A 57,671-nucleotide genomic window follows, 5' to 3' on the forward strand; every position below is an offset into this window, starting at 1 on the left:
AGGTACCACATGCCGTCGGCGGTCAGGCGACTGCGGTCGCACGGGCGGCAGAACGGCTCGGTCGTCGACGCGATGATGCCGAACACCGTGCCGTCGCTCAGCGTGAACTGCTCGGCCGGCGCGGAACTCTCGTGGACAATTGGCGTGACTGGTCCGTAGCGTCGGGTCAGCCCTTCGAGCATCTCGCGCCGCGACACGACGCGGTCGGGCGACCAGCGGCTGGCGCCGCCGACGTCCATGTACTCGATGAACCGTACTTCGCCGTGCACCGCCCGCATGCTAGTCTTGGCCAGTCGCCACCCATCAGCCGCTCCGGCTTGGAGGGGAACAACGTCTTGAGACACCACATTTAGGCATACGAATCAGTCGACAAAATCAATCGGGGGTTTAGCCCCGGATTTGCTTCCAGCTGGCCTCTGCACCACCCGCAGCGAAGTGCCTCTTCCCAGTATTCAAGGCAAGCCGCGACAGTAACGGAACCGCAGTGAGACGCATTGTCCGTAGACCCATTGTCGGCAAATCGGAATACTCGCGGGTGTGCACACCCGACAGCTCCTCATCAAGTTTGGAAAACGCGTTCGAGAGGTGCGCCAGGACAAGCACCTATCTCAGGAGAAGCTCGCCGAATTGGCGGGTTTTGATCGCACCTATATCAGCCTCGTAGAACGCGGTCTTCGAAACATCTCCCTCATTAACCTAGTGCGCCTCGCTGCCGCGCTACGGGTAAGTCCGTCTGCGCTTGTACGGGGGTTGGTATGGCACTGATCCCGGAGAGCGACAAGCACAAGGCGCAGATCGATGCCGGAACCAAGGGAAGGAAAAGGGGGCACGAGTTTGAGAAAACCTTGGCAGCGGCAATGTCGGAGCTGAAATTTACTCGCGACCTGCAGCGACCGCCTAGTTCGCATGTTGTCACCGGGAATCCCGCCGTCGAGCTAATGCGACGCATAATGCATGATTGCCGCATAACACATTTCGCGAAAGTGAAAGCATGGTGGCTGGGCGGTTTGGCAACTGCAGGTGAAGGCGACAGGATCGACTCGAAAGCCGGACTAGCAGTTACTGCGTCCAAGAGCGATGTCCTTGTCGAAATTCACTATAGGGGATCTACTCGGCGGACTGGCGTCTCAGTTAAGACCTGCGGAAATCAGAAGCCCACCAACGATCAGTTATATTTCACCACTGCGACAGCATTCTGTGCCCTGCTTCGCAGAAACGGCATAGAAGTATCCGCACACGCGGAAAAGGGTTTACGAATGTTTTGTGGCGACAACGGATTCCGACCGATAGACATGGGCTGCCGAGACGACCGTAAGAGCGATCCCGACCGCTGGTTTTGGGAGGAACTGCCGGCTAGCAGCCGCGCCGAACTTGAGAAGCTATTCACCAAGAAACAGCGCGATATTAGTACGGTCTTGTTCCAGAAGGCATACGCGAATGACCCGTTTCCGCCTGAGTTTCTGCTGCACCAGACTGTTCGCCCGGACATTTTGGACAATTGCGAAATGGCAATCCTCTCGATAGCTGAACTCGTCAAACGCTCCTGCAGTTACAGACCATTCGAGACCAAAGGATATTTCGTCCGAAAAGGCAGATTCAAAGGAGACCCAGCGCAGCACCTGGCACCGCGCTTTGGGTTCATCCAGTTTCAGCGCAGCGGCCAGAAGCAACACCGAACGCAACTGCAATTCAACCTTGAAGCTGGTTATTTCTACAAGCTTGACCCGGCGGAATGAACGAGAGTGACGGCCCTAAAATAGACAGCACATGCTCGCCAATGGCTTGAGCCAGCTTTGGCGGAACCGCATTGCCAATCGCGGTGCGAATCTCGCCGAAAGTACCGCGAAAAGCGAAGGTGTCGGGGAATGTCTGACACCGAAGTGCCTCTCGAATCGTCATAGATCGCGTCTGCTCCGGATGCACGTTCCGGCACCCCGAAATCATGCTGAAGTTTGTGCCAATTGTTGAGCTCGGCTCATCCCACTTCAATCTCTTGTAAGTAGTGTTGTAGCCAGAAGTCGGTCTGAGTTGCGGGTCTTGATTCTCGTGAGCGCTTTTGCCTTCGGGCACCTCCCGGAGCATTCGGATTACATGTTCTGGGTGCCTAACTGCGAAGTGAAGCGGATCTTCCGAAGAGACCTCTCCTGACTCCAGCTTTTCAAGGTCGTGCGTCGCGTCGCGAAACGTGACATGGGGTTTCAAGTCGTCCATGAACAAAGACCCACCCCGGGCAATACCGTGAGTAGGCCGCGGAAATGACGGCTCAATGCTTAAGTCCTTGCGTATTCCAACAAAGAAAACACGCTCCCGAAACTGCGGCACTCCAAAATCCTGAGCATTCAGAGGCTTGAATCGAACACTGTACCCAGCTTCTTCAAATGCAACCGACATCGGATCCGGCATTGGGTTACCCGATTTATCTCGCATGGACGTCATTAGCCGCACATTTTCCAGAATTACAGCTGCGGGGTTCAGGACCCGAGCGATTTTCGCGAAGTACTTGAATAATTCATTGCGTGGATCGTGGGTGTCACGCTTTCCTGCCAGACTAAACCCTTGACAAGGCGGCCCTCCCGCCAAGATGGTAATTTCTCCGAACTTGGCCTTCCACCCCAGGACCTCTGCGTCCGTGATGTCCCGGACGTTCTTTCCCAAACATTCCGTAGCCGGGAAATTTAGCTCATAAATCCTTCGAGCGGCGGCGTCCACTTCAACATACCCCACGACATCGAGACCTCCTGATTCCAATCCAAGCGACATCCCGCCACAACCTGCAAAAAGCGCAATCGCCTTGGGGCGAGCATCCATACGCCCGCGACCTGTTTCTGCTTTCTTCCAAACAAGCACGGCGCTCGGCTGCTTGCGCAGCGGCTTGCTTCCCGCAGCTCTCGTGAATCGTTTTTTCCGAAAAAGCGACGTGTCACCATTTGTCACCCGCACATCCAAAGCTGACAGTACGCGATGAATTTCCTCGCGCTGGTCGTCAGATGGGCTGTCCTTGCCGAGTTCCCATTGCGAAAGGACGTACTGTTGGAGGTTAAGCAGTTTCGCGAGTTTCGCTTGACTGAGGTTTCTGCGCTTGCGCTCTGACCGAATCCAGTTCATTGTTCTGTTAAGACATTCTGCAAGCAGTTTCTATTTTGGTCAATACGGTTAAACGCATGCGGCGCGATTTCTTGTCAAAGGCGGAACGCAGCGCAGTAATGGGAAAAATTCGTTCCGGCAACAACACGGAGTTTCTCTTTTTTGAATTGCTGCACAAGAAGAAGTTGCGATTCAAGAAGCACTATTCTTTGGTCCCTGGTCGTCCTGACGCTGCACTGCCACGTTTGAGAATTGCGATTTTCTTAGATGGCGATTTTTGGCATGGTCGCAACTTCGAGCTTTGGAAAGACCGCCTCAACAGTTATTGGCGCGACAAGATACTGCGCAATGTACAGAGGGACCAGCGACAGCGCCGCCACCTACGCCGAATGGGATGGAGCGTCCTCCGAATCTGGACGGGCGACTTGCTTCGCCGCCCGGAATGCTGCGTTGCAAAGATCGTTAGGTCGATGAGGCGACGGAAATCGATACTTCGCTGACAAACACTTGAATCTCCAACGATGCACATGGCTCTTGAGGCGCCACTGTCCTGAGTGTTGGCATTCCTAAATTGGCAAATAGGAATCAACAGATCGTGCTTTTTTCTCTTGTTTGTCACAGACAGCTCACGCCCAACCCGCTATCCTCATTCTGCGCACAATGTGTGCGGGTGTTTGTGTCTCCGACAACCGCTCGTTAGTTCTTTGATAACAATGACCGCGCACCGGCAGCCCGAAAAGTTACCTCAACGGTACACACTACCGTTCCCAGGTATCCTCCGGTTACCGAGCGGCATACCGTGCGTACCCCAGCATACCGTTTCGCGCGCAACCGACTCATTCCGCCGCGCTTCCCCGCTTCCCAGCCACAACCAAGGGGGGAGGGGGGTGGGTAAACACCTGCGAGCCGCAGTTAATAACCACTTGATTAATCTTTCCGCGCTCCTGTTCTAGAAACTAGAAACTGGAAACCAGAAACTCGTGTCTTTGCTGTTGCTGACAGCTGATAGCTGAGAGCTGATAGCCAAAGCAAAAGGCACGCAGTTTCGCCGTGCCTTGTTGCTTTTGCCGACAGCCGATCGCCGACAGCCGTTTAGCCTTCAGCGATCTACGCTTTTCGCTGTCAGCAGATGATTCTCCACCGAGAACGATCCAGCCACCTCGTTGGCGCGGATTCCGGCCACGATGCGGTCGAACTCCGAGCTGACCACGCCGTACAAGCCGACATGGCCGTGGTCCACCACGATGCGGATGGGCGCCTGCGGATCCCAGCCGTAGCGGCTCAGCGACGGATCGCGGTAAATGGCGCGCGCCACGCGGATGCGCAGCTCGTCGTCGAAGAACGACGCGGGAGCAACCTTGATGTTCTCCACCACGCCCTTCACGCCCGCGGTATTGACGACCTCGCTGATCGCCGAGTCGCGGTCCACCGGCTCGTGCACTTCGCCGCCGACGGTGGCCACGCCGTTGCTGACGTCCACGGTCAGCAGATTGAAGACGTTGCCGAAGCCGACGCGGTCATAGGCCAGCTTCTTCGCCAGCTTGTCGCGCAGCGCGGCGTCGGAGACTTCCGGCCCCGCGACCGTGACCAGGTCGCGCACGCCGGCAACGTGGTCCTGCTTGCGCGCCTTCTTTTCGGCGTCGAGCTTGTGCTGGTAGGAGTCCACCGTGCCCTGGAGGGTGACGATGCCGTCTGCAACCGAGGGTTGGACGTCCTTGAACTCAGCCTTCTTCTCCAACTGCGCGGCCAGGCGGGCCTGGATTTCGGCGTCGCGGCCGGTGTCGGCCAGGGCGAGCCCGCCCAGGGCCATCGAGGCAGCCAGCAGCAGCGCTGCAAATTTCGTTGTGCGGTACATAGGTTTCACCTCACTCCACATCTAACTAACCGCTTAGTTAATTAGACGCTGGTGCGCCGGAAAAGTTGCGGTTGTTGGTTGTCGGTGATCGGTTCTCGGTTGTCGGTTCTCGGCAAAAGCAGCTTCCTCCCCTTCGACTCGCTGCGCAAGCAGTCGATGGTCTACGGTCGACGGCAAAAGCAGATGCCTCGCTGCGCTCGGAATCACAAATCATCACCACCATGTCGCGCCAAGCCCAGGCAATTTCCGGTATCCTGTTCGACCGGAGGTAGTCATGTTCACTCGCCTGATTGGCCGGATTGGGTTGCTGGCGTTGTGCGGAGTTGCGCTGCTGGCGCTGGCCGCGCCTCCGGCGCCGCAGTACAAAGTGATGAAGCACATCGCGCTCGGCGGTGATGGAGGTTGGGACTACCTCGCGGTGGACAGCGCGGCGCGCCGCGTGTACGTGTCGCGCTCGACGCGCATGATGGTGGTGGACGCGGACTCCGGCAAACTGCTGGCCGAAATTCCCGACACGCCGGGCGTGCACGGAATCGCGCTGGCGCCGGAGTTGAACAAGGGATTCATCAGCGCGGGACGCGCCAACAATGTCGTCGTCGTTGACTTGAAGACGCTGAAGGCGACGGGCACGGTGGCGGCGGGCGAAAATCCGGATGCCATTCTGTACGAGCCCGGAACCAAGCGCGTCTTCGCCTTCAACGGGCGCAGCAAGAACGTGACCGTGATTGACGCCGCTTCGCTGCAGGTGCTGGCGACCATCCCGGTTTCGGGCAAACCGGAATTCGCGGCGTACGACGGCCACAAGCACGTTTTCGTCAACATCGAGGACAAGGGAACCGTGGCGGTGATGGATGCCAAGGCGATGAAGGTCACCAGCGAATGGCCGATGGCGCCGTGCGAGGCGCCGACGGGCCTGGCGATGGATCGCAAGAAGGGACGGCTGTTTGCCGGATGCTCGGGCAACAAAGTGATGGCCGTGATGGACGCAAAGCATGGGAAGCTGCTGGCGTCGGTGCCGATCGGCGCCGGCTGCGATGGGACGGAATTTGACGCGTCGGCCGGGCTTGCGTTTGCCGCCAATGGCCGCGACGGAACGGTGACGGTGGTCGGGGAAACCGCGCCGGGAAAGTTCGAGGCGGTCCAGACCGTGGCGACCAAGGTGAGCGGGCGGACGATTGCGCTCGACGAGAAAACGCACCAGCTCTTTATTCCCGCGGCGAAGCTGCAGCCGCCGGCGGCGCCGGGCCAGCGTCCGACGATGGAGCCGGGCAGCTTTGAGCTGGTGGTGGTGGGAAAGTGATCCGGGATTAGCCACGGAGGGCACAGAGGGGAAAGGCATTTTCGATTGTCGATTGATGATTGGCGATTTGTTGCGGCAACGCGGAATCCCGCATCCAGAGCGCGGTTTCGGCATCACATTGGGGTGTGATGTAGCGGGCGTATAATCGCCGCAGGTGAGGATGTTCCCCCAGAGAGGTTCCTACCCCAATGAATCTTCCCCGGACGCTCGGACAGCTCCGCAACTCGCAGTTTACCCAACCCCGCCTGAACCGCCGCCGCGTGAAAGACGAACTGCGCGAGAACCTGATTGCGCGCCTGCGGCAGGGCGAGGCGATGTTTCCCGGCATCGTGGGCTACGACGACACGGTGGTGCCGCAGATCGTGAACGCGATTCTTTCGCGTCACAACTTCATCCTGCTCGGGCTGCGCGGGCAAGCGAAGAGCCGGATCTTGCGGGCGCTCACTTCCCTGCTCGACCCGCACATGCCGTATGTGGCCGGGTGCGAGATCCACGACAACCCTTACGAGCCGATCTGCCGGCGCTGCCGCGAGTTGATCGCCGCCCAGGGCGAAGAAACACCGGTGGCTTGGCTGGCGCCCGAGCAACGGTACGTGGAGAAGCTGGCAACGCCGGATGTGACCATCGCGGACCTGATCGGCGACATTGATCCCATCAAGGCGGCCAAGAGCGGGCACGAACTCTCGAGCGAGCTGACGGTGCACTACGGGCTGCTGCCGAGGGCGAACCGCGGCATCTTTGCGATCAACGAATTGCCCGATCTGGCGGGAAAAATTCAGGTCGGGTTGTTCAACATCATGCAGGAAGGCGACGTGCAGATTAAGGGCTACCCCATCCGCCTGCCGCTGGATGTCGCGCTGGTTTTCAGCGCCAATCCGGAGGATTACACGGCGCGCGGGAAAATCATTACCCCGCTGAAAGACCGCATTGGGTCGGAGATTCGCACCCACTACCCGGCGACGGTGGAGGAAGGAATCACGATCACAACGCAGGAGGCATGGGCGCAGCGCGACGGTTACAAGCTGCACCTGCCGAAATACGTGCGCGAGGTGATCGAGCGGATTGCGTTCGTGGCGCGCGAGGACAAGAAGATCGACAAGCGCAGCGGAGTCAGCCAGCGGCTGCCGATTACGTGCATGGAAAACGTGATCTCCAACGCCGAGCGGCGCGCGATTCTGCACGGCGAGGAAACCGTGGTGCCGCGCATCGGCGACATTTACGCCGCCATGCCGGCCATCACCGGCAAACTGGAGCTGGAGTACGAGGGCGAGGTCAAGGGAGCGGACAACGTGGGACGGGAGCTGATCCGCACCGCCATCGCCAACACCTACGACCAGTATTTCCACGGCGCCAACGTGCAGCAGATCGTGCAGTGGTTCGATCTCGGCGGGAACATCAAGATCCAGGACGGAACGCCGGCGGTCAAGGTGCTGGAAGAGGTCAAAGGCATCCAGGGACTGCTGGAACAACTGGGCGCGGTGGGCGTCAAGCCGCGCGATCCGGCGGAAGTGCAGGTTTCGGCGGCGGAATTCCTGCTGGAAGGCCTGTACGCGCACAAGCGCATTGGGCGCAGCGAGGAGCGGTTGTTTACCGCCGGCGAAAAGCAGCCGCGTCGGGCGGAGGCGAGCGGCATGCGGGGAGAAGAGCCGCCGTTCCGGAGCAGAAGGCCGTTTAATTAGTGGTCAGTGGTCAGTGGCCAGTGGTCAGCAAAGACGCGACCCAACTGGCCACTGCCCACTGGCCACTGACCACTTGTTCTATGAAGCGCGTCACCTACACCAAATACGTGCCCGATCCGGCGGGCGAGATGAGCATGGAGGACTTGCTCAGCGCGCTCTCCGATTACCTGCTGCAAAGCGGGTTTCAGGATTCCTACGGGTTCATGGAAATGCGCGACCCGGAGAAGACGCTGGACGAGCTGCGCCGCGCCATCGAGGACGCGCTGATGAACAGCGGGATGATGGATGAACTCCAGGAACAGCTCCAGCTGATGCAGATGGAAGGCAAGCTGGATGAGCTGATCGAGAAGCTGATCGAGCGCATGCAGCAGGAGGATTTCATCTCCATCGAGCAGCCACAGGACCCGTCGAAGCAGTCGTCGGTGGGCGGACAGGTGGGGCAGAACCAGTCGCAGACGAAATTCGAGATCACCGACAAGAGCCTGGACTTTCTCGGCTACCGCACCTTGCGCGACCTGCTGGGGTCGCTGGGGAAATCGAGCTTCGGGCGGCACGATACGCGCGACCTGGCCACCGGCGTGGAAGCCAGCGGCGCGGCCAAGACCTACGAATTCGGCGACACGCTGAACCTGGACATCACGGCGACGCTGTCGTCGGCCATCCAGCGCGAGGGCGCGCAGGTGCCGCTGAACCTGGAATACAGCGACCTGCAGGTGCACCAGTGCGAGTACCAGTCGTCGTGCGCGACGGTGCTGATGCTGGACTGCTCGCACTCCATGATCCTGTACGGCGAGGACCGATTCACGCCGGCGAAGAAGGTGGCGATGGCGCTGTCGCACCTGATCCGGACGCAGTATCCGGGCGATTCGCTGTCGCTGATCCTGTTCCACGATTCGGCGGAGGAAGTGCCGCTGTCGCAACTGGCGCGGGTGAAGGTGGGGCCGTACTACACCAACACGCGCGAGGGGCTGCGGCTGGCGCAGCGGCTGCTGGCGCGGCAGCGCAAGGACATGAAGCAGATCGTGATGATCACCGACGGCAAGCCTTCGGCGCTAACTATGGAAGATGGACGCATCTACAAGAACGCGTTTGGACTGGATCCGCTGGTGGTGAGCCAGACGCTGGAGGAAGTTTCCAAGTGCAAGCGCGCCGGGATCCTGATCAACACCTTCATGCTCGCCAGCGATTACGGCCTGGTGCAGTTTGTGCAGAAGGTGACGGAGATGTGCCGCGGCAAGGCGTATTTCACCACGCCGTACACGCTGGGGCAGTACCTGCTGATGGATTACATGTCGCGAAAGACCAAGACCATTCATTAAGGCGATTTCAGCCGTCCCTACGGGACTTGAGTTTCCGCAACAGTTTTCCCGGCACTGAAGTGCCGGGCTACTTTCATAGCGTCCCTCGCGGGACGAGAGCCGTAACGGGCGCGAGTCCACCACACCCACAACAAATCCTATTCTGCGGGTCTTGCCGAAGCTACGTCAGCGAACTAATCTCATGTGCGCACTCAATCTGTTGGAAGAGAGGCAATCATGGCAGAACCGAGTTATGAAGAGCTGAAAGCGAAGGTCGCTGAACTGGAAAAACAGCAGGGGCGTAAGCGGAGCGGCACGCTGGAATTCCGCGTCAGCGAGAAGGGCGCGGTGAGCGTGTACGGAATGGGACGCTTTCCGGTGACGCTCTATTACGAGCAGTGGACGCGGCTGCTGGAGGTGGCGGACCGGCTGAAAGAATTTCTGGAAGAGAACAAGAGCCGGTTGAAGATGAAGAGCGTGGCGGAGTGAGGCAGTTTCTAGTTTCTGGTTTCTAGTTTCCGGAGCTAGTCGCTCACGCGTAGGCGGATTCGGGGCGGCGGAATTGGCTGAGCGCCAGGCCGATGTGCTCCAGGTGATGGATCATGTGGTCCACATAATCCTCGATCACGAATTCCAGTGTCATGGGTTGGCTGCCGGCGATGGTGCAGGTGCGCGCCAGCGCGGCGGATGGAATTCTCGCCGCGGCTGCCAGCATGTGCTCATTCAACGCTGACCAAAGCGCAATCAATTCCCGCCAATCGCGATCGTCATAGTTCTGGCGCTCGACCCAGGCGTCCTGCTGATAACTCGGCAGCGCGGGTGCGTTTTCCATTTGCACGCGAATGATGCGGGCGTAATTGTTGATGGCGGAATCGACCAGGTGGCCAAGCTCTTCCTTTTTCGACCACGCGCCGGGCTGGAGACGGGAAGCGGCCTCGGCGGGCGAAAGCATACGCAACCGTTCGTTTGCGGCGGTAAGGACAGCAGCGAAACGGTCGAGCGTAGCCATCTTCCAACCTCTCACAATCCAGTTTTAGTTCTGCCGTCCCTGCGGAGTCTGTGTCGTAGCTGTGCCGCGCCGCTGGCGCTCACGCTTTTTGGTCCACTCTACCCAGCGCTGCCGCGCTGGGCTAACGAATTTCGCCGCTCCGCGGCTGGTTTCGGGTCGCTTTTGGACCACTGCAACGCGCGAAATCGAGCTATGACACAGACACCTGCGGGACTTTGGCAATTTATGTTTAACTTTCCCGGCACTCACCTGCCGGGCTAGGCTCTGTCGCCCCTGCGGGCCTGCACACGCGAGGGCGCCCTTCGACTTCGCTCAGGGCAGGCTGTGTGCCACACGCTCAGCCTTTTGGCCCGCTGAGGGCCGGAGGATTCGCACCGCCCTCGGCCGGTTTCACTGCAACCTCGGCGGCCTGGAACCCGATCTTGGCGTGGGTGCCGTCGCAGAAAGGCTTTTGCGTGCTGGCGCCACAGCGACACAGCGAGAAAGCCAGCTTGCCTTCCTTCATCCTGGTGCTGAGATCATACGGGTTGCCGTCGGCATCAACCATTTCGACAGAACCTGGAGGGGCTTCAACTCGGTACGGGCCGTTCTTGCGGATCGTAATCTTCACATCAGCCATTCATCTTCTCCTCTTTCATCCCCCAATAGATGTGATGGAGTGCGGTGCGGATACGGCTTCTTTGCAACAGCCCCTTCGGCTTCTCTCAGGGCAAGCTTGGGCGGCTGCCGCCCCATGAGTTTCGGGTGAGCACAGGGCGGTCCCGGCGAGGCGCCGGGACCTACGAGGATTCTTGTAACAGGAAGGCAGCGTCCTGGCGGGCTGCAGTGCACGGGATCATTGGAGCCATGCCGCCGGACGGTGCAGCAAGGCGGCAGGCAGCAGGCCCCAGGCGTCAGGTAGGAGTCCCAGCGAGTGGGCAAGGCCCAGGTTGTCGGCCGGGAGAAACAATGGTCCCCGCACCGACCAGAAGCCACCGCGCAGCCCTAGCTTGCAAGCCCGAGGCGCTCGCGCATCTTGTCGGCCGTTTCATAGACCGACCTGAGCTTGGACTCGGCAGCCGCCGGCAGGGCCGGAAGTTCCAGCGCCTGCTGCGTCCACAGCAGGATGCCGGTCAGTTCGCCACGCAATTGGCCTCGCAGGTCGAACTCGACTGCGACCCGGGCCATGGAGCGCTCCTGTTCGGCGCGGTGAAGCGCCGCCTGGATGTCGCGAACCACGCGTTCCATACGGCTCACGGCGAGGTTTACGAACACCGGCACCGCCCTGCCCAGGTGCTTGACCAGCAGGTCAATCGACTTGGCGCTGGGCTCGAGCATGCTCTCGTCGATAACCACGGCGCTGAATTCCTGGTCGCGCAAACGAGCCAGCGCGGTCCGGATGTCGGGCACGAGTTCGGTCTTGATGCGAGTGGCGGCCAGCAGCGAGGCTGCGTACTCCTGGCCGTTCGACGATTTTGTGATGAGCAGAATCATGCAAGTGGCATTGCACGTCCGATGCCATGGATAGCGCAACTGAAAAGACAGGATTGCGCGCGTTTCGGTTCCCGTAACGGGAGCCTGAAGCGGGAATGGGAACTGAGGCGCAAGCAAGAGCCCGGCCGGAGGCGGCCGGGCACGCGGCGTGACGCAAGTCGATCAGCCTCTCAGTCTTCCGTGGCGTACTCCTTCAGCTTGCGATACAGAGTGGTCTTGCCGATCCCCAGCAGACGCGCCGCCAGCAGCTTGTCACCCTTGAGCTGGTCGATGGTGCGCAGGATCGCTTCCCTTTCCAGGTCGGCGATGGGGACGATCTTGCCTCCATCGGTGGACTCCGTCAGCATGGGATGGTTGGCGTTCTGGATGGGCGAAGGCAAGTCGGCGGTCTGGATGGTGGGGCCGGAACTCAGGGCACAGGCGCGCTCCAGGCAGTTCTCCAACTCGCGCACGTTGCCGGGCCAATCGTAACCCATCATCACCTGCAGCGACTCCTCGCTGAGGGCGCGCTGCGAACCGGTGTTGCGCGACATCCGTTCCAGGAAGTGCTCGGCCAGCAGGGGGATGTCCTGCTTGCGGTCGCGCAGGGGAGGAATTTTCAGGCTGAGCACGTTGAGGCGGAAGTAAAGATCGCGGCGGAAGGTGCCGTCGGCGACGGCCGCCTCGAGATTGCGATTGGTGGCGGCCAGGATGCGGACGTTGATGTTCACGCGCTTGGTGCTGCCCACCGGACGGATTTCCTTCTCCTGGATGGCGCGCAGCAACTTGGCCTGCAAGTCCACCGTCAATTCACCGATCTCGTCGAGAAAGACGGTGCCGCCGCTGGCGATGGCCAGTAGTCCTTCCTTGGCGCGAATCGCGCCGGTGAAGGCCCCGCGCACGTAGCCGAAGAGCTCGCTTTCGATCAGCGTCGGGACCAGCGAGCCGCAGTCCACCGGGATGAAGGGCTTGTCGTGATAGGGCCCGGAGTAGTGAATGCAGCGCGCCACCAGCTCCTTCCCGGTCCCGCTCTCCCCCATGATCAGCACCGGATGAGTGCTCTGCGCCGCCTTGGCGATGATGCGGTACAGCTTCTCCATCTCGGGGGAACGGCCGATGATGGAGCCAAAGCCATGCTTGGAGCGCAGGCGCTCGCGCAGGACACGCTTTTCGGTAGTCAGCTTGAGCTCGTCCATCGAGCGCTCCAGCATGATGCGCAATTCGTCGAGGGTGAACGGCTTGCTGATGTAGTCGAAGGCGCCCATTTTCATTGCCTGGACGGCGGAGGAGACGGTGGCATAGCCGGTGATGATGACCACCACCGCATTCGGACGCCGGCTTTTCACGGTGCGCAACGCTTCCAGGCCGCTGGCGCCGGGCAGCTTGAGATCGAGGAGAACGATGTCAATGTTCTGGGTGTCGAGCACCTTGTAGGCGTGCTCCGCGCTATCGGCGACGAAGGTGTTGAAACCGGCGGTTTGCGCCGCGTCGCGGCAGCCTTCGCGAACGGCGCGTTCGTCGTCCACCACCAGCAGGTTGAGCAGGTTGGCGCCGGGAATCTCACGCGGCCCGGCCAGTACATCCATGCTAGCAATCATGACAGTTCCCTCCCGCGCGCTGAGCGCGCAGACGCAGCGGCCGCAGCCGCCGGGCGATGATCGAGGACTTCGCGGACCTTCTCCGCGAGCTGAGCGCGCGAGAAGGGCTTGTATAACAGCTTGGCGCCGGCCGCGGCCACGCGGGCCTGGACCGGATACCCGGAGATGAACAGGACCTTGGTTTCGGTGTGCAACTTTTGCAGGTGGACCGCGACGTCATTGCCGCTCATGCCCGGCATCACGATGTCGCTGATCAGCAGGTCAATCTCGCCGCGGTGGGCGCGAGCGAGGCGGATCGCCTGCTCGCCGCCGCGTGCCTGCAGCACGTGATAACCGGATTCGGCGAGCAGATGGGCCATGGAGGAGCGCACGGCGTGGTCGTCTTCCACCAGCAGGATGGTTTCGGTTCCGCTCGGAGTGCCGGCGGATTGCGAGCGGCCTTTGGTGGAACCGGCGGGCGAGGCACGGCGAGGCAAGTGGATGGTGACGCGGGTGCCCATGCCGGGTTTGCTGGCCACCGACACCGCGCCGCCGCTTTGGGTCACGATGCCGTAGATCATCGCCATGCCCAGCCCGACGCCCTGGCCGGTCCGCTTGGTGGTGAAAAACGGCTCGAAGAGATGCGCGCGAACCTCCTCATCCATGCCGCGACCGTTGTCGCTGACGGTAAGAATGACGTAGTTGCCGGCGTGCAGTCCGGGATGGCGCTGCACCGAGCGCGCGTTCAAAGTGCCGGCGCCGGTTGCGATGCGTATCTGGCCGCCATGGGCCATGGCGTCGCGAGCGTTCATCACCAGGTTGAGAATCACTTGCTGCATCTGCGCAGGATCGACCCGCACCGTGTCGTGGTCGCAATCAAAGCGGGTAATCAGCTCGATGTTTTCGCCCAACAGCGGCTCCAGCATGCCGCGCATGGAAGTGATGATGGCCCGCAGTGAAATCAGCCGCGGCGCCAGGGGCTGCTGGCGCGCGAAGGCCAGCAACTGGCGCACGATCGCCGTGCCGCGCTGCGCCGCCAGGTGGATCTCCTCGGCTTCGCGGCGGCGCTGGGTGCGTTCCAGCAACAGGTCGGCGTACAGGGTGATGGCGGTCAAGATGTTGTTGAAGTCATGGGCCACGCCGCCCACCAGCCGGCCGAGGGCTTCCATCTTTTCCGATTCGCGCAGGCGCTGCTCCAGGCGCTTGAGCTCGGTCACGTCGCGCACCACGTGCCAGGCGAGCGTGTGGCGGCCACGGCGAAATTCCATGCGGGTACGGGCAAATTCCGGCGGGCCGCCGTTGCCGGCGCCGTTGGCGTTGCTTCCGCGCGCGGAAACCGAAAGCTCGGTCATGCATTTGCCCAGCACCGACGCGGCGCCGTGGAAGCCGGCCAGTTGGGCATAGGCGGGGTTGGCGTAGACCACGCGTCCAGCTTGCTCGATCATCAGGCCATGGGGGCATTCGTTGGCAGCGGCTTCCAGGAACTGGGTGCCCGTCGAGTGGGGAACCGAGGCCGCCGATCTCGAAACGGAACGGGACATGGTGTGCCCAATCAGGTTGGGCCCAAGTTGGAACAGATCAGGGTCAAGCATAGATTTTTCCAATTTGGAAATAAGTGACCTAAATCACAGGTGCGGCGGACATTAGAGACTTCGCTCCCATGCGGTAGCGTACCCCTGCTTCCGGAAAAAGAGTGCACGTCGGGCAGATTCTTCCGGGAACGGGATTCCGAATCGGGAAATTCCCACATAAGGATCTCGCGCCAGAGAAAACCCGGCGCAGCAAAAATGGCGCGCCGCCGCGCGCCATCCCGGGAGCAGGGGGCTAGGGTTGGGCAATCAGAGGCTGGGTGAGGCGGAACGTCAGGCGGCGTTCGGGCGCGAAGGAGACCTCCTTCTTGCCGGTCGCATACGCGCCTGCAGTGCCGCTGCCGGCGCCGACGGCGCTGCCGATCAGGGCGCCCTTGCCACCCGCGGCGATGGCTCCAATGAGGGCGCCGGCGCCCGCGCCTCCGCCGATGAATGCCAGATTACGCTTCTTGTGCGTTCCGCCCATGGCGAAAACGCTGGAACTGTGCACCGGCACGGACTTGCCGTTCATCTCCACGGAAACCAGCGAGAGGCGCAGGTAACCGGAGTTATGCAAGCGCCCGGATGAGCGCGCCGCCACCACGCGGCCCCGGACGGCGGCGCCGCGGGCCACGACGGTTTTGCCATCCACGATGATGGGCTCGTCCAGCACGGCAGCGAATTCGTCGCCGGAGCGATTTGAGGCGCTGGAAACCGCGCTCTGCAAGCGGATGGAGACCGCTGTTCCGGCAGGGACGGTGACCTCCTCGGGTGCGAGCGTGTGCGCGGAAGAATCCGCCTGCTTGGCCTTGGAGAATGGCGGACTTGAACTTTCACCCGAACCGGCGCTAGCCGCCGCGGTGACATTGTCCGGAACCGAGCCGCAGCCGGTGGCGAAGATCGCGATTACGAATATGAGCAGCGAAACGATCAGCTTCAGTTTCATGAAGGGGCCCTCCTGTAGTCAGGACTACAGCGGAATGGGGCACCCCGCATGCCAATGCTGAGCATGTAGAATCAATAGCTTGCGTGGGGTTGTGGCGCCGCCGTCGTGTACTTTTTTCCGATGTCGGGGAGGCAAGAAGGTTTTAGGTTTTAGGTCTTAGGCTTTCGGTTTTAGGGTTAGAGAATTAGACACAAGAAAGCCCGGCAAAGTTTACCGGGCTTCGTCTTGCCTAAAACCCAACGCCCAAAACCTAAGACCGCTTACTTCGAACTGCCGGCGGAAGCGGCGCGCAGAGCTTGCGCCTGCGACTCCGGTTGGGCAACGATGCCGCGGAAGGGAGTGATCCCGAGCAAGCGCCCGCCGGCGACGCTGAGCGAGCGGATGTGGACCCCGGCAACCGCGGTCCGGTTCCAGGTTTGGCCGTCGTTGGTGGAGTAGACATCCCCGGAGCGCGTCAGGCCGAGGAGTCGCCGCGCCGCCCCGTCATAGCGAACCGACATGAGGTTCTGGGGCGGAACTCCGACCAGGATGTGCTCCCAGGTGGCGCCATTGTCCTTGCTGTAAAACACGCCGGCACGCGAGGAAATCCAGATGGCGGAGGGCGAGAGCGCCACGCCTTGCACGGTGCTGACATACGGGGGCAATTCCACCGAGGTCCAGGCCATTCCGCCGTCGCGCGAAAAGGCCAGCGAGTTGGGCGTGGCAGCGATCACCCGCTCGCCATCGGCGTCCAGGGAGAAGAAGTTGCGCTGCGCGTCCGCCGGACGGCCGCGCCAACTGCGGCCATGGTCGAGACTGGCGTACACACCGTCGGAGGTGGCGGCGTACCAGCGCTCGCCGGAAACCACCACTGCGGCGACGCGCGCGTTGATCTCCGATTTCAGGTATTCGCGCCGGGTGGTGGTTACCATCTTCCGGGTCTTCGGCGAGCGGCGGCTGACCGTAGTGACTTTCTCCGTCAGCACGGTGTTGATCGGGCGCCAGCGAGCCAGTTTCTGCTCGTAGAGATAGACGCCGCGATGGGTGCCGGCCAGCAAATCGCCCTCGGCGGACTGCGCCAGGCTGAAGATGTCGTGTCCGGCGAGGCCGGTGTTCATCTGCTGCCAGTGGACGCCGCCGTCGTGGGTGACGAATACGCCGCCAAATTCCTTGTCGTTGATCACGCCGGCGTACAGCGTGCTCGGATCGTTGAGGTCGGCGAGCACGGCCGAGACCTGGCGGTGCGAGAAGCCATGGTTGGAGGCGCGGACACTCTGGCCGCCGTCGTCACTGGCGAGCACGCCGCTGCGATCGGTGGCCAGCAGGACGTGCGCGGGCCGCTGCGGATCCACCATCACGTCGTTCACGATCAGGTTGGGCGCGGTGGTGCGCCGCCAGGTCTTGCCCGCGTCCAGCGACTTCCACAGTCCTTCCGTGGTGCCGGCGTAGACGATCGCCGGGTTCGCGGGATCCTGGTGCAGGACGCGCGTGCGCCGGGCGGAGAACGGGATTCCCTGGATCTTGTGGAACAGTTCGCCTGCATTCTCGCTTTTGTAGATTCCGGAGCAGGCGCTCAGGTAGACGTTGGACGGATTCTGCTGATCAATGATGATGGAGAAGACGTCGGAATCGTCCACGATGCCTTGCTTCATCGAGGCCCAGGTGCGTCCGCCATCGCTGCTCTTCCACGGCAGATGCCAGGTGCCGGCATAAATCACATCCGGCGAGCGCGGGTCGAGGGCGATGGATTCGATGTTCTTGATCTCGGCATGATTGGCGGGCGAAATTCGCTCCCAGGTGTCTCCCGCGTCCCTGCTGCGGAAGACGCCGTCGAGCGCGCCGGCGACCATGGTGCGCGAGTCGCGCGCATACACGGCGAAACTACGCACGGATTTGCCGTGCATCGCCGGCAGTGGCTGCCAGGAGCGGCCGCCGTCGCGGGAACGGAAAATGTCGCCGCCGTTGTTCTCGATGCTCCAGGCGGCGATGTAAATGGTGTTGGCGTCGGCGGGATCGACCACGATGTGGTCGAGGACATAATCGTTGCTGCCGCCCAAGTGGGCGTAGTGCGCCCAACGGGCGCCGCCATCGGTGGAGAGATACAGCTCGCCCGCGCTGGTGCCCAGGAAAATGCGGCTGGGATCATGCGGATCGTGCGCCAGACTGCGCACGTCGCCGCCTTCGGGACCGAGCGCAATCCAGGGAGCGTTCGGCGATGAGGATTGCGCCGCGGCGAATCCAGCGGCCAGCAGCAGTAGCACAACCCAGCGCCAGCGACGGAAATCCATCGACACAGTTTGGTACGAGGCAGCGGATGTGGTCACGTTGTCCATACGCGAATCTTGCCGCGATTTCAGCCCGGACGCTACCGCGCAATAGTACCAAGTCCGGTGACGAAGGTAGCAAGACGAAAGTGGCGCGGTGGCGGGACGGACCGAGGCGCAGTTCTCAATTCGATTCCCGGGTGTGCGCCGAGGTTTGCCGGGGAATGAAAAAGGCCGGTCGGGATTGCCGACCGGCCTGCTAGTTTGCCGCATGTGCTGTTCCGACTACGGCTTTGGAGCCGCCGGCTTGGCCGCTTTCTTCTTCATGGGCTTGGGCGCCGGAGCCTGCGGATACGCGTTCTTGCCCGCCTTCATCTTGCTGGCGTCAAACGTGTGCGTGCCCTGGACATCAAAGCTCGTGCCCGGCGGGACAAGGTAAATCTCAGCGGTGCGATTGCCGCCGCTGCCGGTGCGCAGATCAATGCGACTCGGGTCGATTCCCTTTTCCTGCGTCAGGTACGCCTTGGTATTGACAGCGCGCTGCTCGGCAAGTGTCTGCCCGTTCTTTTCGCTGGGCTCGAAATTGCCGACCACCACCGCCTTGGCATCGGGTTCACGCTGCAGGCGCAGGGCAACATCGTCCAGGATGGCCTTGGCTTCGTTGTCGACGCGCGCCGGCAGTTTCGGGTTCTTAAACTGAATTTCGTTGAGCTTGCTGACGCTCGGCGGAGGCGGCGGTACTTCCACGTTCACCGAGGTCGAATTGCTGCCGCTGAGCCCGCGATCGTCGGTCGCCTTGCAGTTCACGGTGATCAGCCCGGCGTAAGCGCCCGCGGTGTCCAGCGTGGCCTGCTGGCCGCTCGGGGCAATGCGGCCGCCGCTGGCGGTGAAGCCATAGGTCAGCGGACGATTGTCAGGACTCTTCCCAGTAGCGGAAATGGTGGAAGGCGTGCCCGCCTGGACCGTCGCCGGATTCGCGCTGCAGGAAACGGTTGGCGGATGCTTGGGCGGCTCTTGCACGGTGAAACTAGCGCTGCAGGTGGCCGGCGCCATCTTCTTCGCCTTGGAATCGGTAACGGTCGCGTTGACCGTGTACTGGCCCGGCGCCAGTCCGGTGGTGTCAATGGCAACGGTGTTGTCCCTCGGCGTTGCCTTTCCGCCGCTGGTGCTGAAATCGTAAGTTACAGTGTGGCCCTTGATGACGTTGCTGGTGGAGGTGGTCATGGTGACCGGCTCACCCGCCATCACCGACCTCGGGTTAAGCGAGCAGCTCGCGCCCAGCGGCGGCGGCGGCGCACCGCCACCGAAACTGAGCACGATTCCGCTGCGGACGCGCGCCCCCTGCAAGTTCGACGTATCAACTATGGTCGGACGAAAATTATGGTGCGCCCAGACATAGTCGGCCTCGATCAGGCGGAGAGAAAAAATTCGCGTCAGCGGGATGTCGAATCCGCCGCCAAAGACGGCGCCGAAACGGTTGTCGGAGTCTAAACCGGCAACCGATAGCCGATGCAGCCCGAACAGGGCCTGCGCGAATGGCTCAAAGTGTTCCTGGCGGAGCTTGAACCGGGGACCGAGCATTACCGTGGAGATATTTTCCAAATCGCCATAGTGGCCCTCCGCGTCAAGGCTGAGGCCCACCCACTTGTTGAAGTTGTAGGTGGAGGTAATCCCGAATCCCTTCTTGAGGGACGGCAGGGACACGTTGCCGACCTTGCCACCCGGATCCATCCAGGAGTAACCGGCGAAGATGTCGAACTTCGGGGTGGGCGCCTCCTGAGCGAAGAAAAATGAGGATGACAGGAGGAGGGAGATGGCTGCGGCGCACAGGCAGGTGCGGCCAAGAAATCTTTCACGAAGTGACATGATAGATCCTCCGGTAGATTCAAGGAGCCAACTACGATTTGTTAAAGACGATGGATTTAGTAAAAGGGGGCCTGGGCCACAGGCAACATGGCTCGAAATGCGACCGAGAATTGTATCGCATTGGGGTCACAGGTGAAAGTTGCCGGCCGCGTCGGCGCACTGTTTTGCCATGCGAAGCACTTATCTGCGTTCCGCATTCGGGATTGCAATGGCTGGAATGCAGTCCGCAGCCGCTGTGTTACTCCTGCCACGGGCAATTTTTGCCCGGCGCTCTTTCCCGGTAAGACCCTGAACCGACAGCGGTTATTGGCGAAAAAACCGGCGCAAGTCACGCTCTTCCGGAAACGTGCATCTATGCATGAGGCACTCGGAACCGGGCCGCGCCGGGAATTGCCCACACTCCCATCCTTGCTTCGGATAAACTCCGCGGCGGACGCGGGATGCTCAGCGCGCGCAGGTTGCCGAACGAGTTCCGAGGCTGAATAATGGAGCAAGACGCTATTTATGAACCAGGAAAAGGTACTCATCGTCGAGGATGAGGAGAACGAACGCACCGGTCTGGCCGAGCTGGCTTCGCTGTGGGGCTTTAAATGCGAAACCGCGTGCGACGGAGTTGAGGCGCTGGAGAAGATCGAGTCCTGGTCGCCGGCGATCGTGGTCACCGACCTGATGATGCCGCGCATGGACGGGATGGAGCTGCTGCGGCGCGTCGCCGGCCTGCCGCAAGAATGCAAGGTCATTGTCATGACCGCGCACGGCAGCGTGGATAGCGCGGTGGAGGCGATGAAGATCGGCGCCTACGACTACATCCAGAAGGGCGGCGATCCAACGCGTCTGCGCACCATCCTGAAACACGCCGTGAGCCAGCGTGATACCGAGCGCGAACTGGAAGTGACGCGGCGCACGCTGCGCGACAAGGGCGTAATGGGCCCGATGGTGGGCACCTCGCCCAAAATGCAGGAGATCTTTCACCTGGTGGAAATGGTGGCGCCGAGCACGGCCTCGGTGCTGATCACCGGCGAAAGCGGGACCGGGAAAGAGCTGGTGGCGCGCACCATTCACGACCTCAGCCCGCGCAAAGGCAAGCCCTTCATCGCCATCAATTGCGCGGCCATTCCGGAAACGCTGATCGAAAGCGAGATCTTCGGCCATGAAAAGGGCTCCTTCACCGGCGCCGTGGAGCGCCGCGTCGGCTGCTTCGAGCTGGCCGAGGGCGGCACGCTGTTGCTGGATGAAATCGGCGAAATGCCCATCGCCACCCAGGCCAAGCTGCTGCGCGTACTCGAAGACCGCAAGCTGCGGCGGTTGGGCAGCAAGGTGGAAACCTCGGTCGACGTCCGCGTCCTGGCGGCAACCAATAAGATCCCGGAAGAGGCGGTGGCGCAGGGATATCTGCGCAACGACCTGTATTATCGTCTCAACGTTTTCAATATCGCCATGCCACCGCTGCGCGATCACAAGCAGGACCTGCCGGAGCTGGTGACCGCGCTGTTGGCGGACATGAACGAGAAACACGGGCGCAAGGTACAGATGGTCAGCGACTCGGTGATGTCGCTGTTTTCTTCGTTTGCGTGGCCGGGGAACGTGCGCGAGCTGAGAAACACGCTGGAGCGCGCGATCATCGTGTGCGAGACCGGCGTGGTGGAAACCAAGCACCTGCCGCCGGGTTTCGGCCAGGTCACGCCGCGTCCGCCGGTGCAGGAGGCCAATGCGGTCCGGCTCGGCGTGGGCACCACCGTCGGGGAAGCGGAAAAACTGCTTATCCTGAAAACCCTGGAAGCGACCAATAACAACAAAACGCGCGCGGCGGAAATTTTGGGGATCAGCCTGAAGACGCTGCACAATAAGCTGAAGGAATACGGAAGCCATCAGGTGGCCACGGCCGATGTGGGGCAGTAAAGTCGTCAGTCTTCAGTCGCCAGTCTTCAGGCGTCTGGCGCCGGCCTTTCCTGACGACTGGAGACTGACGACTGAAGACTCATGCGCTTAAAGCTCAAAACCAAGCTGGTGATCGGCATCAGCGCCATGGTGGTGGCGCTGGTGGCAACGCTGTCCTATATCTACGTGTCGCAGATGCTGCGGCAGCGGGTGAGCGAGGCGTACCAGAGCGGCGACTTCACCGCGCACCAGATTTACCACGGGGCGCGCGAGGCGCTGGAACTCGATCTCAGCAACGCGCGCGTGGACCCGGACGATCCCCAGGCGGTCGAAGCCGCCATCGAGGACAGCCTGCAGACCGATCCCGGTCTCAATTCCCTGCTGCAATCCATCGTCGGTTACTCGCCGACAATCTACGATGCCGCCCTCACCGACATCAGCGGGCGGGCGCTGCTGCACACCGATTCCGATGCGCAGGGCAAGCTGGCGCCATCGCGGCCGGACTTTGCTACGGTGGTGAAGGGCGGCTTCCGGCAGCAGATGCGGATCGTGTTCGGCAAGCCCCAAGTGTACGAAGTCCGACTCCCGCTCAGCCGCGCCGGCAAGCCCTTTGGCCAGATCCGCGTCGGGCTTTCCACTGTGTTTCTGAAAAGCGAACTGCAGCCGCAGATCACGCACGCGCTGGAGTTTGCCGCGTTGTCCATCCTGGTTTCGCTGTTGCTGGCGGCCGTGCTTTCTCATTTCGCGCTGCGGCCGCTGGAAGCGATCGGGCAGCGCCTGGACCGCATAACGGCGGGAGAAATTGAGCCCGTTTCCGCCAAGAGCCCCGCCCGCTATGACGAGTACGGCCTGGTCACCACCAAGATTGACCGGCTGGGCCAGCAGATGCGCGACGTCAAAGAAGTGTTCTCCGCGTTGAAGGAGAACCTCGACCAGATCATGGGCAACCTGCAGGACGGCCTGATGCTGTTCACCCAGGACGCGCGCGTGGTGCTGGTCAGCGCTTCGGCGGAACCCTTCGTCGGCCGAGAACGAAGCCGAATCCTGGGCTGCGGCGTTACCGACATCTTCACCCGCAACACGCGCCTGGGCCGCACCGTCCTGGAGGCGTTCGAACAGCACCGCCCGGTCGAGCAACGCGAGGTCGCCGCCGAGAATGGCCGGCGGGTGCAGGTGTCCATCGATTTTATCGAGGAAGGCGGGCAAAAGATCGGGGCGCTGCTGACCATGCGCGATGCCGAGTCGGTGCGGCAAATTAGCGACGAGATCGAGCTTTCACGCCGCCTGGCCGCCATCGGACGCCTGACCTCGGGCGTCGCCCACGAGGTGCGGAATCCGATCAACGCCATCATGGTCCACCTCGAGGTGCTGCGGGAAAAAATCAAGCAGATCGATCCCGAATCGAAGCGCCACATGGACGTGATCGGCAGCGAAATCCAGCGCCTGGATCGCGTGGTGCAGACGCTGGTGGACTTCACCAAACCGGTGGAACTCCGGCTCGGCGACACCGACCTGCGCCGTGTGGTGGAGGATGTATCGCTGCTGGCCGCACCGGAAGCCGCGCGCCACGGGGTCACCGTCGGATGCGAACTGCCGGCGGAACCGCTGGTGGTGAAGGCCGATACCGATCTGGTAAAACAGGCGGTCTTGAATATCGCCCTGAACGGAATCCAGGCGATGCCGGGCGGCGGCGCGCTGAACCTGGCGGCGCGGCGTGAGGACGACGCCATCGAAATCGAGGTCCGCGACCAGGGGCCGGGCATCCCGCCGGAGGTCCGCGACAAGATTTTCAACCTGTATTTCACCACCAAGAAGTCGGGTAGCGGAATCGGCCTGGCCATGAGCTATCGCGTCATGCAATTGCACAACGGATCGGTGGAATTCGAATCCGAGCCGGGTCAAGGGACGGTGTTTCATCTGCGGTTTCCGGCCACCGGGCAGCTTCACGCGGCCTCTTCGCAGCAGGGCGCCGACACGCAGGAAGTCAAGGCATCGTGATTTCCTTGCGCGAGATGTGGAAAGGGATTTAGAACAGCACTATGCGAATCGCGCGCGCCACCGTCGCGGGCATACTGCTTGCATCCATGCTGGCACTGGGCGGATGCAAGAAGAAGAAGCCCGCCGTCCCACCGCCCCAGGCACAGGCGCCGGCGATCTCGCAGCCTGAGCCCGAAGTTCAGCCTCCAGTCCCGGCCACGTCCGAGCCCAATCGTCCGCAACCCGAGGTAACGCAGCCGGAACCCGCGCCCGCTGCCACCACAGCCCCGGCCCCGAAGCCCAAAACCAAACCCCGTCATACGGCGAGAAAGGCCGTCCCTCCGCCGCCGGTGGATAAACCCGTGGAAAAGCCTGCCGAGAAGCAGCCCTCGAAAACCGTGGTCACCGAGGGCGGCACGCAGCCGGCCACGCCGCAGCTCTCCGCCAGCATGCCGCACGACCAGGCGATCCACCAGAAGATGAACACCAATCAACTGCTGGAAGCCGCCGATTACAACGTGAAAAGCATTTCGCGCGCCCTCAATGCCGAGGAACAAGCGATGGTGCAGCACATCCGCAGCTACATGCAGCAATCGCGCGATGCGATCAAGGATGGGGATACGGAGCGCGCGTACAACCTCGCGCTCAAGGCCCACCTCCTCTCCGACGAACTCATAAAACACTAGTCCGCGCTTGACCCATCCACATCTAACGGCTAAAGTTCGCGCACCGGGTGGGGGTGGAGGTATGGGCAAGACACGGGGGCTCTTCCTTCTGATTTCTGTTTTTCTCCTGGCTTCAGCGCTTGCGGCCGACGATTCGCATGCCGGCCATGCCATGACCTTGGACAAGGTGGGGAAGGTGCACTTCGATGTCACCTGTTCCGCGCCGGCACAGCGGGCGTTCCCGCACGCCGTCGCATTGCTCCACTCCTTTGCGTATGAGGAGGCACTGGCGGAGTTCACCGCCATCGCCAGGCAGGACCCCAAGTGCGCCATGGCGTACTGGGGCGAGGCCATGACCTGGTGGCGTCCGCTGTGGTACTTGCCGGACGCCAACGCCTTACGCAACGGGTCCGCCGCCATCGCGAAGGCCGCCTCGTTGGATACTCAGACCGGCCGTGAAACTGGCTATATCGTCGCGTTGCGCGCCTTCTACACCGATTACGACAAAATCGACCATCGCACCCGCGCCATGAACTATCGCATGGTGATGGAACGCCTGCACCGGAACTTTCCCAAGGACAACGAGGTGGCGGCATTCTACGCGCTGTCGCTGCTGGCCACCGCCTCGCCGGCGGACAAGACATACCGGGACCAGCACCAGGCCGGCGCCATCCTGGAAAAGATCTTCGCCGAGCAGCCCGACCATCCCGGGGCGGCGCACTACATCATCCACAGCTTCGACAGCCCGGGACTCGCCAAGGACGCGCTGCTGGCGGCGCGCAGTTACGCGCGCATCGCTCCGTCGGTGCCGCACGCCCTGCACATGCCGTCGCACATCTTTACCCGGCTGGGACTGTGGCAGGATTCCATCACCTCCAATGTGGCGGCGGAAAGAGCGGCCAAGCAATTCGAACAATCTACGCACATGACATCGGCCTGGGATCAGCAACTGCATGCCATGGATTACCTGATGTATGCCTACCTGCAACAAGGCCGGGACCGGGAAGCGGAGGGCGTGCTGAACGAATTGACAAGCCTGCCATCGGTGCAGCCGACGGGAACTTCGTTCTACGCCGCAGCCGCAATCCCGGCACGGTTCGCTGTCGAGCGCGGCGATTGGGACGCTGCCGCGGCCTTGCAGCCTTACGCTTCGGCGACTCCGGAAACGCAGGCGATCACCCATTGGGCACGCGCCATGGGCGCCGCCCACACCGGACGCTTCGATCTGGCGCGCGCGGAGCTCAAGGAACTGGAGGCGATCCGCGACAAGCTGGCGCTGAACAAGCAGGGCTACGACTGGGCCACGCAGGTGGAAATCCAGCGTCGCGAGGCAACCGCGTGGCTGGCGCATGCCGAAAAGAACAACGACGGTGCGGTGTCGCTGCTGCGGTCGGCGGCCGAACTGGAAGACTCCACCGAAAAACATCCGGTGACCCCGGGTCCGGTGCTGCCCGCGCGCGAACTCCTGGGCGACTTGCTGATGGAAGTCGGCCACCCGCAGCAGGCTTTCCAGGAATATGAAGCTGCGCTGAAGAACGCGCCGCACCGATTCCATGCGGTGCGAGGCGCAGCCCGCGCCGCCGAGGCTGCGGGCAAGCACGATGTCGCCCGGCGGTATGATCGTGAGCTGCTGGAGTTAACCGTCGCGGGGCTTAATCTAGTTTATCTGGCGGTGAAATAACGTCAGGAGATGGCCTGCGAAGCAGAACGCTGTACACTCGACACATGCGACGAAAACCCACTCGACGGCTGTTCAAGCTGGGCTGGCCCAACGTCGTGCTGAACTGGGCCGGCCAGCCAGCATCGGAGCTTGCGCTGATCGGAGAGCAGTATCACCGGGCAGCGCGCGTCCTGGTGCGCGAGTTCGCCGGCAAACGCGGCTGGAGCGACTTGGAGGCGTACCCCATCGTCTTTAACTACCGCCATGCGCTTGAACTGATCGTCAAAGGAATTCTCGTCATTGGAAATGATCTCGCTGTGCTGCTCGACTCGCCAAAGCTCAAATCATGCGACGTATTCAAGAAGCACTCCGTCGTCAGTCACATACCCAAGCTGCGGGAGATCTTCAAGGCTGTTGGCTGGCGGTACGACTTCTCGCATGTCGGCATGACAGGGGCGCAGGTCAATGGCATCATCCGCGAGCTTGAGCGCTTCGACCCGCATTCAGAAGCCTTCCGCTACCCTGTCAAGCGGGACGGATCATCATCGGTCACTGACTGGCACTTCACGTTTTCGCCAGTAGAATTCGCCAACACAATTGATCCGATCCTCGAAGCGCTGTTCGGCGCTGCGTTCGGCCTTGGCATATTCCGGGATCAGGCGCTGGAGTCGAGGAGTTGGGGAGTGGAGATGAAGGCTTAGAACACGCCTGTTAGGTTCTCCGTTCGTCCCATGTCTCAATGATGAACGTGGCCAGCGTCGATGCCGCGTGTACCGCAAGTCGTGCATGTCGCGGCTTCAGCTTGTATCCCCTGGCGCTCTGACCGTGCGCCGATCCCTTGTGCGTCCGCAGTGAGCCGACGCCATCCACAATCGACGCCATCCCGCTGAGAATCTTACGTAAGTCTTCGTCGCCGACACCCGCAGGATCGAGATGCAAGTCTTTGCGGACGACGTTCCAGAGCGGCTTGATTGATTTGTCGCACGGCATCTCAAGCTCTTTGTCGGTGATGTACTGCTGAAACAGCGCCTCCAGTAGAGCCGACGCCGCCGTAACTGCCGCTGGAGGGTCCTTCTCGACGTTGCTGAGAATTCTCTCGAATTCGGCCTCGATGTTCGGAAGATCGTGGGAACGGATGATGTCCTGCAAGGCGCGGCTCGCAGGGCCGGTCTCCGTGCGCACCACCTGACCGCCCGTCCTATACGTCAATCCGCACTTCTTCAGCACGTTATGAACGCGGAGGCGCACCATTGTTTGATCGTCCGTCGATGCGCCCGGTGCGTCTACTTCCATGAATTCCGTCAGCACGGTGCCAAGCGCGGCCCGCGGATCGGGCATTGACGTATTGGCGCGTTGCAGCCACTCGCGCGTCTTATCGACCTTGTTGCCAACTGGTACTTCGCCTGGAATGCCCGCCTGTCGCATGAGCCGGTCGATCTGCGCATGGGTGTAGAACCCACTGATCACGCCGGCAACGACCGCGATCACTGGAACGGGGATCGTTTGTCTTATGGATGACTGCGGGATCAGGTTCAGGCGTTTCGCAAGGGAGCGGAGAAGCGTGATGCCGCGGCGGATGGCATCGCGGTCGCTGCGGATAAAGTCATAGATGTTACCGGAGTTGATGCCCGCACCCGCTTCGCTGCGGAATTGCATTGTCGGCTCATCGGAGTCGAAGATCGTAGATAGCAATCCGGCTGTGTAGTCCGTCCAAACCTTCTTGTCCGCCTCGAATGCATTCCGAGCGTCCCATGTGTGCTCTACAACGCTCGTACGCAATTGCTCGCCCTCCGCGATCTGCGCTTCGATCTTCGCCTTCGCATCAGCGACGGTCATCTTCAGCGGCGGGAGTATGCGATCAGATGTGCTCATCGGCACGAGCGTACCATGCGATTCGCGGCCTCGCACAACGGCTCACGCGACAGGCGGCCGTCGGCTACGATGCTGCAAACGTCACATGCGTAAACTGACGTGGCAGGCCAGCGCTTATTTCCTCGTCCGTGCCGCCTTGATCTTGGCCAGCAAGTCGCGCGCCGGTTGCTGATAGGGACCCTGGATGTTGCCGGCCTGCGTCAATACGCTGATCGCGTCCGCCGCCCGCTCCATCTTGGCGTAGGCGAACCCCAGGAAATACAACGTGCCCGCGAGGTCCTCGGGAGAATCCTGCAACAGACCAGTCGCAGTCTTGAGTTCGGCGGCACCGGCCGGAATCTTATTCTCCTGCAACAGGACGCGCCCCAGCACCGAGTGCGCTACGCCCGCCAGCTTGCGTTCGGTGGGGCTGGCTGCGGGCTGCGTTTTCTGCAACTCCACCGCGCGCCGGGCGTACGCGCCGGCTTTGGCAATAAGATCGGGATTGTTTGAATAGGCACTCGCCAGCACCGTCAATAAGCGGATGTCGTTGGGATTTTGCGCCAGCATTTTGTCGCCGAAGGCGGCCAGGCCGGCGGAATCCTTCATCTCCTGGAGGGTCACGACACCGAGCGTTGCCAGCGGTTCGGCAAACTGCGATCCCGGAAAAGCGCCCAAATACTTTTCAATTTCCGGCATGCGCTTGCGTGCGTCCTGCTCGGAGGTGATGGCGTTGTACGCGGCAACTTCCAGGTAGTGAAAGCTCGGTTGCAACGCCTCTTTCTGGGTCGCAATCTGGTTGGCAAAATCTTCCGGCGTCATCTCGGCTGGTTTCGGCGTCTTGTCGATGCCATGGATTACGGCAGCGCCGCGCACCGCGTAATCCACTGCCTTGGAGGAATCCTTGAGCTGCTGCGCGACGTCCACCTGCGAGACCAGGATTTCCACCACATCGGGCATGGCGGCCAGCGCCTGGTCGCCGTAGGCCAGCGCTTTTTGCGGATCGCCGGCGGTCACGTACTGTTGCGCCAGTTGCCAATTGCCGTAGGCAACGGCGGCCGGATTCGCCGCGAACTTGCGCACGAACTCCTCCAGCATCGCGGTCCGCTTCTGCGCGTCGCCCTGGTTCGAGATGGCCTGTAACTCCTGGTCTTCGGGGGTGCCCGCCTTAATCGTGATCCTGGATTGCGCCCACAAAGGCGGCGCCAGCAGTGCCACCAGGAGCACGATCGCCCTCAATCGCTGATGTGTCATAGGACCTCCCGGCAGCCGGCCGGTTGCAGGCGAATGCTATCGCCGAAACGGAAGCGCGGCAACCGCCGGCCATCACATTCCCATGTGCGCAAAAAAAAGCTGCTTCACCCCGGTGGGCGAAGCAGCATGCGCAAACAGAACTCTTAACTGATCGGGGCGTCGGAAGGGGCGTCGGGGCGATTGCGCCCGCGCACGGCCGGTAGTCCCACGTCGCGAATCTTGTACAGCAGCGCGCGATAGCTGATGCTCAACGCGCGGGCGGCGCGTTTGCGGTTCCAGTGATTCGCCTGCAATACCTTGAGGATGATCTTGCGTTCCAGCTCCAGCACCGCCTGGCGGGTCACCTTCTTCAGGGAAATCGGACCATCCACCGAGATATCGTCGTCGTAGATCTGCTGCTTGCGCGGCATCAGCTCGGAGGTGATCGCCTCCTCGCTACCCAGGATGGCGTAGCGGCGCATCAGGTTCTCCAACTCGCGAATGTTGCCCGGCCAGTGATAACGCTGCAATTGCGTCAGCAGTTGCGCCGAGAGAGGACGCGCGCGCGAGTTGTACTTTTCGTTGTAGAGGTCGAGGAAGTACTGCACCAGCGCCGGGATGTCGGCAGCGCGTTCGCGCAGCGCCGGCATTTGGATGTTCACGACGTTGATGCGGTAAAACAGGTCCTGGCGGAATCGTCCGACTTCGACCTCGTGCTCCAGGTGGCGGTTGGTGGCGCACACCATGCGCACTTCGACCTTCTTGTCTTCCTGCGCGCCGATGCGGCAGAACTGCCCGTCCTGCAGAACCTGCAGCAGCTTCGATTGCAGGCTGAAATCCAGTTCCGAAATTTCGTCGAGGAACAACGTCCCGCGGTTGGCCAGTTCCACGCGGCCGGGCTTGTTGGCATACGCCCCGGTAAACGCGCCTTTCTCATATCCGAATAATTCGCTTTCCAGCAAGGTGCCGGGAATGGCCGGACAGTTCACCTTCACCCACGGCCCGTTGGACCAAGCCGACAGATGATGGATCATGCGCGCGATAATGTCCTTTCCGGTGCCGCTTTCGCCTTGGATGAGCACCGGAAGGTTGGAGCTGGCGACCTTCTGCACCCGCTCGCGCACGGCCTGCATGGCGCGCGTGTTGCCAAACATCACCGCATCCGGAGGTACCGGCAACGAGCGATCGATGGAAAACGGGGCTCCAGCAGCAGACATAATTCGGCTCATTCCCCTAGTCCAGACTCCTCTGACCTGCTACTCTCTCCTGCACTCAAGCCGCCAAACCCTTCAACCACCTTGGTGGTGTACAGGTCAGGATGGAATCTACGCCACCAGGCTACTCAATATTTGTTTCCAGCAACTTAGCCTATTTCGAATTGTCTGTTGGATTCCGGGCGCTCGAGGAGAAGACGCAAAATGTGAGAAAGTGTTTTCCTATGCGGAAGCAGTTTTCCCTTTTGCAGTATCGTGCAGCGGACGGTTAAACTTGAGGCCCAGCAAATGACATCGTTCGCCATGAGTGATCCGAACCAGTTTTGCCTTCAGGCTGCGCACCGACTGCGGGGAAATCGTGTTGGGAGGCAGGGGCGCCACCGGAATCTCCAGCGAGAGGCTGGTGGAACGCGGCAAGCTGCGCCTGGTCGCCAGCAGGATGCCTCCGGCGCTGATGTTTAGCGCGGTAGCAAATTCCAGGAATTCCTTCCCGTCCTGATCGACTCCACGGACAAACACCGGTATCGATAAGGGGAGACGCTGGTGCTTCCGTCGCTCAGGACCAGACTTAGTCATCGCACGCTTTCCTGTGCGTCTAGGCGCACACCATGTGCCAAACACGTAAAAGCCTGCAAATAACGTGGAAATTGAGGATAACAACCTTGAATTCAGCTATTTACGCATAAACAGATGGCTTGCTTACAATAAAATCTCGGCGCACCTCATCTGTAAATACGGCAACCTTTTGCGACTTTCAAGGAAATTACTTGCACCGATTGATTGACTTCATCCTGCTATTCTCCTAAGATCATTGAAGAAAGAAGCTGCCTGCATCTTCCTTTCTCCCCCCAAGGCTGCCGACCAACGTGTGTCATGCCTGAACGCGCCGACAACGCAGCCGCCGCGCCCGCAAAACGGGCTGACGCGCACCTTGCCCGCGGTGATAACGGTGAACCGAAGGTTCGCCCCGTGGGCAGCGACTTGGAGCGCGCGTACCAGCAATTGGAGATTGACTATCGGCGATGCGCGCAGGCCCTGGCCACCGCGGCGCATGATCTGCGCACGCCTCTGGCGGTGGTTTCCGGATACATTGAACTGCTCATGAGCGGCAAGCTTGGCCCGCTGACCGATCGCCAATCCCGCTGCCTCGATGACATGAATTCCAGCAGCCAGCGGCTGCACCGGCTGATCACCGACTTCCTGACCTTCAGCGCGATTCAAACCGGCAATCTCAACCTGCAACTGGACGAGCCGCGCGATTTACACGGCTGTCTCACCGAGATTTGCAGCTTCTGGATGCCGCGCTTTCAGTCCAAGGGGGTTGCCTTTTACTATCTGCCGAGCGAACATTTGCGCCCGTTTCCCTTCGATTACGATCGCATCCAGCGCGTCATTTCCAACCTGCTGGAAAACGCCTTGAAGTTTACCCCTCCGGGTGGCACGGTGTGGTTGAATGCGGAACCGCAGTTGTGGGAGCGGCGCTCGCTGGAGGCGCGGCCGCAGGCTCGCGAACGACGCCGGCAAGCCGCTGCGGTGCCCAATTCGGTGCGCGTCAGCGTGGCCGATACCGGGCCCGGCATCCCGCCCGAGTTTCACCAGGAGATTTTCGGCGACTTTTTTCAGATTCCGAATGGGGAGATGAACGGCGGCGGCATGGGACTGGGCCTGGGCATTGCGCGGCGCCTGGTCCAGGCCCACGGCGGCAAGATCTGGGTGGAAAGCGAACCCAGTTGCGGCAGCAAGTTTTCTTTCGTTCTTCCTCTCAAGTACGGATAATCGCGGGTAGAATCAAGCGTTCTGGCCGGAAAGGCAAATTGCAGACGTGATGGCGAACTCGCCTCGAATCCTTGTGGTCGACGATGAACCGAGCATGCTGCGCTACCTGCAGACGCTGCTCGAAGTCGAATCCTACAACGTCGATACCGCCCCCAGCGGGGAGGCGGCCCTGGAGAAGTTGCAGAAGGGCGCGCCCGACGTGGTGCTGCTGGACGTGCTCATGCCCGGCGGCATGGACGGACTGCAGACGCTGGAGCAGATGCGCGAGCGCTACCCGCAACTGAAAGTCATCATGCTCTCCTGCGTCAGCGACACCCGCAAGGTGGTGCAGGCGATCCGCCTCGGGGCGCAGGATTATCTCACCAAGCCGTTTCAGAAGAACGACCTGGAAGCCGTCATTCAGCAGTGCATCGGCGGCGACGCCAACGCAATCCTGCCGCAGGGCGAAATCGAAGACCTCGGCGACGACGTATTCTTCGTCTGCGGCAGCGCGTCCATGCGCAAGATTCGCTCCCAGGCGAAGCTGGTGGCCAACGTCGATATCCCCGTGCTGATCCTGGGGGACAGCGGCGTCGGCAAAGAAGTCATCGCCAAGATGATCCATAAGTATTCGCCGCGCGCGCACCGCACATTTTTGAAAGTGAATTGCGCGGCGGTGCCCGCGGACCTGTTGGAGAGCGAGTTGTTCGGCTACGAGCCGGGCGCCTTCACGGGAGCGACCCACGCCAAGCCCGGCAAGTTCGAGCTGTGCAACAAGGGCACGATCATGCTGGACGAAATCGGGGAAATGCCGACCTCGCTCCAGGCCAAGCTTCTCCACGTGCTGCAGGACCAGCAATTCTCCCGCCTCGGCAGCCGCACCGTGCAGAAAGTGGATGTGCGGGTGCTGGCCGCCACCAACATCAACATCCAGGAAGCCATCGCCACCCGCAAGTTGCGTGAGGACCTCTATTACCGCCTGAACGGGTTCACCATCACGGTGCCTCCGCTGCGCGATCGCAAGGAAGAGATCTCCCTGCTGCTGAAGCACTTCATGAGCCAGGTGGCGGAACGCTACGCCCGCCCGCCGCTTCCTCTGACGCCGTCGCTCATGCAGGCGTGCGAGCGCTACGGCTGGCCGGGCAACCTGCGTGAGCTGGGCAACTTCGTCAAGCGCTACCTTGTCTTAGGCGACGAACAGATGGCGATCGCAGAACTGGCGCCGCCCGGGGAGAAGGCGTTGGCCGGCGCATCCGGCGGCGGTGGAGCCGGCGCGGCCGGCAGCAACGGTCTCAAGTCCTTGGTCCGCAGCGTGAAAGACGAAGCCGAGATGGAAGCCATCAGCCACGCCCTGACGGAGACCAATTGGAACCGCAAGAAAGCCGCGGCTTTGCTCAAGATCAGTTACAAGGCGCTGCTTTACAAGATTCGCCAGTACGACATCCAGCCCTCCCCCAATCCGAACTGAAGCGTCGGCGACGCCTACCGAGAAAGCGCAGCTTTCCCGCTGCGCTTCTTTCTGCCGGCGAACATTCGGGTCGGGACGGCGCCGCCGCTAATCCTTCATCTTCTCCTTGACATGGTGGGCGAGCTTTTCGATCTCCTCCGCCTTGCGCACGACATCGAGCGAGAGCACGTGCTCGTTGGATTTGTCCACGTACTCTTTCAATTCGGTTGCCAGGGCCAGCAATTTATCGGTGTCGCGCTTGATCGCTGCCTGGCGGTCCTTGTTCAGTCGCTTGGCGCGGTCGCGCTCCATCTGTTTTTCGGCAGGGTCGACTTGTTTTTCGGCAGGGTCGACTTCGTTGCGCCGCTGCCGGAACTGCGGATCGGCGCTGCCGCTATCGCCGTCGCCGCCGCGTCCGACGGTGCCGGCGCGCTCTTGCGAGCTTCCCGAGCCGACAGCAACCAGGAGAACGAAGCCGAGCAGAAATACTTGCCTCACAGTAACCTCATAAAAGCGGGGATGCCACGATTATAGGATGAACCGCGGCCAGCAAGAAACGCGGCGTGCCGCGCTGCTATAATCGCGCACTTACACGCATGGCTGAGCCCTCCATCCAGACTGTCGGGCAACTGATCGAGCACTGGCGCGCCGACGCCTTGAACTTCCTTCGCGTGGACGCCCCCAAGCTCCTGGTCATTGTCGTAGTCACGTTTGTGCTCATCCGCCTGCTGAAGGCGCTGACACGACGCCTGCGCTCCCTCGGCGAAATCAAGGGCCTGCCCACCGGCCTGCGCGCCCAGCAATTGCGCACCTTGAGCGGAATCGTCTACAGCGCGGGCGTTTTCGTGCTGCTATTCCTGGCCTTGCTCCAGATTCTTCCCGTCCTCGGGATCAACATGGGACCGCTGCTGGCCAGCGCCGGCATTGCCGGGCTTGCCATTGGCTTCGGGGCTCAAACCCTGGTGCACGACGTCATCAACGGCTTCTTTATCCTGATGGAGAACCAGTACGAAGTCGGCGACACGGTGCGCGTCGCCGGCATCACCGGCACGGTGGAACGCATGACGCTGCGCGCCACGCTGCTGCGCGATGACCAGGGCGCGCTCTCCACCGTGCCCAACGGCAAGATTGACGTCGTTTCCAACCTCACCCGCGACTGGGCGCAGGTGGCCTTGCACGTCTCCGCCGCCTACAACGAGAACAGCGACAAAGTCATCAGCGTGCTCAAGGAGGTGGGCGAAGAGGTGCGCAGCGATCCCGACTTCTCCGGGATGCTCATCTCCGACCCGCAGGTACCGGGCATTGAGCGCGTCAGCGGCGCCGAGGTGGATTACTTGCTATTGGTGAAGACGCGCCCCGGCACCCAGTACGCCGTCACCCGTGAACTTCGCCGCCGCATCAAGGAGAGCTTCGAGAAGAACAACATCCAGCCCGGCTGGCCCGGCGGCATGTTCGTGGTGCAGGCCGGCCCGGAAAAGCCGACGGCATAATTTGTAATTTGCAATTTGTAATTTGTAATTTTGCAGGTTCTGGCTAGGGAAAGGCGCTCCTGGCCCGACCACAACAATTACAAATTACCAATTACAAATTACCAATGGATCTCGGTCTGAAAGATCGGGTTGTCATCGTCGCCGCCTCCGGCCAGGGGATTGGCCGGGCGACGGCGGAAGCGTTTGCCGCCGAAGGCTGCAAGCTCGCCATTTGCGCGCGCAGCACACAAAGCCTGCGCCTGGCCGCCGGTACCATCGCCGCCAAGCATAAGGTCCCGGTGCACTGCGAGGGCCTGGACGTCCGCGACGCCGCCGCCGTCCGGCAATTCGTCGCCAACGTCGCCGAACGGTATGGAGGCGTGGACGTGTGCGTCACCAACGCCGGAGGCCCGCCGGCGAAAGGGTTTCTGGCCACCACCGACGAAGACTGGCAAAGCGCTGTCGCGCTCAACCTGCTCAGCGTCGTCCACTTTGCCCGCGAAGTGATCCCGCACATGCAAAAGAAAAAATGGGGACGGCTGATCGCGCTCACGTCGCTGACCGTCAAACAGCCCGTGGACAATCTCGTGCTCTCCAATGCGGTGCGCACCGGCGTGGTGGGTCTGGTGAAAAGTCTCGCCAACGAGTTCGGCAAAGACGGCATCCTGGTCAACAATGTGGCGCCGGGCTACACCGGGACCGCCCGCCTGAAAGAGCTTGCCCGCAGCCAGGCGGAGGCGCTCGGCGTTTCCGAAGAGGAAATTTTCCAGCGCTGGGCCGCCGGTTCGCCGCTCAACCGCATCGCGCGTCCGGAGGAAGTGGCCGATGCCATTGTCTGGCTGGCCTCGGAGCGCGCCTCCTACATCACCGGCCAGACCATCCTGGTGGACGGCGGCGCGTACAAAGGCTTGTAGAACTCGTTTCAGACGAACATTGGCAGTTTCTAAAAAATACTTCATTCGCAGCGCCCGCGAAAAAACCGGGTTCCTTCGGGATTTTCAGCTAGCGTTTTTCAGCTAGTATGTCCGGGCTCAAATCCTTTCGGGGGAAGCTGTGGGCCTCATTCGCGCTATCGGCAGATGGGGACTGACGTGGCTCGTGGTGAACGCCATTGTCGGCAGTCGGGGGTGTTCAAAAACTCGTAGGTGAGGAGGAGAACGCCAGGACGGCGGTAATCGAAGACTTGCTTCGGTGGGGGTTCCGGCTCAGCGGTCCCATCGGCGCGTGGGTCAGAGGCGCCGTAGTGAATGTGGGTTGCCGTGTCGTTCTAATAGGGCATTCGCATCGACCAGTCGTCTAGCTACCTCATGAACGTGACGATTGTGACATTCTGAAGTGTTTCAGCTGACACATTTTGCCACTTTGTAATCGCCTCAAGTTTCCCGGTTTTATCCACAAACCGCACTACAAATCGCGCCCTAGTTATTGACAAACATGTACTTACGCGTGAGACGTTAATCAACAGGGCGCCCACCGTGTGTGCGGCATTGGGAGTGCACGCAATTATCACGAGATGCACACCGCCGCCCCCATCCCGAACTCACACTCTGTCAAGCGACGTAGCGCTCGTGTCCAACTGAAGATCCGCCTGTCCATCGAAGCCGGTGATGTGACTGTTCTCGATGGCGAGACTATTACGGTCAGCAAGCACGGAGCGCGCATCCGCGTCATACCAGGCGAACAAGGCACGGCCCCCAGCAAGCCAAGAAGACTGACTCACGGCGAACGCTTGCGGGTTACCGTATGCCGCGCCCAGGAACCGCAACCGGCGCGGGTGGTGTGGCTCGACCAACGCTCCGATATGCTCTATGGCATCGAACTCGACGATCCCGGCAATTTCTGGGGCGTGAACTTCCCCAGCAAGGACGGCAATTGGCGCTCCGAACGCAAAGAGATGCGCCGCGTCGATGTGGTGCCGCCTTCGGCTACCCCAGAACCCCAGCTTGCCCCGCAGCTTGTGGCGGAAGAGGAGGCGGAAGAGGAGCCGGAGCCCGCACCGCTGATCAAGATCGGGCGCATGCCGGCTGTGGTTGCGGGTCTCTCGGCCATTCGTTTGCCGTTCGTCGAAAAAGTCGAGATGGTGTTCGACGAGCAGGAAGAGGGTACAGCGCTGCTGCAGAAGTTGGTGGAACCCGGTGCGCCATTGCGGATTTCTTTTCCTCACCTCAAGACCAAAGGACGGGTGATGGCCATCGGCCGCAGCCGGGAAGCCGGCAAATGGCGCGTGCGCATCAAGTGCGAAGCCCATCCATGAGACTGAATTACTGTCGATAAATTGCTTCCATGCACTCCATCCTACGCTCTCATGGTAGCGGCGGTTGTTGTCGGCCTGAATCTCTACTGCGGTTCATAACTGGCGATAAATCGCCATAACGTAAGTTACGGGGTCGGGACTCCCGTTTTTGGGCGTAAGTCACGCTAAGGGCTGTTCACGCCAGTTAGGGCGAATGCCACGGCGACATACGCGGTCGCTACCGGAGCCGGGGCGTCGGCTGTGCTTCCGTGCTGCTTCGCGAACCGGTATTACTTACCTGCGGCGACTGCCTTCTTATGCGGCATGAACGTGTGTGGTGGATGACAGGTGACACACGTCTTGCCTTTCATGAAGACATCGGAATGTAGTTGTGCCGCCTGCTCGGCGTGACACGTGCCGCATGTGCTCAACGCCGGGGTGGCCGCGACGCTCTGTGCTGTGATTTCGCCATGGCACACGGTGCACTGGACATCATTCGCGCCATGCGGGCTGGCCTTCCATTGGGCATACGTCATCTTGTGGCAGTCAGAACAGGTTTTTCCGGCTGGAATCGTCTGATGGTGCTTCTGCGTGGCACGGGTCTTCTGGGCAGTGGCAGGTTGGACGGCAGCAGCCAAAACGAGTAGAACGAGCAAAACAGAGCTGAACAAAAATGCGCGGCGAGTGTTCACGGGCATAATCTCCTGATAAGGATAGGTAGTATCGGAGCAGTGAGGTCGCCGCACTGTGCTGCCGGTCACAGCTGACGGTGATGCGCTAGGTTCCGCTTGCTGAAGTACACCCATGGGCAACTGCCATACGAGTGATAAATCGCCTGAGCGCAAGTTACGCTGGCCTGGCAGTCTCGATTCGGGCGTAACTTAAATGAAGCGCTGTTACCGCCAGTTAAACTTCCGCTGCGCTTTGCACCGGCTGGTCAAATCCGCTGGCGCGAACCGGCGTGACCAGGCTCACCACGGCGGTGATCGCGAAATTGACGCACAGCCCGATGAACCCGGCATTCAGGCCGTGAAACGGATCGCGCTTGCTGAGGATGAGAACCGCGGCCGTAAGCACGCCGACCGCCAAGCCCGCGAAAACGCCGGCCGTGGTGACGCGCCTGGAATAAAGCCCGAGCACGACCCCCGGAAAAAATTGCGTCACGCCGGCATAGCCCAGCAGCAGAAGCGAGACGATGCTGGCCGCGCTGGTGATGGCGAAGTAGAGCGCGATGACGGTGATCACCACCACCATGACCTTGGCCAGCCTGGCGACCTGCGCGTCGGTCATATCGGGCTGGAAGATGGGGCGATAGAGATTTTTGGCGAGCAAAGTCGCCTCGGACTGTTTAGTTTGATACCGCGGGTTCGGCAACGGCAGCGGCTCGGCCCAAAAATCCGGAACAATCAACTCACGCGGTCGTGCTCTAGCTTTCGATTCCCGCCCATTTTTCCAGCAGCGCCAGCGTGGCCGCGTAATCCAGGTCGGCGCTGCCTTCCTCGGTGGCAACCTCGTAAATCTCTTCCACGGTTTCCAACCCCGGCAGCTTCACCCGTGCCTCGCGCGCCGCATCCAGCGCGAGGTGAATATCCTTGTGCATGAGGCGGAGCGGAAAATTGGGCGAGAAATCATGCCGCAGCACGAACGGCGCCTTGTAGTCGGAGACGCCGGAGCGGATCATGGACGCGTTCACCAGCTCCATGAAGCGCTCGCGCGGCACGCCCAATTTGCTGGTCAGCGTGAGGGCCTCCGCGAAGCCTTCGAACATCATCGAGATCATCAGGTTGCCGCCCAGCTTCGCCGATTGCCCGTGGCCGGTGGGGCCCATGTGCAACACTTTTTTCCCCATCGCATTGAACAACGGCTCCAGGCGCGCTAGGGTCGCCTCTTCCCCGCCGGTGATGAAGATTAGTTGGCCGCTCTCGGCTGCCACTTTCGATCCCGTCATGGGCGCGTCCACGTAATCGGCGCCCCGGGCGCGCACCCGCTCGGCAAATTTGCGCGTCGCCGAAGGCGCAATGGTGCTGGAATCGGCGACGATCATTCCGGGCGCGAGTTCGTTCTCCACGCCGTCGGCCGAGAATAACAGCCGCTCCACTGCGGCCGTGTCGGAGACGCACATCCACACCACTTCGGCGCCGCGCGCCGCCTCCGCCGGACTCACCGCCATCCGCGCGCCTTCCACGTGCTTCCCGGCTGAACGGTTCCACACCGAAACCTCGTGCCCCGCCTTGACCAGGTTCGCCGCCATCGCGCGCCCCATGATTCCCAATCCCAAAAACGCTACTCGCATGTCTGCCTCGCAAACAACCGCAGGTGATTATACAAAGTTGTGAGTTGTGAGTTGTGAGTTCCGAGTTGTGAGTTTGGCGCGCGCCTTGCGAACATCCCAAAACTGCACGCTCAGAACTTAAAACTCACAACTCGCAACTCTCTTCCGCATCGTTCCCGCCCCGCATGGCGTCTAATAGGCGAATGATCAATGTCCCTCTCCGACGACGCGCCCGCCAGTTCAGCAAGCTGGTGCGGCATTCTGTGCTGACGCGCCGCACCGGAGAGCCCGGCAAACCCACCCTGGCCCACAAGGACCAGCTCGGCCTCACCTTCATCGGCCATTCCAGTTTTTTTCTCCAGATTGCCGGGCTTAATCTCATCATTGACCCGAACTTCGCGCGCTGGCTGTTCGTGCTCAAGCGTCTCCGCCAGCCCGGCCTGCGGATCACGGACCTGCCGCCGCTGGATCTGGTGCTGGTCACGCACGCTCACTTCGACCACCTGCACCGCCCGTCGCTGCGCGCGCTGGTCCGCCACACCCAGCGGCTGCGGAAACCCGCTCCCGCGATTGTTGTGCCGCGCAATGTCGCCGACCTGGTCTCCGACCTCGGCTTCCGCGAAATCATCGAGCTCGACTGGTGGGGCGAGTACCACCACGACGGCATTAGCGTCGTGCACACGCCGTCGCGGCACTGGGGGGCGCGCGTGGTGCGCGACATGCATCGCGGATTTGGAGGCTACGTCATCCGCTCCCGGCGGGAATCCCTCTACCACGCCGGCGATACCGCTTACTTTCCGGGCTTCAGCGAAATCGGCGAGCGCCTCCGCCCCGAGCTCGCCCTGCTGCCCATCGGCGCCTACGAACCGCCGTCGTTCCGCAACGTGCACACCTCGCCCGCCGACGCCGTGCGCGCCTTTCTCGACCTGCGCGCCCGCTACATGGTGCCCATGCACTACGGCAGTTTCCGGCTCTCCCACGAGCCCATGGACGAGCCGCTGAAATACCTCGCCTCCGAGGCCCGCAAGCACGGCATCCAAGACCGGGTGCTGGTGTTACAAGAGGGTGTGACACAGGTGTTCGAGTGAGAAAACAGTGGTTAGTAATTAGTAATCAGATTTTCCAGCTTACAATCACCATTCCCGCCGCATCGACCTCGGAGTTGCGCTTGATAATTACTAAGTAGTATACACTGCTTTGCTTATTGCCGCCATCAAAATTATGCGTTTCCCTTCTCCGGGCCATCGCGCCCACAATTCCATCTAGCAAGCCGTCCGCAGGCGGTGACGTATTCGCGGCGGCGGAGTAAAACCATGCGGTGCCCGTACTGCAATACCGAGTACACCCACGATCATCCGTGCTTCTGCCATCCATCCGTAAAGGCCAAGCCGGCTGAGGATCAGCCGGCGAGTTTTCCCGAGACCTTTCCCAGCATCGCCTGGAATTCGCACCGGGGTGTGCGGCTGGACTAAGAACAGGAGTTAGTAGCTGGTAGATAGTAGTTAGCCGGAGTGTCTGTATTCGCCGCGGGCGATGTTCGCATTCATTGGCCACACCAGCGGTTGCTGCTCGCTAACTCTCTAACTACTAACTCCCCCTACCACGCCATTAGCACTCGTAGGTCTCTCAGATTGTTCCCCGTCGGCCCGGTGACAATCGCGTCGCCAAGCCGGTCGAAGAACCCAAACGCATCGAAGCCGGCGAGCGACTTCGCCGCGTTCAGCCCCAGTGTTTTCGCGCGTTCCAGCGTGGTGCCGTCGGCGACCGCTCCGGCAGCGGCGCTATTGCCGTCAATGCCATCGGTCCCGGCGCTGAGCACGGTGATGTTTTCTCCCCCAATTTCTTCCGCGCAATAGAGCGCGAAGTGCGAGTTCCGCCCGCCGACGCCGTGCTTCGCCTTCACCTTGACGGTAACTTCCCCGCCCGAAACGATGCACGCCCGCGACCCGCCTTGCCGCAGCTTGCGCAATTTGTTCAACAGATAATCGGCCGCTTTGGCGTAATCCCAATCGTCGCAGGAGTTGTCCACTTCCACGGAGAAGCCGTACGCCGCGGCCTTCGCTGCCGCCGCTTGCAGGACCGAGGTATTAGAAAGCACCGGCCACCAGCGCGCGCGCACGAATGCCGGGTCATCCGACTTCGGCGTCTCCTCCAGGATGTGTTTTGTGAACAGCTCATGTACCGCCGGCGGAAATTCTTTCACCATTCCATGGCGCTCGGCGATGCGGTAACAATCCTCAACCGTGGTGGAATCCGGCATGGTCAGCCCCGACGACAGCGAGTCCAGCGCCTTGTCGGGCACGTCGGAAACCATGATGGACACCTGCTGTGCGGGCGCCGCCGCCCTCGCCAGCCGGCCTCCCTTGATTCCCGACAGGTGCTTGCGGATGGCGTTGATCTCCGCGATGGGCGCGCCGGAATGGACCAACACCTCGTAGGTCTTGACGAGATCGCCGAGCGAGATGGCATCGTCAATCGGATACTCCACGCACGCCGACCCGCCACCGCTGATCAGGAAAATCACCAGGGCTTGCGGCGGCTGATGTTCCACGTAGCGCAGGATCGCCCGGCCCGCAGCCAGCGATTCAGGGTTGGGCAGCGGATGGCCGCCGCGGAAATAGCGGAAACCGCGCAGTTGCGTCACCGGATCGGTGGAACCGGCGACGATCCCGTCCAGGCTCGCGCCCACCTGCTCCACCAGCGCCTCGGCCATGCTGTGCGCGCCCTTGCCGATGGAAATCGCCGAGAGGCGAGGGTACGCCGACAGGGCATACAGGTCATCGCAGACGCGCAGCACTCCGTGGTCGTGGTTCACATGACGGGCGAACGCCTGCCGGATGGTGCTCTGCGCCAGCGCTTCCTGGAAAACCTGGCGCGCGCTCCGCCGCCATTCACCCGCGCCGTGCTCCCGCTCGGACGCATTGCCGGTCGCCGCTCGCTTTGCCATCATGCTAGTTTAACTGTCTCCCGCACCCACTCCTCGACCGCCCGCCTCAGCTCCGCCAGGTGCCCGGAAAAGAAATGGTCCGCGCCCTCGATGATCACCAGTTTCTTCGGATCCGGCACGCGCGCCGCCAGGTCCTGCAATTGATCTCGCGGCCCGAACTGGTCTTGCCCGCCGCTGACGAACAGCTTGGGCTTGGTGCACTCGGAAAGAAATTTGAACCCGTAACTGCGGTCGTCCACGCGCACCGGCATGCCCAGCGCGATCAACGCATCCACGTGCGGATCAGGACACGCGGCGCGCAGTCCCGTTGCGGCCCCAAAGGAGAATCCGGCAAACACGACAGGCAGGTGGAATCGCTCCTCGAGCCAGCGCAGCGCCGTGTTGGCGTCCTCGACTTCGCCGCGGCCGTCATCGTGCTTGCCCTCGCTCAACCCGGCGCCGCGGAAATTGAAGCGCAGCACCGGAAATCCGAATCCGTTCAGCGCCTTCATGGCGTGAAACACGACCTTGTTGTGCATGGTTCCGCCGAACCTCGGATGCGGATGGCACACCAGCGCGGCATGGGATGCCGCGGGCGCACCCTGATTGAGGAGCGCTTCCAACCGCCCCGCCGGACCTTCGAGAAACAAGGATTGAATGGAGCTGGATTGCGTCACCGCAGCATTGTAGCCGCGGTAACAGTTTCAGTTTCAGTTTGGGGCGTACCGTTTCGCTTTCACGATCAGCCGAAACCCGGGCAACTGAAACCGAGACTGAAACTGAAACTGTTATCCTCATTGCGCATGGACGTGTTCGCCTTAACGCGGCAGTTGGTGGACATTGAGTCGGTCACCGGCAACGAGGGCGCGGTGGGCGAGTTTCTGCACCGCCGCCTGCGCGATCTCGGCTACGAGACGCGTCTCGACACGGTGGAAGCGAACCGCTTCAACGTCTACGCCGTCCCGCCGAAGCAGGCGCGTCCCGCAGTCTTCTTCTCGACGCACATGGACACGGTGCCGCCGTTCTTTGCCTCGCGCGAGGACGGAAGCCGCATCTACGGCCGCGGCGCGTGCGACGCCAAGGGGATCATCGCGGCGCAGATTGGCGCCGCCGAAAAACTCCGCCACGACGGCCTCGCTGCCGGGCTGCTTTTCGTGGTCGGCGAAGAGCGCAACAGTGCGGGCGCGAAATACGCCAACCAGCATCCCGCCGGCGGCCGCTTCTTCATCGACGGCGAGCCTACCGACAATCGTCTCGCCAAAGCGACCAAAGGGGCGGTGCGGTTGGAATTATTTGCCGAAGGACGTATGGCGCACTCCGCCTATCCAGAGCTGGGCGAGTCGGCGATCGAAAAACTGCTCGACGCTCTCGCGCGTGTCCGCCGCATTCCTTTGCCGCGCGATGAGGAGTTCGGCCCGTGCACGCTCAACATCGGCCTGATTGATGGCGGCCGCGCTCCCAACGTCATCCCCGACGCCGCCCATGCCGAGCTCATGTACCGCACCATCGGCCCATCCGACGACCTGAAGCGCCAGATTGTCGCCGCCGCCGAGCCGCTGGTGCGCGTGGAGTGGGGACTGGAGCTGCCCTTCATTCGCCTGCGCACGCTCGACGGCATTCCCACCATGATCGCCGCCTTTGCCACCGACGTCCCGTCGCTCACCAATTGGGGCGAAGCGCTGCTGATGGGCCCCGGCTCCATCCACGTCGCTCACACCGAGAATGAGTACATCGAGAAAAAAGAACTGCTGGCGGCGGTGGAGCTGTACGCGGATGTGGCGCGACGCCTGATGGCAAAAAGCTAACCACGGATTTCCACGGATAAACACGGATCTGAAAGGTCAACCGCCACCATCACAAAGAGCGCAATCCAGTGAAAACGCAGTATCCGTGTGAATCCGTGCAAATCCGTGGTTAAGTTCCGCCCGCTTTTCGCATCTTGCCGGGCAACGGAGTACTCTAACCACCACCATGTCACACGACGCTGTGAACTCCCTCGCCCAGGCTTCATCCGCGTATTTGCGTTCCGCCATGCACCAGCCCATCCGCTGGCATCAATGGGGCGAGGAAGCCTTTGCCGCCGCCGAGCGCGAGAACAAGCCCATGCTGCTCGATATCGGCGCCGTGTGGTGTCACTGGTGCCATGTCATGGACCGCGAGTCGTATGACGATGCGGAAGTGGCGCGCATCGTGAATGAGAACTTCATCGCCGTCAAGGTGGACCGCGACGAGCGCCCCGACATTGACAGCCGCTACCAGTCCGCGGTGCAGGCCATGACCGGCCAGGGTGGCTGGCCGCTCACTGCCTTTCTTACGCCGCAAGGCAAACCGTTTTACGGCGGAACTTATTTTCCGCCTGACGACCAGTGGGGACGCCCCGGCTTCAAGCGCGTGCTCATGGCCATTGCCGACGCTTTCCGCGCCAAGCGCGACGAGGTGCTGCAGCAGGCCGACACGGTGCTCAATACCATCAGCCATGCCGAGTCGTTTGCCGGGCGCAGCGGCGGCGTTCCGCCCACGCTGGTGCGCACCGTGATTGCATCGGCTCTCAAAATCTTCGATCACGACAACGGCGGCTTCGGTAGCGCGCCCAAGTTTCCGCACCCGTCGAGCATGGACCTGATCATCCACCTCTACGCTCGCACCGGCGACGAGAGCCTGCGCGAGGTGATCAGCAGCACGCTGGAACACATGGCGCGCGGCGGCGTCTACGACCAGCTTGCCGGCGGCTTCCATCGCTACTCGGTGGACGAGCGCTGGGTGGTGCCGCACTTCGAGAAAATGTCCTACGACAACTCGGAGCTGCTGAAGAACTACGTGCACGGCTACCAGGCGACCGGCAATGCATTCTTCGCCGCCGTTGCCCGCGACATCATCCGCTGGATGGATGCCTGGCTCAGCGACCGCAGCGAGGGCGGCTTTTACGCATCCCAAGATGCCGACATCAATCTCGACGATGACGGCGACTACTTCACCTGGACCCTGGACGAGGCCCGCGCCGCGCTTGGCGACGACGAACTCAAGGTCGCGCAGCTTTACTACGACATCCACGAAGTCGGCGAGATGCACCATAACCCCGCCAAGAACGTGCTCTTTGTGCGCGCCTCGGTGGAAGAGATCGGTGTCCGTCTCGGCATGCAGCGCGACCGCGTCTCCGGCGTGCTCGACTCGGCGAAAGAAAAACTTTACGCCGCGCGCCTCACCCGCCCCACGCCGTTCGTTGACAAGACGGTTTATGTCGGCTGGAACGCGCTCTGCATTTCCGCCTACCTCGATGCCGCGCGGGTGCTCTCGCTGGAAGACGCGCGCCATTTCGCGCTACGCTCCCTGGACCGCGTCCTCTCCCAGGGATTCACCGCCGAAGGCGGCCTGAAGCACGTCATCGCCTACGCCGACCCGCAAGCCGCCCTGCGCGATGTCCCCGGCATGCTCGACGACTACGCCTTTGCCGCGCTCGCCTGTCTGGACGCCTACGAGGCCACCGCCGACCTCAGCTATTTCAATTTCGCGCGCAAGATTGTGGACGCCATGGTGGCGCGCTTCTACGACGAAACTTCCGGCGGCTTCTTCGATTCCGAAAACCACGCCGCCCTCGGCGCTCTCAGCGCCCGCCGCAAGCCGTTTCAGGATTCGCCGACGCCCGCCGGAAATTCCGCCGCCGCCATCGCGCTCTTCCGCATGCACGCCTACACCAACCAAAACGGCTATCGCGAAAAAGCTGAAGATACGCTTGAGGTTTTCGCCGGAATCGCAGAACAATACGGGATGTTCGCCGCTACTTATGCGCTCGCAGCCGTGTGGCTTTTGGAGGGCCACACGCAAGTGGTAGTGGTGGGCAACGACGAGCGCGCGCGCCAGCTGTACGCCGCCGCGGTGGCGCCCTTCGCGGTGAACAAGGCAGTGCTCAAGGTGAGCGACAGCGCCGCCGCGCCGCAGAATCTTCCTCCGGCGCTCGCCCAAGTTGTGCCCAACTTACCCGCGGTCAAGGAAGGCAAATCGACGGCGATTCTCTGCTCCAACTTCACCTGCCAGCCGCCGATCAGCGATCCCGACGACCTGGCGAAATCGCTGCACGATGCGCTCATAGCCAAGGCGGCATGATAAAGGTGGTCAGTGACCAGTGGCCAGTGACCAGCAAACTCAGGTATAAAGCTGTAATTCCAACGACTGGCCACTGACCATTGAACACTGGCCACTGGAGTCTTTATGGCACGCGTCACCCAACTGCTCATCCACGCCGAGCACAAGCCCGGCACGCTCGCCAACATTTGTTCAGAGATGGCGAAAAAGGCGGTCAACATCACCGCCATCATGGCGGCTTACGATCAGCCCGGCGGGCGCATCCGCCTGGTGGCCGCGCCGCACGCCGCCGCGCGCAAAGTTTTGGATTCCATGAATCTTCAGTACGGCGAGGAAGAGGCCCTCGCCATTCGCGTCACCGACCGGCCCGGCGCCCTCGGCCGCGCTACCCGCAAGCTCGCCGACGGCGGCATCAATGTCCTCTATGCCTATGGCTCGATCGTCAAAGGCACCGAGCGCGCCCTCATCATTCTGGGTGTGCAGGACGTTGCCAAAGCGGAGAAAGTTCTCTAGCTGGCCACTGGCCACTGGCCACTGACCACTCGTCAGTACGCCTCATTCAGCAACTCGACCACGTGGGCGACGCGCGTCTTCAGCCCGCGCGCTTTCACCCCGGCGCGCAATTGCATCATGCATCCGGTATTGGCGGTGGCGATGATCTCGGCGCGCGTTTCCGTCACCTCGTCCAGCTTCTGCTCGAGGATTTTCGACGAGAGCTCGTTCTGGGTCACGTTGTAGGTGCCGGCGCTGCCGCAGCAATAATCCGGATGCGCCATCTCGACCAACTCCGCGCCCAGCGCTACCAGCAGCTCGCGCGGCGCCGACCGCACTTTCTGCGCATGGGCCAGGTGGCAGGGATCCTGGTAGGTGACGCGAGCCTTCAGCGGACGTTTGGGCGGGCGTAACCCCGCCTCGGCGAGAAACTCGGTGATGTCCTTCACTATCGACCCGAAATCGCGCGCCCGGTCCGCATACTTCGGATTGTCTGCCAGCAGCTCGCCATATTCCTTCATCATGGCGCCGCAACCGGCGGAGTTGGTGATGACCGTATCCCGCGTCGGCTCCAGCATGGCGCGGATATTTCGCCGCCCCATCTTCTGCGCCTCCTCGCGAAATCCGGCGTGCGCCTGCAGCGCCCCGCAGCAGCGCTGACCTTGCGGGACGAAAACGTCGAAGCCGTTCTTGTTCAGCACTCGGACCGTGGCTTCGTTCAACTTGGAAAACGCAACGCTGCCGATGCATCCGATGTGAAACAGCACCCGGCCGCGGATTTTCCCCTCGCCGTGGTGCATCCTGCCGCTGTGCGAAAAGAAAAATTCTCTGTCCACCTTGGGCGCCAGCGCTTCCACTTGGTGCAGTCCCAGCACTTTGAGCACGCCGGTGGCGCGCGCCAGCGCCTGCAATCCCGACCGCTGGTAGACCCGCAGCAGCCGTGCCCAGCGCTCCAGGCCCTTGCGGTCGTGCAGCACGCGGGTGAAGAACCACTTCCTCAGCAGTTGTTCCAGCAACGGCCGTCTGTAGTTTGACTCGATCTCCGCCCGGGCCCGCTCCAGGATCCTGCCGTACTGCACCCCCGACGGGCACGCCGTCTCGCAGGCGCGGCACCCCAGGCAACGGTCCATGTGGGTGACAAAGGAATCGCCAATCTCCAGCCGTCCCGCGTCCACCTGCAACACCTGGTAGATACGCCCGCGCGGGGAATCCGCTTCCCGCCCCAGCACCCGGTAGGTCGGGCACTGTTGCAGGCACAGCCCGCAATGGATGCACTTGGAATACAGCTCCCAGGTTGGCCGGTCAGGCGTGCTGAAATTCGAAGCGGGAGCTTTCCCTGCTGCCGCCGTGCCGTGCGCCGCATTGGCCGTGGTCGCGCTCAGAACAGGAATCTCCCCCGGTTCAGAATGTTCTTTTCGTCGAACGCTTGCTTGATGGCCTGCATCGTCGCCAGGTCGTTCGGCGTGCTGCCCCACACGCTGAAGTGCCGTTTGGCCTCCACCGGGCAGCGCAGCACGATCGCCGAGCCGTCGCGCGGCACGGCTCCGCGCAGGAACGACACCGCGTTGACGTACTGCATCGCCGCCGGCGGGTCCACTGCGACGGGCGCGAACCCCACCAGCAGCGATCCCACTCCGATCCTGCCCACTACCGCGCAGACAAAGTTGTTGTCCATGGCTGCGCGCTGCGCCGCCGCCAGCACCGCGCCCACTTCCTGCAACGCCACGTCCACCCGCACCAGCATGGCGTTCTGGCTGCGCTCGAATAACAGGTGCGGAAACTCCGCGATGCGCCGCCACATTTCGCGGTCATCCTCGCCGCCGGTTTCGTCGGTCACCGCCGAACCCAACTCGTAGCGATAGCGCGCCAGCACCGTGTCGCTGCCGGCGGCCCGCAACAGCACGCGCCACGCCTCATCCGCAGCGTGGGAATTTCCATGCAGAACCTCAGCCGCGCGGGGCGATACGATTTCCAAACACAGCGGCGCCAGCGGCGAGCCCAGCACCCGGTCGCGGAATGAAACCGCCTCTGCCGCGGCCGCGAACTTGGCGATGAAGGTGCGCGTCTGCCGCGGCCGCGAGAATAGTTTCAAGCTGGCGCCGGTGATCACCGCCACCGTCCCGAAGCTGCCGATCAGCAGCTTCATCAGGTCGTAGCCGGCTACGTTCTTCACCACCTTCGCGCCCGCCTTCGCGACCTTGCCATCGGCGGTGACAAAGCGCACCCCGGTGCAGTAGTCGCGCAGCCCGCCGTAAAACTGCTTCAGCGGCCCCTGCGCCGCCGATGCCAGCGCGCCTCCGATGGTGCACTTCTCCGGCTGCGGCGCATCCAGCGGCAACATCTGCTGGTGCGGGCCGATCTGCCGCTCTACTTCCGCCAGCGTCGTTCCCGCGCCCACACCGATCATCAGGTCGCCGGCATCGTAGTGCTCCACCGCTTTCAGGCGATTCGTGCGCAGCACGATGTCAATCTTTTCCGGGATTGTCCCGGTGAACTGGTGAGTGAATCCTCCGGCGGGCACGACGACCAGTTCATGGGCGTGCGCATACTTCATCACCGCCGCAACTTCCGCCGCTGACCCCGGTTCCACCATCGCGCGCGGCACCACCTCGTCAATCGCGAACGCCGCCGTACGCGCCGGATCTTCGGTGGCGTGCTGTTCGCCGGCGATGGCCGCCAGCTCCCGCGCCAGTCCCGCCGCTGATGTGGTCGCGCTCACCGCGGACCTCGCTGCGCGTCCGCGATGTTGGTCTCGCGGCAACTGCGCGGAGTGGGAAACAATTTTTGCGGGTTCAGCACCGAGTTGGGGTTGAACGCGTCGTGCACCCGCTTCATGACCTCGAGATCATCGTCGCTGAACAGCAGCGGCATCAGCTCATTTTTCTCCATGCCGACGCCGTGTTCGCCGGTGATGGTTCCGCCGCAATCGACGCAGTATTGCAGAATCATGCGTCCCGCCTGGTGGGTGCGCTCCACCTGGTCCGGGTCGCGCAGGTCGAACAGGATGCAGGGGTGCAGGTTGCCATCGCCGGCGTGAAAGATGTTCCCGATCTCCAGCTTGTACTTCTCCGCCACCGTCTCGATAAAGCGCAGCACCTTGGCAATATGGCTGCGCGGGACGACGCCGTCCTGCGTGTAGTACGCCGGCGCCAGCCGGCCGAGCGCGGCGAATGCCGTCTTGCGGCCCTTCCACAGCAGTTGCCGCTCCGGCTCGTTGGCGGCGCGCCGCACCTCGCGCGCCTGGTGCTGCTGGCACACCGCGCGCACCGCTTCGGCCTGCTCCGTCACCGCTTCGCGCAGTCCTTCCAGTTCGATCAGCAGCACCGCGCCCGAATCCATCGGATATCCCGCATGCGTCGCTTCCTCCACGCAGCGCAGCGTCTTGCCGTCCAGCATCTCCAGCGCCACCGGCGTGATTCCTCCCGACGTGATGGACGCCACCGTGTTGGCGGCGTCATCAATCGTGTTGAAGATTGCCAACAGCGTTTCCACCGCCTCCGCCACCCGGGTCAGCTTCACCGTGATTGCCGTCACCAGCCCGACCGTGCCTTCGGTGCCGACAAACAGTCCGGTAAGGTCGTAGCCGCACGAATCCACCGCTTTGCCGCCCATCTGCACCACGCGCCCGTCCGGCAACACGACCTCCAGGCCGGTAATGTGGTTCACGGTAACGCCGTGCGCCAGGGTGTGCGCGCCGCCGGAATTCTCCGCCACGTTGCCGCCGATGGTGGCCGCCTTCGCGCTGGCCGGATCGGGCGCGAAGTACAGCCCGTGCTGCGCCACCGCCGCCGACAGGTCCGCGTTCACCACTCCGGGCTCGACCACAGCACGCCGGTTGGGGACGTCAATGTCCAGGATCCTGGTCATGCGCGAGAACACCAGCACGATCCCGCCGGCGCGCGGGATGGAACCGCCGCTCAACCCGGTTCCCGCCCCGCGTGGGACCAGCGGAACCTTCAGGCGCGACGCCAACCGCGCGATCTGCGAGACCTGCTCGGCCGTCTCGGGGAACACGATCACTTCCGGTTTGCCCGTGGACAGCCCCGCGTCGTACTCGTACAGCATGAGGTCCTCGGGCTGGTCGAGGACCGCCTCGGCGCCAACGATCTTTCTGAGTTCTTTTACGACCGGCGAGCTGCGCATGGGTGGATGAAGTGACGCGGGAATTTTACAACGGCCTCCGCTGCGCGGAATCGGAAGTTCCCACTATATTCGAGCGACCGGTCGCTCAGTCTATCGGTCTATCGGTCGGTCGGCCTTTAGTCTGTCGGTCGAAACGATCTTCAGTTTGTCAGTATTTCAGTATTTCAGGAGTTCACTGGTCGGATGTTCGGTTAACAATCGCGTAGGAATGAACTGACAAGCTGAAAAACTGAGAAACTGGCCGAAAGGCCGACCGAGCTACCCGACAGACTGAAAGACCGACAGACCAAAAAACAAAGCCGCAGCCCGCGCCGCGGCCCAACTGAAACTGAAACTGAAACTTGAAACTGTGTCTTACGTGCTCTGCGAAATGTACGCCCGCATCATCTGCACCTCGCCGTCTTTCTCCACCACGGCGTGCGCCAGCAAGTCGCGCAACGAAATCACGCCGCACAACTGCCGTCCCTGGCACACCGGCAGGTGACGGAAACCGCGCTCGCGCATCAGTTCCAGGCAATCCTCCAGGCTTCGCTCCGGCGAAACGATCACCAGGTCGCGCGTCATGACCTCGGCCACCGTTGTGGTCCGCGGGTCTTTCGACTCATTCACCACGCGCTTCATCAGGTCGCGTTCGGTAAAAAGCCCGGTTAGGTCACCGTTGCGCATCACCACCACCGCGCCGATATTGTGTGCCACCATCAATTTGACCACATCGATGACTGACTGGTCGGCCTCGACGTGGAAGGTCTCCTTGTTGCCAAGCAGGCTATTGACTGACGCCATGCACCCCTCCTGCTCCCCACTCCGGAGTAGCTAGTCTTGAGACCGCCGAGTATATGCCTGAACCGATGTGCAGCCAAGCTTTTCGGGGCTCGAGGCAAAGTGGCCCTGGGCTGCTCAGCCACCAGCTAGTTTCGACTGCAATTTCGCTATTCCTCGTCATCCAGGTTGAACAGGTCGGCGATACGGCTGCGCGGATCCAGCAGCAGCACGCGGTTGCCCACCACGACGCGGCTCCAGTCCAGGGGCAATCGCGGCAGGCGCGCATTGCACACATCCGGCAGCGGCTCGGCGCGGCTCTCCAGCGCCGGCGGCAGCGTCCCATTGCGCTCGAGCTGCCTTTCCAGTCCCGGCGGCAGGCTGTCGCGCCTCGCCAGCCCGGGCGGCAGATTGGCCGTGTCGTAGAAGCAGCCGCGGATGTTCTGCCGGTCGTAGTTGGTGAATTCCGGCTTGAACTGCCGCCGGCGCGGAAAATCACGCCGTTGGTCATAAGGACGGTTCGCGGCATCGGAGCGATACTCGGGATCCGGCGAGGCTACGGGCGGTGCCGCGGGCGGGGGAACATACTGCCCCGCCGAGGATAATGAAACGAAGGTCAGCAGCGCCTCCGACTCGATCCTCGCTTCCTTCTTGCCGGAGGCTGCGGCGGCGCCCGTACCCGCGGCGGCGCCCACGCCGGCGCCGATGGCCGCGCCCTTGCCGCCGCCGGCGACCGCTCCAATAATGGCGCCCAGGGCAGCGCCGCCACCGATCTTCTGGGTGTTGCTCCTGGTGTGTGACTCGCCCTTCGAGTTCCACGGCTGGGTATTGATCGGGTACCTTTGTCCGCCGAATGATATTGCGGTCAAGATCAGTCCGAGCTCTCCCGGATCACTGAGCCGTCCCGATGGTTGCGCGCGCACCACTCGCCCATCCACGTCTGCGTCCCTGGGATAGAGCGTGCGCCCGTCCGCATCCAGGATGGCCTGGTCCAGCGTGGCGTGGAAGGTGTCGCCTTCGCGCGCCGTCTCGCTGCTGAGGCTGTCAATCATGCGGATTGTTATTGGGGTGCCTTCGGGTATCGGGCCGCCCCTGCCAGTCACGCTGCGGCGCTCCTGCGCCACCGCCGACGCACTCACCAGCATGACCGCCATCCATACCGCAATCGTTCGCCTGAAATGCATGTGCCTGCCTCCTGAGCCGACATCAGTCTATCGGTCTATCAGTCAATCGGTCTATCGGGAGAAGACGTTTCTCAGTTGATCAGTGCTTCAGCATTTCACTCGTCGGAACTTTGGTTAACAATCACGACCCGCTGAACTGACAAACTGAAAAACTGACCGACAGACCGATCGACCGACAGACCCGATTCACTTCCCTTCCCCAAAAAACAGGAAGTACGAACAGGACCACAGCGCGGTGGGAATGCTGCCGCGCGGACGCGCGGTCAAGATCACGTTGTAGTCGTCGCTGACCTGGAGTTCGTCGAGCACCGACTTGGGCGCTTCGGCCGCCGGGCGCGGGTCCACCAGCGCCAGGTAGCGCAGAAATTCGTAAATGTCGTTCGCGCCCTGGTAGCCGGGCGCGGCAAAAGAAAGATCGGTGTTTTCGCCCGCGAAATGCCACGCCAACGATGCCGCCAGCGCAATTCCCCGCTCGTAGGACGGGAGATCAACCACGCTCTCGGCCGGGTTGTCGAAGACCACGCGCAGCTTGCGCTCGTCTTCGCGCGAAAATTCACGCACCTTCAGCGACCCGGTGCGCGCCGACGCCTTCCAGTCCACGTGCCGCGCCGAGTCCTCCGGCAGGTATTCGCGGATGCGGTACAGGTCGTGGCCGCGCCCGCGGACGAAGGCCTCGAACTCGCCGGTGATCATGGGCAGGATCTCGAACAGCTCGTCGGTCGGCAGCACGCTGGGATAGACCACGATCTCGCGGGCCAGCAGCACCTTGCGCGTCTTGACCAGGAACGAAAAGGGAAAACGGGTGGACAGCCCGAAGCCGTCCTGCACGTAGCGGCCGCGGCGGGCAAAGTCGAGTTCCAATTCGCGGCTCACGATGGCGCGCGGCGGCAGGTAGGGAAAATAGGCCCGGGCAGTGATAATCCCCGGCGCGCTGACCCGATCGGCCACCAGGCGCAGCGACAGGTCCGGAAGGTGCAGCCATTGCTTCTCTCGGGGCGCCTTGGCGGGAAACACGAACATCGAGCGTTCCCACTTCAGGCGCTTGTGCGCGTGCTGCGATTTCGGCGGCGCCACGCTCACCGACAACGACGGCAACCAGCGCCGCAGATTGTTCAAGCTCAGGCGCACCAGCACGGACTCGCCGGCAAAGACGTGCTCGGGCAAGCCAACATCGAGTTCCAGGCTGCGCAGGATGGCCGCCGAGGCCACGCCCGAAACGATAATCGCCGCCAGCATCGCCGACACCACGATGAACAGCAGGTTGTTGCCCGTGTTCAGCGCGGCCACCGCGATCGCCAGCACGATGGCCAGGTACACCATGCCTTCGCGCGTGACGTCGTAGTCGAAGGCCTCGCGCACCCGGTGGAGCGCGACGCGCCGCGCCAGGTAGGGCACGGTCGTCAGCCCGACCAGGCCGGCGATCAGCAGCGCCGCCGAGGCGAAGATCGCCGTCGCCCAAACATTGCCCGCCTGCCGCGTCACGGTGGAGAAGATGGCGGCGCCAAAGGCCAGCGTCAGGCCCGCGATCGCAACCAGGAAGCGGATCCAGGCTTCTCTTTCGATTTGGAATGATTTGAACAAAGCTCTCAGCTATCAGCTTCTGTTTTCGGACGCCTTCGCTTTAACCGGCGACTTCTTGTGAAACATGCGGGACATCCATGCGTCGCCGCGTTGCCTGGCGTGCTCGAAATGTTCCGCGACATGCGGGAATCGCAGTTTCAATCTGTGCAGCAGCTTGTGCGCCCAGACGTACTCGCTGGAAAGGATGAAGAGGCCGATCAACAGGAACAGGATGCCCTGCAGCACCGGCAGAAACAATCCGGCGATGCCGAGCAGAATGAAGGCCCATCCCACCACCAGCATGGCCACGCGCTTGATCTGCGCCTTCATACCTTGATGTTACGCGATTGGCGGTTTGCGGGTTCCGCCAGCTGCTCTCGACGTCGTTGCTGCGACCGCTTTCTCTGGTTCCGCCACAGGTGGAGCGCGGCCAGCACCACGGCGAGGAAAATTACCACTTCGGTCTGTTTGACCACGCCGGCGAGAGCTTCGTACTGGCTGCCGAAAAAATATCCGGCGCCGGCGATCACGGTGACCCACGCCGCCGCGCCGGCAGCATTGGCAGGAAGAAAGCGCTTCCACTCCATGCGCAGCACGCCCGCCAGCGGCCCGGCGACAATCCGCATGCCGGCGATGAAGCGCGCCAGGAAAATCGCCACGGAACCGCGGCGCTGCAGGAACTCTTCGCCGGCCTTGATGGTCTCATCACTGATGCGGAAGAAGTGCTTCCATTTTTCCAGCAGCGGGCGCCCGCCGCGCCGCCCGATCCAGTAGCCGATATTGTCGCCCATGGTGCAGGCGCAGATCCCGATCAGGATCACCCACGGCAATTGCAGGTGATGGCCCTGGTAGGCGAGAAAGCTGGCGAGGATGAGGATGGTCTCACCCGGCAGCGGCAGACCCGCATTCTCGCCCAGCAGAGCAACTAGCACGGCCCAATAGCCGTAGGCCTGGAGGTAGTGGCGCGCGGTCTCGACAATCCAGTGCATGAAAGCAGTCGTTAGTCGTTAGTCATCAGTCGTCAGCGACTGATGCTGGAAGATTCGCATGACGATGGTAAACGGAAACGACTGGCTGCCAATCGCTAATCGCTATTTGCTGCGCAAAAATTCCAGCAGCACGCGGTTGAATTCCTCGGGCGCCTCTTCGTAGGGCAGGTGGCCGACGCCGGGCATCATCACCAGCTTGGATCCGCGGATGGCGCGCTCGACGTGCGCCGCCGAACTGGGCAGCACGGCCGCATCGTTGTCTCCCCAGACCAGCAGCGTGGGCACGCGGATTTTCTTATAGAACGGTTCAAGGGCGGGCACATCGCGATGCCAGCGGCGCACCACCCCCAGCAGGTAATCCACCGAGCCGGCGATCTTCAGCGGTTCGGCATAGCCTGCGAAAGTTCCGGGCGCGATGTGACTCGGGTCGGCGTAGAGGCGCGATAGTACCCAGTTATTCAACGGTCCGATCCGCAGGAAACTCTTGCGGAACAACCATCCGCCTGCGGCGGTGGACAGCACGCGGATGCGCTTGCGTCCGGCGCGCGACCACGGATTCACCGGCGCAACCAGCACCAGGCGCCGGATACGCTTGCCGATCTCGGCTGCCATGATGGTGGCCAGCGCTCCGCCATGCGAGGTGCCGACCAGGTCGAATTGGCGCAGCCCCAGCGCGTCGGAAAAGTCGACCATTCGCCGGGCGGAAGCGCGCATGCTGCAGTCGAGCCCGGAAACGCGGTCGGAGAAGCCAATGCCGAGCACGTCAGGTGCGTACACGGTGAAGTGCGGCGCCAGCGCCGGAACGGTGAATCGCCACGAGAAAGAGTGCGCGAGCAGGCCATGAACCAGCACCACCGGCGGACCGGAGCCGGCGCGCAGGTAATGCACGCGATGGCCGCCGACGGTGACCTCGGCTGCGGCGATTCCCGCTCCGGTATTGGTCGGACGAGGGTTCACGCTTTTCGCGGATTGACGGGCAACCGAACGCGCGTTTCGGGATTCCAATGGAGTGCTATCGCCTCTGTCGCTTCTGTGGGGAGCCAATTGTGACTCCCCGTTTTGTTATCGGTCTTTCGGTCTGACGATACTACCCTGACCGTGCTCTCCTGTGGGTCCCCAAGGTTGCCGCCGGTTGAATGTTCGGCTCCCTATCCGCCCATTCCAAACCCCGTATCCGGTATTGAAATCGGGATTCTGGCGGTTTTGGTAAATTTCCTACCACTTCCATGAAATCAGAGGCGGTTTCCAAATAATGTATTTTCTTGCTGCCAACGCTGGTATCATTTTATAAGTCTTGTCCTTGGTGTTGGATACAAGCATAAGCAATGTCTGAAACCGTGGCAGCCGAGTTGCAGTCCAAGTCGACGGAGAAATTTTCGTCACCGCAGCCGCGCAAGGTTGCAGGTGGGGGACTCTCTCCGCGCCCTCCGATGACAAAAGACGTCCAAATCCGGTTTGTGGCCGTGGTACTGGCCCTGCTGACGATGGCGGCGGGCGCTTTTGGCTGGATCAATTACCAGAAGGAAAGGCAGTTTCAAGTTCCGTACGACGGCGTCTGGTGGGTTGAACACAACAGCCACCTGATCGCCGAGCGGGTGGAGCCGGAAGGTCCGGGCGCGCGCTCCGGAGTCAAGTCCGGCGACCTGCTGCAGGGGATCAACGACCACGACATCGGCAATTACTCCGAACTGACCCGGCAGATGTACCGCACCGGCACGTGGTCGAAGGCGACCTATAACCTGCGGCGTGGCGGGGTCACGGTCAACGTGCCGGTGGTCCTGGTTCCGTTCGACAAGTCGCTCTACGTCGGATTGCGATTCATTTCGCTGATCTACCTGGGCATCGGGCTGTACGTCCTGCTGCGGCGCTGGACGGCGCCCAAGTCCACGCACTTTTACCTGTTCTGCCTGGTCTCTTACATCTTCTACGCCTTCCACTACACCGGAAAGTTGAACCAGTTTGACTGGATCGTGTACTGGGCAAACGTGGTGGCGGAGCTGCTGCAGC

Annotated in this window: 53 protein-coding genes (1 of these 53 running past the window's edge); 23 read left to right on the top strand and 30 right to left on the bottom strand. The window is 61.9% G+C overall.

What is annotated here, in order from left to right:
* Positions 1–278 (bottom strand): cyclic pyranopterin phosphate synthase MoaA (locus tag LAN70_16665; protein ID MBZ5512781.1); only part of this gene is annotated, 278 nt, incomplete at its 3' end.
* A 259-nt stretch (positions 279–537) separates the two neighbouring features.
* On the opposite strand from LAN70_16665, the gene LAN70_16670 reads away from it, so the two are divergent.
* Positions 538–765 carry a helix-turn-helix domain-containing protein gene (locus LAN70_16670; GenBank protein ID MBZ5512782.1) on the top strand — a complete coding sequence of 76 codons (228 nt, stop codon included), beginning with the start codon at positions 538–540 and terminating at the stop codon, positions 763–765.
* Positions 756–1,736, top strand: coding sequence for a hypothetical protein (locus LAN70_16675; protein MBZ5512783.1), 981 nt, complete (start codon positions 756–758; stop codon positions 1,734–1,736). The genes LAN70_16670 and LAN70_16675 overlap by 10 nt, the downstream gene beginning before the upstream one ends.
* Here LAN70_16675 and dcm read toward each other — a convergent pair.
* Entirely contained in the window at positions 1,690–3,105 is a 1,416-nt protein-coding gene (gene dcm / locus LAN70_16680; GenBank protein MBZ5512784.1) for a DNA (cytosine-5-)-methyltransferase, read from the bottom strand. The genes LAN70_16675 and dcm overlap by 47 nt on opposite strands.
* Positions 3,106–3,161: 56 nt before the next feature.
* Between dcm and LAN70_16685 the strand changes: the two genes are divergently transcribed.
* Entirely contained in the window at positions 3,162–3,584 is a 423-nt protein-coding gene (locus LAN70_16685; GenBank protein MBZ5512785.1) for a very short patch repair endonuclease, read from the top strand.
* A gap of 599 nt (positions 3,585–4,183) precedes the next feature.
* Here LAN70_16685 and LAN70_16690 read toward each other — a convergent pair.
* On the bottom strand, positions 4,184–4,939 hold the full coding sequence (locus tag LAN70_16690) for a BON domain-containing protein (GenBank protein ID MBZ5512786.1): 756 nt from the start codon (positions 4,937–4,939) through the stop codon (positions 4,184–4,186).
* Between the two features lie 274 nt (positions 4,940–5,213).
* Here LAN70_16690 and LAN70_16695 point away from each other — a divergent pair, with 274 nt between their 5' ends.
* The 4 genes from LAN70_16695 (at position 5,214) to LAN70_16710 (ending at position 9,705) form a co-directional block, all read left to right on the top strand.
* Positions 5,214–6,239 (top strand): YncE family protein, encoded by a 1,026-nt coding sequence (locus LAN70_16695; protein MBZ5512787.1) that lies wholly within the window; start codon positions 5,214–5,216, stop codon positions 6,237–6,239.
* Positions 6,240–6,427: 188 nt separating this feature from the next.
* On the top strand, positions 6,428–7,918 hold the full coding sequence (locus LAN70_16700) for a magnesium chelatase (protein ID MBZ5512788.1): 1,491 nt from the start codon (positions 6,428–6,430) through the stop codon (positions 7,916–7,918).
* Positions 7,919–7,998: 80 nt separating this feature from the next.
* Positions 7,999–9,237 carry a VWA domain-containing protein gene (locus LAN70_16705; GenBank protein ID MBZ5512789.1) on the top strand — a complete coding sequence of 413 codons (1,239 nt, stop codon included), beginning with the start codon at positions 7,999–8,001 and terminating at the stop codon, positions 9,235–9,237.
* Between the two features lie 216 nt (positions 9,238–9,453).
* Complete coding sequence (locus LAN70_16710; GenBank protein MBZ5512790.1) at positions 9,454–9,705, top strand: hypothetical protein; 252 nt, start codon at positions 9,454–9,456, stop codon at positions 9,703–9,705.
* Positions 9,706–9,748: 43 nt separating this feature from the next.
* Here the strand turns inward: LAN70_16710 and LAN70_16715 are convergent, their stop codons facing one another.
* The 8 genes from LAN70_16715 to LAN70_16750 all read right to left on the bottom strand — a co-directional run bounded on the left by LAN70_16715 (position 9,749) and on the right by LAN70_16750 (position 19,877).
* Positions 9,749–10,225: a DinB family protein gene (locus LAN70_16715; protein ID MBZ5512791.1), complete on the bottom strand. Its 477-nt coding sequence runs from the start codon at positions 10,223–10,225 to the stop codon at positions 9,749–9,751.
* Positions 10,226–10,562: 337 nt separating this feature from the next.
* On the bottom strand, positions 10,563–10,844 hold the full coding sequence (locus LAN70_16720; protein ID MBZ5512792.1) for a CDGSH iron-sulfur domain-containing protein: 282 nt from the start codon (positions 10,842–10,844) through the stop codon (positions 10,563–10,565).
* A gap of 365 nt (positions 10,845–11,209) precedes the next feature.
* Positions 11,210–11,698, bottom strand: a complete 489-nt coding sequence (locus LAN70_16725) for a hypothetical protein (GenBank protein ID MBZ5512793.1) — start codon at positions 11,696–11,698, stop codon at positions 11,210–11,212.
* Positions 11,699–11,868: 170 nt separating this feature from the next.
* On the bottom strand, positions 11,869–13,263 hold the full coding sequence (locus LAN70_16730; GenBank protein ID MBZ5512794.1) for a sigma-54 dependent transcriptional regulator: 1,395 nt from the start codon (positions 13,261–13,263) through the stop codon (positions 11,869–11,871).
* Between the two features lie 8 nt (positions 13,264–13,271).
* Positions 13,272–14,846 (bottom strand): response regulator, encoded by a 1,575-nt coding sequence (locus LAN70_16735; protein MBZ5512795.1) that lies wholly within the window; start codon positions 14,844–14,846, stop codon positions 13,272–13,274.
* A gap of 232 nt (positions 14,847–15,078) precedes the next feature.
* Complete coding sequence (locus LAN70_16740) at positions 15,079–15,768, bottom strand: hypothetical protein (GenBank protein ID MBZ5512796.1); 690 nt, start codon at positions 15,766–15,768, stop codon at positions 15,079–15,081.
* 260 nt (positions 15,769–16,028) lie between these two features.
* Positions 16,029–18,080 carry a transcriptional regulator gene (locus LAN70_16745; protein ID MBZ5512797.1) on the bottom strand — a complete coding sequence of 684 codons (2,052 nt, stop codon included), beginning with the start codon at positions 18,078–18,080 and terminating at the stop codon, positions 16,029–16,031.
* A 216-nt stretch (positions 18,081–18,296) separates the two neighbouring features.
* Positions 18,297–19,877, bottom strand: a complete 1,581-nt coding sequence (locus LAN70_16750) for an OmpA family protein (GenBank protein ID MBZ5512798.1) — start codon at positions 19,875–19,877, stop codon at positions 18,297–18,299.
* Positions 19,878–20,381: 504 nt separating this feature from the next.
* Between LAN70_16750 and LAN70_16755 the strand changes: the two genes are divergently transcribed.
* The 5 genes from LAN70_16755 to LAN70_16775 all read left to right on the top strand — a co-directional run bounded on the left by LAN70_16755 (position 20,382) and on the right by LAN70_16775 (position 26,758).
* Entirely contained in the window at positions 20,382–21,776 is a 1,395-nt protein-coding gene (locus LAN70_16755; protein ID MBZ5512799.1) for a sigma-54 dependent transcriptional regulator, read from the top strand.
* Positions 21,777–21,857: 81 nt separating this feature from the next.
* Positions 21,858–23,753 carry a PAS domain-containing sensor histidine kinase gene (locus LAN70_16760; GenBank protein ID MBZ5512800.1) on the top strand — a complete coding sequence of 632 codons (1,896 nt, stop codon included), beginning with the start codon at positions 21,858–21,860 and terminating at the stop codon, positions 23,751–23,753.
* Positions 23,754–23,794: 41 nt separating this feature from the next.
* On the top strand, positions 23,795–24,418 hold the full coding sequence (locus LAN70_16765; protein MBZ5512801.1) for a hypothetical protein: 624 nt from the start codon (positions 23,795–23,797) through the stop codon (positions 24,416–24,418).
* 61 nt (positions 24,419–24,479) lie between these two features.
* On the top strand, positions 24,480–26,078 hold the full coding sequence (locus LAN70_16770) for a hypothetical protein (GenBank protein ID MBZ5512802.1): 1,599 nt from the start codon (positions 24,480–24,482) through the stop codon (positions 26,076–26,078).
* A 44-nt stretch (positions 26,079–26,122) separates the two neighbouring features.
* Positions 26,123–26,758, top strand: coding sequence for a hypothetical protein (locus tag LAN70_16775; GenBank protein MBZ5512803.1), 636 nt, complete (start codon positions 26,123–26,125; stop codon positions 26,756–26,758).
* Between the two features lie 10 nt (positions 26,759–26,768).
* On the opposite strand, the gene LAN70_16780 is transcribed toward LAN70_16775, so the two are convergent.
* The 4 genes from LAN70_16780 to LAN70_16795 form a co-directional block, all read right to left on the bottom strand.
* Positions 26,769–27,965, bottom strand: coding sequence for an abortive infection family protein (locus LAN70_16780; protein MBZ5512804.1), 1,197 nt, complete (start codon positions 27,963–27,965; stop codon positions 26,769–26,771).
* 78 nt (positions 27,966–28,043) lie between these two features.
* Positions 28,044–29,162 carry a hypothetical protein gene (locus tag LAN70_16785; GenBank protein ID MBZ5512805.1) on the bottom strand — a complete coding sequence of 373 codons (1,119 nt, stop codon included), beginning with the start codon at positions 29,160–29,162 and terminating at the stop codon, positions 28,044–28,046.
* A 143-nt stretch (positions 29,163–29,305) separates the two neighbouring features.
* The gene (locus tag LAN70_16790) at positions 29,306–30,358 is read right to left on the bottom strand and encodes a sigma 54-interacting transcriptional regulator (GenBank protein MBZ5512806.1); all 1,053 of its coding nucleotides are present in this window, start codon (positions 30,356–30,358) and stop codon (positions 29,306–29,308) included.
* A gap of 219 nt (positions 30,359–30,577) precedes the next feature.
* Entirely contained in the window at positions 30,578–30,874 is a 297-nt protein-coding gene (locus LAN70_16795; GenBank protein ID MBZ5512807.1) for a PilZ domain-containing protein, read from the bottom strand.
* A gap of 354 nt (positions 30,875–31,228) precedes the next feature.
* On the opposite strand from LAN70_16795, the gene LAN70_16800 reads away from it, so the two are divergent.
* The gene (locus LAN70_16800; GenBank protein ID MBZ5512808.1) at positions 31,229–32,131 is read left to right on the top strand and encodes a HAMP domain-containing histidine kinase; all 903 of its coding nucleotides are present in this window, start codon (positions 31,229–31,231) and stop codon (positions 32,129–32,131) included.
* 49 nt (positions 32,132–32,180) lie between these two features.
* Entirely contained in the window at positions 32,181–33,578 is a 1,398-nt protein-coding gene (locus LAN70_16805; GenBank protein MBZ5512809.1) for a sigma-54 dependent transcriptional regulator, read from the top strand.
* Positions 33,579–33,665: 87 nt separating this feature from the next.
* Here LAN70_16805 and LAN70_16810 read toward each other — a convergent pair whose 3' ends face one another.
* On the bottom strand, positions 33,666–34,055 hold the full coding sequence (locus tag LAN70_16810; protein MBZ5512810.1) for a hypothetical protein: 390 nt from the start codon (positions 34,053–34,055) through the stop codon (positions 33,666–33,668).
* 98 nt (positions 34,056–34,153) lie between these two features.
* Here LAN70_16810 and LAN70_16815 point away from each other — a divergent pair, with 98 nt between their 5' ends.
* From LAN70_16815 to LAN70_16825, 3 genes are all read left to right on the top strand, one after another.
* The gene (locus LAN70_16815) at positions 34,154–35,047 is read left to right on the top strand and encodes a mechanosensitive ion channel family protein (GenBank protein ID MBZ5512811.1); all 894 of its coding nucleotides are present in this window, start codon (positions 34,154–34,156) and stop codon (positions 35,045–35,047) included.
* Between the two features lie 104 nt (positions 35,048–35,151).
* Positions 35,152–35,940 (top strand): SDR family oxidoreductase, encoded by a 789-nt coding sequence (locus LAN70_16820; GenBank protein ID MBZ5512812.1) that lies wholly within the window; start codon positions 35,152–35,154, stop codon positions 35,938–35,940.
* Between the two features lie 599 nt (positions 35,941–36,539).
* Positions 36,540–37,280 (top strand): PilZ domain-containing protein, encoded by a 741-nt coding sequence (locus LAN70_16825; GenBank protein MBZ5512813.1) that lies wholly within the window; start codon positions 36,540–36,542, stop codon positions 37,278–37,280.
* A gap of 269 nt (positions 37,281–37,549) precedes the next feature.
* On the opposite strand, the gene LAN70_16830 is transcribed toward LAN70_16825, so the two are convergent.
* The 3 genes from LAN70_16830 to LAN70_16840 all read right to left on the bottom strand — a co-directional run bounded on the left by LAN70_16830 (position 37,550) and on the right by LAN70_16840 (position 39,552).
* Positions 37,550–37,951: a hypothetical protein gene (locus LAN70_16830; GenBank protein MBZ5512814.1), complete on the bottom strand. Its 402-nt coding sequence runs from the start codon at positions 37,949–37,951 to the stop codon at positions 37,550–37,552.
* 214 nt (positions 37,952–38,165) lie between these two features.
* Positions 38,166–38,591 (bottom strand): hypothetical protein, encoded by a 426-nt coding sequence (locus LAN70_16835; protein MBZ5512815.1) that lies wholly within the window; start codon positions 38,589–38,591, stop codon positions 38,166–38,168.
* A 94-nt stretch (positions 38,592–38,685) separates the two neighbouring features.
* Positions 38,686–39,552, bottom strand: coding sequence for an NAD(P)-dependent oxidoreductase (locus LAN70_16840; protein ID MBZ5512816.1), 867 nt, complete (start codon positions 39,550–39,552; stop codon positions 38,686–38,688).
* 182 nt (positions 39,553–39,734) lie between these two features.
* On the opposite strand from LAN70_16840, the gene LAN70_16845 reads away from it, so the two are divergent.
* Positions 39,735–40,619, top strand: coding sequence for an MBL fold metallo-hydrolase (locus LAN70_16845; protein ID MBZ5512817.1), 885 nt, complete (start codon positions 39,735–39,737; stop codon positions 40,617–40,619).
* A gap of 225 nt (positions 40,620–40,844) precedes the next feature.
* Positions 40,845–41,003 (top strand): hypothetical protein, encoded by a 159-nt coding sequence (locus tag LAN70_16850; GenBank protein ID MBZ5512818.1) that lies wholly within the window; start codon positions 40,845–40,847, stop codon positions 41,001–41,003.
* Positions 41,004–41,128: 125 nt separating this feature from the next.
* Here the strand turns inward: LAN70_16850 and LAN70_16855 are convergent, their stop codons facing one another.
* Positions 41,129–42,481: a DUF4147 domain-containing protein gene (locus tag LAN70_16855; GenBank protein ID MBZ5512819.1), complete on the bottom strand. Its 1,353-nt coding sequence runs from the start codon at positions 42,479–42,481 to the stop codon at positions 41,129–41,131.
* Positions 42,478–43,134, bottom strand: a complete 657-nt coding sequence (locus tag LAN70_16860) for an alpha/beta hydrolase (GenBank protein MBZ5512820.1) — start codon at positions 43,132–43,134, stop codon at positions 42,478–42,480. The genes LAN70_16855 and LAN70_16860 overlap by 4 nt, the downstream gene beginning before the upstream one ends.
* Positions 43,135–43,260: 126 nt before the next feature.
* Here LAN70_16860 and LAN70_16865 point away from each other — a divergent pair, with 126 nt between their 5' ends.
* The 3 genes from LAN70_16865 (at position 43,261) to LAN70_16875 (ending at position 47,050) form a co-directional block, all read left to right on the top strand.
* On the top strand, positions 43,261–44,262 hold the full coding sequence (locus LAN70_16865) for a M20/M25/M40 family metallo-hydrolase (GenBank protein MBZ5512821.1): 1,002 nt from the start codon (positions 43,261–43,263) through the stop codon (positions 44,260–44,262).
* A gap of 166 nt (positions 44,263–44,428) precedes the next feature.
* Positions 44,429–46,558, top strand: a complete 2,130-nt coding sequence (locus LAN70_16870) for a thioredoxin domain-containing protein (GenBank protein ID MBZ5512822.1) — start codon at positions 44,429–44,431, stop codon at positions 46,556–46,558.
* A 105-nt stretch (positions 46,559–46,663) separates the two neighbouring features.
* Positions 46,664–47,050: a hypothetical protein gene (locus LAN70_16875; GenBank protein ID MBZ5512823.1), complete on the top strand. Its 387-nt coding sequence runs from the start codon at positions 46,664–46,666 to the stop codon at positions 47,048–47,050.
* 32 nt (positions 47,051–47,082) lie between these two features.
* On the opposite strand, the gene LAN70_16880 is transcribed toward LAN70_16875, so the two are convergent.
* The 9 genes from LAN70_16880 to LAN70_16920 form a co-directional block, all read right to left on the bottom strand.
* Positions 47,083–48,504 (bottom strand): 4Fe-4S dicluster domain-containing protein, encoded by a 1,422-nt coding sequence (locus LAN70_16880; GenBank protein ID MBZ5512824.1) that lies wholly within the window; start codon positions 48,502–48,504, stop codon positions 47,083–47,085.
* Positions 48,408–49,748, bottom strand: coding sequence for an FAD-binding oxidoreductase (locus LAN70_16885; protein ID MBZ5512825.1), 1,341 nt, complete (start codon positions 49,746–49,748; stop codon positions 48,408–48,410). Before LAN70_16885 ends, LAN70_16880 begins: the two co-directional genes overlap by 97 nt.
* On the bottom strand, positions 49,745–51,172 hold the full coding sequence (locus LAN70_16890) for an FAD-binding protein (protein MBZ5512826.1): 1,428 nt from the start codon (positions 51,170–51,172) through the stop codon (positions 49,745–49,747). The genes LAN70_16885 and LAN70_16890 overlap by 4 nt, the downstream gene beginning before the upstream one ends.
* A 354-nt stretch (positions 51,173–51,526) precedes the next feature.
* Positions 51,527–51,955, bottom strand: coding sequence for a CBS domain-containing protein (locus tag LAN70_16895; GenBank protein ID MBZ5512827.1), 429 nt, complete (start codon positions 51,953–51,955; stop codon positions 51,527–51,529).
* Positions 51,956–52,101: 146 nt separating this feature from the next.
* Positions 52,102–53,115 (bottom strand): hypothetical protein, encoded by a 1,014-nt coding sequence (locus tag LAN70_16900; GenBank protein ID MBZ5512828.1) that lies wholly within the window; start codon positions 53,113–53,115, stop codon positions 52,102–52,104.
* A 186-nt stretch (positions 53,116–53,301) separates the two neighbouring features.
* Positions 53,302–54,696 carry a DUF58 domain-containing protein gene (locus LAN70_16905; protein ID MBZ5512829.1) on the bottom strand — a complete coding sequence of 465 codons (1,395 nt, stop codon included), beginning with the start codon at positions 54,694–54,696 and terminating at the stop codon, positions 53,302–53,304.
* 12 nt (positions 54,697–54,708) lie between these two features.
* Positions 54,709–54,984, bottom strand: coding sequence for a PGPGW domain-containing protein (locus LAN70_16910; protein MBZ5512830.1), 276 nt, complete (start codon positions 54,982–54,984; stop codon positions 54,709–54,711).
* 17 nt (positions 54,985–55,001) lie between these two features.
* Positions 55,002–55,664, bottom strand: coding sequence for a DedA family protein (locus LAN70_16915; protein MBZ5512831.1), 663 nt, complete (start codon positions 55,662–55,664; stop codon positions 55,002–55,004).
* A gap of 102 nt (positions 55,665–55,766) precedes the next feature.
* A complete protein-coding gene (locus LAN70_16920; protein ID MBZ5512832.1) occupies positions 55,767–56,621 on the bottom strand; it encodes an alpha/beta fold hydrolase in 855 nt (284 codons plus the stop codon).
* A 473-nt stretch (positions 56,622–57,094) separates the two neighbouring features.
* On the opposite strand from LAN70_16920, the gene LAN70_16925 reads away from it, so the two are divergent.
* Positions 57,095–57,671, top strand: the 5' portion of a protein-coding gene (locus tag LAN70_16925) for a GAF domain-containing protein (GenBank protein MBZ5512833.1). 2,246 nt of this gene lie beyond the right edge of the window; 577 of the gene's 2,823 nt are visible here — the first part of the coding sequence; its start codon is at positions 57,095–57,097; its stop codon lies off the right edge, out of view.

This window comes from Terriglobia bacterium, assembly GCA_020072845.1.
Lineage (GTDB): Bacteria > Acidobacteriota > Terriglobia > Terriglobales > Acidobacteriaceae > JAIQGF01.

Bases quoted from the DNA above. Each gene is read 5' to 3' on its own strand.
- LAN70_16725 (MBZ5512793.1), bottom strand. From the start codon at position 11,698: ATGATTCTGCTCATCACAAAATCGTCGAACGGCCAGGAGTACGCAGCC.
- LAN70_16715 (MBZ5512791.1), bottom strand. From the start codon at position 10,225: ATGGCTACGCTCGACCGTTTCGCTGCTGTCCTTACCGCCGCAAACGAA.
- LAN70_16750 (MBZ5512798.1), bottom strand. From the start codon at position 19,877: ATGTCACTTCGTGAAAGATTTCTTGGCCGCACCTGCCTGTGCGCCGCA.
- LAN70_16895 (MBZ5512827.1), bottom strand. From the start codon at position 51,955: ATGGCGTCAGTCAATAGCCTGCTTGGCAACAAGGAGACCTTCCACGTC.
- LAN70_16790 (MBZ5512806.1), bottom strand. From the start codon at position 30,358: ATGTCTGCTGCTGGAGCCCCGTTTTCCATCGATCGCTCGTTGCCGGTA.
- LAN70_16785 (MBZ5512805.1), bottom strand. From the start codon at position 29,162: ATGACACATCAGCGATTGAGGGCGATCGTGCTCCTGGTGGCACTGCTG.
- LAN70_16765 (MBZ5512801.1), top strand. From the start codon at position 23,795: ATGCGAATCGCGCGCGCCACCGTCGCGGGCATACTGCTTGCATCCATG.
- LAN70_16820 (MBZ5512812.1), top strand. From the start codon at position 35,152: ATGGATCTCGGTCTGAAAGATCGGGTTGTCATCGTCGCCGCCTCCGGC.
- LAN70_16760 (MBZ5512800.1), top strand. From the start codon at position 21,858: ATGCGCTTAAAGCTCAAAACCAAGCTGGTGATCGGCATCAGCGCCATG.
- LAN70_16700 (MBZ5512788.1), top strand. From the start codon at position 6,428: ATGAATCTTCCCCGGACGCTCGGACAGCTCCGCAACTCGCAGTTTACC.
- LAN70_16695 (MBZ5512787.1), top strand. From the start codon at position 5,214: ATGTTCACTCGCCTGATTGGCCGGATTGGGTTGCTGGCGTTGTGCGGA.
- LAN70_16710 (MBZ5512790.1), top strand. From the start codon at position 9,454: ATGGCAGAACCGAGTTATGAAGAGCTGAAAGCGAAGGTCGCTGAACTG.
- dcm (MBZ5512784.1), bottom strand. From the start codon at position 3,105: ATGAACTGGATTCGGTCAGAGCGCAAGCGCAGAAACCTCAGTCAAGCG.
- LAN70_16815 (MBZ5512811.1), top strand. From the start codon at position 34,154: ATGGCTGAGCCCTCCATCCAGACTGTCGGGCAACTGATCGAGCACTGG.
- LAN70_16705 (MBZ5512789.1), top strand. From the start codon at position 7,999: ATGAAGCGCGTCACCTACACCAAATACGTGCCCGATCCGGCGGGCGAG.
- LAN70_16675 (MBZ5512783.1), top strand. From the start codon at position 756: ATGGCACTGATCCCGGAGAGCGACAAGCACAAGGCGCAGATCGATGCC.
- LAN70_16850 (MBZ5512818.1), top strand. From the start codon at position 40,845: ATGCGGTGCCCGTACTGCAATACCGAGTACACCCACGATCATCCGTGC.
- LAN70_16800 (MBZ5512808.1), top strand. From the start codon at position 31,229: ATGCCTGAACGCGCCGACAACGCAGCCGCCGCGCCCGCAAAACGGGCT.
- LAN70_16775 (MBZ5512803.1), top strand. From the start codon at position 26,123: ATGCGACGAAAACCCACTCGACGGCTGTTCAAGCTGGGCTGGCCCAAC.
- LAN70_16755 (MBZ5512799.1), top strand. From the start codon at position 20,382: ATGAACCAGGAAAAGGTACTCATCGTCGAGGATGAGGAGAACGAACGC.
- LAN70_16900 (MBZ5512828.1), bottom strand. From the start codon at position 53,115: ATGCATTTCAGGCGAACGATTGCGGTATGGATGGCGGTCATGCTGGTG.
- LAN70_16745 (MBZ5512797.1), bottom strand. From the start codon at position 18,080: ATGGACAACGTGACCACATCCGCTGCCTCGTACCAAACTGTGTCGATG.
- LAN70_16690 (MBZ5512786.1), bottom strand. From the start codon at position 4,939: ATGTACCGCACAACGAAATTTGCAGCGCTGCTGCTGGCTGCCTCGATG.
- LAN70_16685 (MBZ5512785.1), top strand. From the start codon at position 3,162: ATGCGGCGCGATTTCTTGTCAAAGGCGGAACGCAGCGCAGTAATGGGA.
- LAN70_16805 (MBZ5512809.1), top strand. From the start codon at position 32,181: ATGGCGAACTCGCCTCGAATCCTTGTGGTCGACGATGAACCGAGCATG.
- LAN70_16890 (MBZ5512826.1), bottom strand. From the start codon at position 51,172: ATGCGCAGCTCGCCGGTCGTAAAAGAACTCAGAAAGATCGTTGGCGCC.
- LAN70_16840 (MBZ5512816.1), bottom strand. From the start codon at position 39,552: ATGCGAGTAGCGTTTTTGGGATTGGGAATCATGGGGCGCGCGATGGCG.
- LAN70_16770 (MBZ5512802.1), top strand. From the start codon at position 24,480: ATGGGCAAGACACGGGGGCTCTTCCTTCTGATTTCTGTTTTTCTCCTG.
- LAN70_16730 (MBZ5512794.1), bottom strand. From the start codon at position 13,263: ATGGATGTACTGGCCGGGCCGCGTGAGATTCCCGGCGCCAACCTGCTC.
- LAN70_16845 (MBZ5512817.1), top strand. From the start codon at position 39,735: ATGATCAATGTCCCTCTCCGACGACGCGCCCGCCAGTTCAGCAAGCTG.
- LAN70_16740 (MBZ5512796.1), bottom strand. From the start codon at position 15,768: ATGAAACTGAAGCTGATCGTTTCGCTGCTCATATTCGTAATCGCGATC.
- LAN70_16915 (MBZ5512831.1), bottom strand. From the start codon at position 55,664: ATGCACTGGATTGTCGAGACCGCGCGCCACTACCTCCAGGCCTACGGC.
- LAN70_16875 (MBZ5512823.1), top strand. From the start codon at position 46,664: ATGGCACGCGTCACCCAACTGCTCATCCACGCCGAGCACAAGCCCGGC.
- LAN70_16735 (MBZ5512795.1), bottom strand. From the start codon at position 14,846: ATGCTTGACCCTGATCTGTTCCAACTTGGGCCCAACCTGATTGGGCAC.
- LAN70_16825 (MBZ5512813.1), top strand. From the start codon at position 36,540: ATGCACACCGCCGCCCCCATCCCGAACTCACACTCTGTCAAGCGACGT.
- LAN70_16865 (MBZ5512821.1), top strand. From the start codon at position 43,261: ATGGACGTGTTCGCCTTAACGCGGCAGTTGGTGGACATTGAGTCGGTC.
- LAN70_16720 (MBZ5512792.1), bottom strand. From the start codon at position 10,844: ATGGCTGATGTGAAGATTACGATCCGCAAGAACGGCCCGTACCGAGTT.
- LAN70_16870 (MBZ5512822.1), top strand. From the start codon at position 44,429: ATGTCACACGACGCTGTGAACTCCCTCGCCCAGGCTTCATCCGCGTAT.
- LAN70_16855 (MBZ5512819.1), bottom strand. From the start codon at position 42,481: ATGATGGCAAAGCGAGCGGCGACCGGCAATGCGTCCGAGCGGGAGCAC.